This is a genomic window from Pseudarthrobacter sp. PvP004 (genome assembly GCF_017876035.1).
Taxonomy (GTDB): Bacteria; Actinomycetota; Actinomycetes; order Actinomycetales; family Micrococcaceae; genus Arthrobacter; species Arthrobacter aurescens_A.
In genome coordinates this window covers 4,119,479-4,176,352 of sequence record NZ_JAGINL010000001.1, presented here as the reverse complement: position 1 = coordinate 4,176,352, position 56,874 = coordinate 4,119,479, and the positions used below count along the sequence as shown (strand labels likewise).

Below are 56,874 nucleotides of genomic sequence, written 5' to 3'. Positions count from 1 at the left end.
CATCTGCTGCTGTTGCTCCGGCGTGGGGTCACCTTCGGCGAAGCCCATCACCATGGCGCGGACGGTTCCTTGGGGAACGAGGTAGGCGGCGTTGGTGGCGATTCGGCCTCCTTCTTCCAGCGTGTCCAGTCGGTCGAGGTACTCGCCAACTGTCCGCCAGTTCCAGTCGAACTCGGCAGGATTGTCGTTCCAGCCGGCGATTTTCTCGCGGACACCCGCCAGCGTGGCATCATCAACCGGCGCATAGGACAGTCCGTCCTGACCCAACAATTCCGTGGTGACGCCTTGGCTGAGCTTGGCGTAGTGATCCCTGTTGACCAGCAGTTGCAGGTCCGAGTGCGCGTGCATGTCGATGAACCCGGGGCTCAGGACCAGACCGGTGGCATCGATGACGCGCTCCGCGCCGGTTTCCGCTGCGGTGAGGGACCCGGCGTCGAGGGTTCCGGCGTCGACGACGGCGGCAATCACCGCGCCGTCCAGCAGGACGTCCGCGCGGCGGCGGGCCGCTCCCGTTCCGTCCACCAGGGTGGCATTGTTGATGAGGGTCTTCATGGCATGGGTCCTAGAAGAAGGTATGGATGAGGTCGACGACGGTTTGGTCGCCGGCACTTTCGGCGGACGCGCTGTCCGCGAGCACCGGGATGACGGTCCACTTGTCGAACGCTGTGCACGGATGGGACAGGCCCAGCCGGACGACGTCGCCGGGGTTTACCGTGGTGGTGTTGGCGTCGTAGCTCATGAAGCTGTGTTGGTCGTTGACCGAGGTGATCTGGGCACCAAGCAGCGGTTGCATAGCTTCACCAAGGACCGGGCCGATGAACTGCGGCTCGGGCAGGCCTTCGTCGAACGGGAGGTCGCGCTTGCCGGCGTCGAGGATGGCCAGGCCCGGTTCAGTCTGCGAAACAACGCGTGCCCAGCCGTGCATCCCTGCTGTGAACGGTCGGTTGCCTTCACGGGAAAACGGCGAGATTCCGCGGTAGAAGCCGTCGTCGTGGATGATGTAGGCGCCGCTGCGGATCATGAGGTCCACATTGGGACCGTCCTCCGGGTCTGCCCTGATGTACGGCGACAGAACCGTCACAACGTCGTCAAAGTAGGCGCTTCCCCCGGCTGTGAGGAACACGGAATCCGTGCCATACAGGCCTTCGGCGAGAAGCTGCTCGTGGAGCAGTCCTATCCGGGCGAGGTAGCCGCGAACGGCGGCCAAGCCGGCGTCGTCCGCTGTGTGCGCGAGCGAGCCTTCGTAACCGCTGACGCCCACCAGGCGAAGGTTCGGTGAGGCGGAGATTGCCCGGGCTATCTCCACGGCAGCCTCCACGGATCGGGCACCGGTCCGGCCGCCGTGGGCGCCGAGCTCCACCAGGACGTCCAGCACGGCATCGCTGCCGGCAAGCGTCCGGTTGATGACGTCCACGGTTCCAAGCGAGTCGATCCACGACAGGATGGTGGTGTCCGCGGGCTGACTTGCGACCCACTGGATCGCGTGCGGATCCGTGAGGCTGTTGGCGAGCTGCAGGTTCCGCACGCCGAATTCGCGGGCTACGCGGAGCTGGGCGAAGTTGGCCAGGGTGATGCCCCAAGCGCCCCGGTTGAGCTGCTCGGTCCACAGCTGGGGCGACATGGTGGTCTTGCCGTGCGGGGCGAGCAGCACACCGTGTTCGGCGCACCAATGGGCCAGGCGGTCGGCGTTGGCCCGCAGTGCGCCGGCGTCGAGCGTGAGCAGCGGCGTTTGAAGGTCGGCCAGCGTGTGCTTGGCGGCGAGGAAGTCCGCATGGGTGGTTCCGTTCGCGGATGCGGGCACTGCTTTGTGGCGCCAGTCCAGACGGCGTTCAGCCAGGCCTGACACGGCGGATGCCGAGATGGCTTCGGAAGTGTTCACGCGTTTGGTTCCCTTCGCGGTGCTGCGTTCTTGAAGCTGCGTTGTGGGGTTGTTGGGTGAGTTCTGCTTGCGTTGCGTATTTTGCAACACTGGTTGCAAACCTGCTGGTGATATGTCTAACATGGTGGCGGATCGAGAGTCAAGGCCGCTGCGAAGCGCACGAACTAGTGGGAGAACGATGCTTTCAGCCGTATGCGTGGGCGAAACCATGGCCATGCTTACCCCTGTCCACGCCGTCCCCCTGCACCTGGCAACCGAACTTCACTTCGGGGTCGGCGGCGCGGAATCCAACGTCGCCATGGGCTTGGCGGCCATGGGCCTGGACACGCACTGGGTCAGCCGGGTGGGCCACGACGGCTTCGGCACCCGCATCCTCCACGAGCTTCAGGACCACGGCGTGGGCGTCTCCGGCGTGGAAGTGGACCAGTCCCTCCCCACCGGCCTGTACGTCAAAGTCCCCGCCCAGGAGTCAGACCCCGACGGCGGCAGTTCGGTTCTGTACTACCGGCAAGGATCTGCGGCCTCGGCCATGGGACGGGACACACTGTCCAATCCAGCCGTTTCGTCGTTGCTTGAGAACGCTGCGCTGATCCATCTGAGTGGGATCACCGCTGCTCTCTCCCCCGAGTGTCTTTCGCTGTTGGAAGCAATCCTCACCTCTCCCCGCAACGGGCGGACCATCAGCTTCGACGTCAACTGGCGCGAAGCCCTCTGGGCAGGCCAGGACCGTTCCGTCCTGCAGCGCCTGGCGAACCTGGCCGACGTCGTGCTTGTTGGAAAAGACGAAGCCGAGCACGCCTTCGGCACCACCGACGAAGCCGAACTCCGCCACATGATGCCCGACCCGAAGGTGCTGGTCATCAAGAACGAGGCCATCAGCGCCATCTCTTTGGACCGGAGCGGCACCCGGGAAGAGGTGCCCGCACTGTCCGTCGCCGTCGTCGAGCCTGTTGGTGCGGGTGACTCGTTCGCCGCCGGTTACCTCAGCGGCATGCTGTTCGGGCTCGGCCAAAAGGAACGCCTCCGCCGCGGCCACGTTGCTGCTGCATGCACCCTCACCGTCCACGGCGACCGCGGTCCGCTGCCCGACGCCACCGAACTCGCAGCCATCCTCGATTCTTCGGATGACGCGTGGGCTGCTATCCATGTTGAAGACGGACAATTCAACACCAGAACCGGAGCGTGACACCGTGAGCCAAAGCCTCATGCGGGCCATCGACCTGCTCGGCGAACTCGCCGCCAAACCAGCAACCCTGGACGAGCTCGCGTCCAAGGCCGCCGTGCACAAGACCACGGTGATGCGGCTCCTGCACGCCATGGAAGAAAAACGGTTTGTGGTGAGGGACGAAGACCAGCGGTTCATGCTCGGTTCCAAGCTTTTTGAACTGTCCTCGCTGGCCTTGGAACAGCGGGACATCCGCAAAGTGGCACATCCGCACCTGGCCGAACTCAACGGCCGCACCGGGCACACCGTGCACCTCGCCGCCTTCGAAGGAAATGAAGTGGTGTACATCGACAAGTTCGAGTCGCACCACCCCGTGCGCATGTACTCGCGCATCGGCCTGACTGCATCACTGCACTCGGCCGCTGTGTCCAAAGTCCTCCTCTCCGACATGCCGCGCAGCCGGCAGGAAAAGATCGCCGCGGGGCTGGACTACGTAAAAGTTACCGAGAACACCCTGACCTCGCCGGAGGCCTTGCTGGCCGAACTCGAGCAGGTCAAGGAACAGGGCTGGGCCCACGACAACGCCGAGCACGAAGCGTTCGTGCACTGCATCGCGGCCCCCATCCGGGACGCCAGCGGCGCCGTTGTTGCCGCAGCCTCTTGTTCGGTACCGGTAGTGATGCTCAGCTATGAAGGCTTGCTTGAGCTGCTGCCCGACCTCAAAGCCAGCACCGAGGCCATCTCCAACGACCTCGGCTGGATCAGCCACGAAAGGAACTCAGCATGAGTGAAAAAACCGTAGTACTGACCGAAAACGCCCCCGCCCCGGCGCACGTATTCTCCCAGGGCATCAAAAAGGGCGGCATGTTCCAGGTCTCCGGCCAGGGACCCATGGATCCCGCCACCAACCAGTACATCGGCGAGGGCGACGTCAAAGTCCAGACCCGTCGCACGCTGGAGAACGTGAAGGCCATCCTCGAAGCCGGTGGATCCTCCGTTGAAGACGTCCTCATGTTCCGCGTCTACCTCACCACCCGCGACCACTTCGCTGCCATGAACGAGGTCTTCGGCGAGTTCATCCGCGAGAACGTGCCCAGTGGTTTGCTGCCGAGCCGCACCACCGTGTTCGTGGACCTGCCGCACGAGGTCATGCTGGTGGAGATCGACGCACTGGCCGTCACAGCGTAACCCTCTCTCACATCCCTAGGGCTTCCACCGGACGCTCTCTCACATCCCTAGGGCTTCCACCGGACGCTCTCTCACATCCCTAGGGCTTCCACCGGACGCTCTCTCACATTCGCTTAAGGCTCGACGGCGGCACTCATCTTGAGTGCCGCCGTCGAGCCTTAAACGGTGGCTGGGACGCGTTCGGTCACCACCCACATTGATTGTTTGGGCGGGCCAACACGCCGCGAAAGCCGGCGCGTCTCAGCTTCCTTGGGCTCAAAGTGGGTGGTGGCGGCACGCGCCTACTTTTGAAACCGGAGCTTCCACGGCGTGAGCGCGGACTCCAACTGTTCGCGGAGATTCATCTTTGAAGCGCCCTCGACGCGTTCTTCAAAGTGGATGGGTACTTCAGCGATCTTAAGGCCTTGCCGGGCCGCCCGGTAGTTCATCTCAACCTGGAATGAGTAGCCGTCACTGCGAACAGACCCGACATCAATCTGCGTCAGCGCCGAGGCCTTCCACGCCTTGAAACCCGCTGTTGCATCTTTAACCTTCAACCCCAGGATGGCGCCTACGTAAAAGTTGGCCCAAGCTGAGAGCGCCTTGCGATGCCACGGCCATTCCGCGGCCGTGGACCCACCGGCGACATAGCGCGAGCCGATCACCAGCGCAGCACCGGAATTACGAATCCGGTCAAGCATTGTAGGAATTGCCGACGTGGGGTGGGATAGATCTGCATCCATTTGGATGACAACGTCGGAGTCTTCCGTCAGAGCACGGGTCATTCCGGCCACATAGGCACGCCCCAGCCCATCCTTTTCTTTCCTATGCAGGACGGACACCGTTCCCGTGGATTCCGCTGCCAGTTGGTCAGCCACCGTTCCTGTGCCATCGGGGGAGTTGTCATCCACTACGAGGACATTTAGGTTCACGATCCCAAGTGCATCGAGCTGGGCAACGAGAACGGGCAAGTTTTCCCGCTCATTGTAAGTAGGCACAACAACGGTGATTTTCGGATATTCAGTAGTCAAAACGTAGGTCCCCAATTCGGTTTTCGGATCTGGTCCGACCATGGTGCCGAAGCGCGCACGACGGGCCAAGCCAGTCTATTGATTCAACTCCGACACCCTAAACGGCCACACGACCGCCTTAGCCGAACAACCAGGCCGCACCCAGCAGCAACGGAACAGCCAGGATGCTGGTGAACACAGCCGTTGACTGGGCGATGCCTTGGCCCACGCCGTAGCGGACTGAGTAGAGGACCACGTTCTGGCCGGTGGGGAGGATCGCGCAGGCAGTGACCACAAAGGTGCTGAAGGGGTCCAACTGGAAGACGAAAGCGGCCAAAACCCACGCGAGCACGGGCTGGATGGCCGACTTGAGGATGACGGCGATGGTGGTGGGGACGCGGTCGTCGATGCCGGGACGGACCGACAATCCATGCAGGGACATTCCGAAGATGATCAACATCAGCGGGACAGCCAGTTGGGCAACCAACGCTAACGGATCCAGGACAAGGCTGGGCAATTGAATTCCCAGGGCGCTGACCAGCACGCCCAGGATCGCCGCAACAGTGACAGGGTTGCGGAACGGGATGGAGAGCGTGCGCCACACTGACACTTTCTTCCCCGCAGGGTCGGTGAGGTCCAAGATCGTCAGCGCAACGGGCGTCACGATAGCCAGCTGGAACAGCATGATCGGCGTGACGTAGGTGGCACTTCCCAGGATATAGAGCGACAACGGAACACCCAGGTTGGTGGAGTTCACGATGCCCACGGACAGCGCACCAATAGTTGTGCGCCGGACACCCCACCGAGCAATCGTGCCAGCCACCGTGAACACGAGCATGACAGCCACAGCCGTCACCACGGAGATCAGGCCAGTGGCGCTCAGGACGTCGTTGATGTGCCTGGATGCGATAGCCGAGAACATCAAGCAAGGCAGACCCACCATGAAGGTCAGAGTGGAGAGGACTTTGCTTCCCTCAGGCCCCAACGCCTTGGTTTTGCCGAGGATGTAGCCGATGAGCAGCACAATACTGACCACGAAGAAACCCTTGAGGACACCGTCCAAACCGTCTTACTCAATCCACTCTTCGGGGGGCCCGCCGACAGCGCAGGCTCTGGAAACAGATTTCAGACTATCCGGCAGGCGCGCGTTACCCGTTCTGCGTTACGTAAGGGCTAATCCAAGCCCAAAGAGGGTCAGGAAGACACGCGCCGACTGACCACCGACGCCGGGACAGCTGGAACGCGCTGCCGCTTGGCGTACACCCGGGCCCTTTGGCTGGACAACGCCAGGAGCACCAGGATGTCAGTGGCCAGGCCGGAGAGGCCGGCTTCGAGGGTGATATTCGCGCTGCCCGTAGAGTAGTCGATTGCCTGGACCAGGATGGAGAGCGAACTCAGGCCCATCGCAATGACGCGGGCACCGTTGCTGCCAAGGAATATGCGCCAGGCCAGGAAAACTTCACCCAGCCCGAACACCAGGACGACTCCTGCTACCAAGGCGATTGCCGCCGTCGTGCTTTGCGGGTCTGATGAGTCGTCGTCGAAGGTGAGCCCGGATATTTCACCACCGGAGGTGAACAAGGTGATCGCCAAGGCCAGCGCCGCCACCGCCCTGGCCACCACCAGGGCGGCGCCCATCATGATGGGCGCCGGCCGTCTGTCCCTGCTATCGGTCCGGTTGGGTGGTTGATCCGAAGGAACGGGGACGCGGCGGGCGTCGACGATCGGCAAATCGCCGTCGGTGGAAATGGAGTCACCGCCGCCGTTGCGCGTGTGATAACCGGTGGAGAAGTCCTCGATGACCTGCACCATCACGGCTGGCTCAGCGGCCGAAACTGTAGAAACGATATGGTCTCGCTCCACATCGGTGTTCTGTTCAATCTTGTGCGTGATCTGGAGCGTAAACAGGGAGAAGCCGACGCTGCGATCGTACGTACCCGCGGCGAGCCAATCCACTTTGTGGCCTCCCGGCAGGAGCCAGCCTTCAGGGCAACGCCAGAAGCGGACGTGGTGGCGTTTGCCGGGGGTGTTGTTGACCTCTTGCTGGTAGGCGAAGTCCTGCTGCCGGTCGAAGAGATACAGGGGGCTGACGGGCGCCTCCGTGTAGCTCTGCCGGAAAATGGTGGAGCTGATGATGCGTCGGCTGCTGGCGAAGGTCACGTCGTCGGCCATGGTCCAGCCGGCGGCCCTCATGACCGCATGGATCTGAGGTTCCGCCCCTAGTAAGGCAACGTTGACGGGGTCACCGAGCAGGCCATCACTGGTCCGGGCGCGGCCAATGAAGTACCCAGGAACGTAAATGGTGGTCAGAATCCTGTGGAGTCGGGGCAACAGCAGGTATGCCAGGAATGCCCAGAACACCACCGAAAACCACAGCTGACCCCACCCCAGGTGGAAGCTCTCCCCCACCAGCAGAAAAGCCAGCCACACCGCAGCCGCGCCGCCAAGGATGAAAAATCCGTGGTCGAGCCGGCTGTCTGTAGCTTCTTTGTTCGGCACCTTGTACATATAGCTCCCCCCCTTGCGCTCCTTAAGCTTCGGGCCTTGGGTGGCAGTTGTACATGGGTCCACTTAAGCCAGCAGGCTTGGCACCGTGAGTTGTTTGTTGTCTATGAGCCATTGCACGGATTCGCGCACCGCCTGCTCGGGTTCATATCCAGGTGCGTACCCGATCAGGGATGCGGCCTTGTGGATGCTCATGCAGTGGTTGCGGGAGAGGTGGGCCCAGCTGGAATCGGCAAATTCCGGGGTGGTGGTCCGGCGGAACTCCTCCCAGCTCACGGTTTCCATGCGGGGCTCCTGCCCGAACCAGGACGACGCAATGCTCACGTAACCCCGAACCGTCAGGGCAGTGGGCGCAACAATGTTGAAATCCTCCCCGGCTGCAGCGTCCCGTTTCAGGATGGCTTTCTCGAAGGCCTGCGCAACGTCGTCGGCATGCACATGGTGCATCAGTTCAGTCCCGCTGCCGGGAACCTGAAGCGGCTGCCCGGAGGCAATCGTGTGCCACACGCCTGGATCCAAATTGCCCAGTGGCCCGATCGGCAACCACCCGGGCCCCACGATGTGTCCGGGGTGAATGGATGTTGTGGCCAGGCCTCCGGCAGCAGTCTCTTCCTTGAGCATGCCCGCGATGTCACGTTTCCGGATCCCGTACTGGTCCAATGGTTCAGCGGCGGACTCCGTTCCTTCGGCAATGGGCAACTTCAAGCTGACCCCGTGCCGCCATATGGAGCCGCAGTGCAGCAGATGCTCCGCCTGGTTCCGCAGACTTTCAACCAGCGCGGTGGCCGATTCGAGCGTGAAGCAAATGAGGTCAACCACGACGTCGGCACCCAGTGCCGCTACCCTGTCACCGAAGCTGCCCTCGCGTTCCTCGTGGTCGCGGTCCTCGGTGACCTGCCGAACCTGCTGCCATTCGGGGACGTCAGCGTACGGCGGGCTGCTTCCGCGGCTGACGTTGATGACCTCGTGCCCGGCGCGCACAAGCCGGGGAACGAGGAAGGACCCGATATGGCCACTGCCGCCGATGACAACTATCTTCATGAGTGCTCCGATCTTCACGAGTCACGGTACTGAATGTTCGGTACGTACCGGTAGGCCCCGGCGCCCAACGTCAACCCCGCACATAATAACGAGACTTACTTGTTCCCGGGTTAGACAAACGGCCTGCTCCCCCGACTAGCATGAATAGTCCGGGTAAGCCCGGGTACGTGACCTCTTGAACGACCCCCTCGGACGGTCGGCGTTGACGCGGCGACCACGTAAAGGAGAAAACTGTGCGGGAGCCTGCAGTCAACGAGAGCGTGTCAGAAATCAGCGAAACTCCAGAGGAAAATCCGGAGGAGACGCCACAGGAAACGCCCGATGAAACCGCAAGCGAACCGGCGGAAATCACGTTTGATGAACAGTTCTACCCGGCCCGGCCCAAGGCTTTGCGGCCGATCGCCCGGAGGCGGCAGTTCTTCGCAGCCCGGCCCTCACTGGAATTCGATGGCCTGAACTCCACCTATGTGGACTGGCTCAGGAACCAATCCATGCTGGGTGACGCCAACACCATGGCCCGGCAATTGTCCGGGCAGGCCAGCATGTGGCAGAACTCTTACGCCAGGCCCAACCCGCGCTCAGCTGTGGAGCGCGCACCCGTCTGGTTCACCGCCTACCCGCTGTCCTTCATCACCAAGGACGGCCAGTCATTCCTTTCAGCGTTGGGCGATCCTGCACTCTGGGATGCGTTCAGCCAGATTGGCATCCGCGGGCTCCACACCGGGCCGGTCAAGCTCGCCGGTGGCATCCGTGGCTGGTCGCAGACACCCAGTGTGGACGGCCACTTTGATCGAATCAGCATGGCGATCGACCCTGCCTTCGGCACCGAGGAAGAGTTCCGCCAGATGTGCGAGGTGGCCAACGAGCACGGCGGCACCGTCATTGACGACATCGTCCCGGGGCACACCGGCAAGGGAGCGGACTTCCGTCTTGCTGAAATGAACTTCCGGGACTACCCCGGCATTTATCACATGGTGGACATCCCCGAAGAGGACTGGCACCTGCTGCCTGATGTCCCGGAGGGCGAAGACTCGGTGAACATCAGCCCGGCGGCTGAAGAGGCCCTGCAAAAGGCCGGGTACATCATCGGACGCCTGCAACGGGTCATCTTCTACGAACCCGGCGTCAAGGAAACCAACTGGAGCGCCACCAAGCCCATCATTGACACCACGGGCAAAACCCGGCGTTGGGTCTATCTGCACTACTTCAAGGCCGGCCAGCCTTCCATCAACTGGCTGGACCCAACTTTCGCCGGCATGCGCCTGGTGGTGGGCGACGCCCTGCACTCATTGCTGGACCTCGGGACCGGAGCGCTCCGGTTGGATGCCAATGGCTTCCTGGGTGTTGAGAAGAGTGCTGAGGAAGAACCCGGCTGGTCCGAGGGCCACCCGTTGTCCGAGGCCGCCAACCAGCTGATTGGTTCCATGATCCGCAAGGTGGGCGGGTTCTCCTTCCAGGAGCTCAACCTCACCATCGATGACATCAAGACGCAGTCCGAGTCCGGCCCGGACCTCTCCTACGACTTCATCACCAGGCCCGCGTATCACTACGCCCTGGTTATAGGAGACACAGAGTTCCTGCGCCTTACCTTGCGGCTTTCCATGGAGATCGGCGTGGACCAGGCGTCGTTGGTGCATGCCCTCCAGAATCACGATGAACTGACCTATGAGCTGCTCCACTTCGCTGCGGGCCACAGGGACGATGTCTTCGAACTTGCCGGCGAGGAACTCACCGGCGCAGAGGTGGCCGAGAAGGTCCAGAACACCATGCGGGAACGGCTCACAGGTGAGAACGGGCCCTATAACGCGGTCTTCACCACCAACGGCATTGCCTGCACCACGGTCAGTTTCATCATGGCGGCCCTTGGCATCAACGATCAGGATGCCATCACCGAGGAGCAGGAAGCCCAGGTGCTTGACGCCCACGTGCTGTTGTCCATGTACAACGCATTGCAGCCCGGCGTCTTCGCGCTTTCCGGTTGGGACCTCACGGGCATCACAGCACTGGATCGGGAGACGGTCCGGGAGCTCACGTCGCAGGGTGACACCCGTTGGATCAACCGTGGCGCACACGATCTCATGGGGACCAGCCCGGACGCGAAGTTCTCTTTGGCGGGAATGCCCCGTGCCCGGAGCCTCTACGGTCCGCTGCCCGATCAGCTGAAGGACCCAAACTCCTATGCCCGGCGCCTCCAGCAGATCCTCACGGTACGGGAAGAGTCGGGGATCGCCACCAGCACGCTTCTGGATGTGCCCGACGTTTCCCACCGCGGGCTGTTGGTGCTGGTGAACCAACTCGCCGACGGAGCACTGCAGGTCACTGTCCTGAACTTCTCGGATCAGGACATTGCCGGCAGCATCCAGTCCTCACACCTTGTCCCGGGCGCCACCGTCCATGATCTATTCTCCGGCGAGGACGTCAGCCAAGTGGATGACCTCCACAGTTTCTTCCTCGAGTTGCCCGCTTTCCAAGGCACGGCGCTTCTCTTGAAGGACCCGGTAGTGGAGGACGAGGTCACCGAATAGAAAGCACGACGTCGGCACTCACGGTGAGTGCCGACGTCGGGCTAATTCGCGGCTCGCAGGCGCAATGGCCAGACTGCAGACCTACGCGACGCGCACGAAGGACGCACCTGGAAGCCAGCTGAGGGAGTGGACTGCGGTGGTGTAACCATTCACACCGCCACTTACTACCTGGCCGTTGCCAGCGTAGATGCCTACGTGTCCGGCTGTGATGACCAGGTCACCGGGTGCTGGTGTGCTCACGACCGTTCCGTACTGGAAGAACTGCGCCGGGGCGAGGTCACCAACTCTCTTACCAGCCGAGCGCAGTGCTTTCTCCACCATCGCGGTGCAGTCCTGCTGCAGGCCCAGCTGAGAGTTGGCCGAGGCCAGCAGATGCGTGCCGACGGAACCGGCAGTCATGGGGGCGGAGTCCGAGGTCAGAGAGATTTCCTGGCTCGGAGCGGCTGCAGAGGTGGCTGATGTGGTGGCTGACTCTGCTGCAGCCGCGTATCCCGCTGCGGGGATCCGTAGCTGGTCACCGGGAAAGATGATCGACGAAACGGATAACCCGTTTGTAGAGAGGACATCGTTCAAGCTCACGCCGTACGCTGCAGCAATCATCCCGAGCGTGTCACCGGAAGCCACGGTGTGGATATTCTCGGCGGGCAGCGCCGCTGCCGCGCCGGTGAACGCCTGCCCTGTGATGGTTGTCTCCTGATTATCAGCACCATAAACACCTGCCTGGGCCGGTGCCCCGACCCCAGTGACAAGGCCCGAAACAGCGACCGCTACGAGTGCCGGACGTCCCAGCACCCGTGCTTGGGATATCGCCGTGACGGCCAATCCCTCCAGCACAATTGAGCGTCCAGGGGTAGCCCGATGGCGGGCACTAACCGAATTCTTCGACATGTCTCTAGCCTCTCCAGTGCCTGCGGGGGTGAGCGTGATACCAACTACCAAGGCCGTCAAAGAGGGCCGTGGGAATGTGGTTCCCCCGTCCCTGCCAGCTGAAAAGCGATTGGATTCCGGTCAGCGGCAGGGCTCGGCAATCTGACCAGAGCGCCCCGGTTGAAACCAAGGCACTCTTAGTAAGAGGACGATCGCGGCCTTTTATGACGCGGCTCCCGGTAACTCACACGATTAGGTGGGGAATGAGAGAAGCGCGGAGCCCGGCTTTGGCCCACAGGCGCTCCTGACCGCTGAGGTTCGTGTCTTTCGTGACAAATGTCACTCCGAAAGTCCGGCATATTTTGGGCTTGCACGGCACTTAATCCGTGCCTTCCATGCCGTCAGCCGTGCTCGACAGGAACGGCGAAATGTCCGTCCCTTGCCAGAAAGTCATAAATGCAGTCGCCGAACAACAACCCAATTCCCGATCACAACGGAGAACTGGGCAGCACCGAGGTCTTGACCGAGCTTGGGCTGCCCGCAAGGCCCATGACCAGCCTTCGTCGGCGCGGTATCTCAACCATTGAAGAGTTGATTACTTGGTCCGCCGAAGACCTTCGGTTTGAGGTGCAAGGACTCGGAAGGGGTGGGCTCAAGGAGATAGAGGCCGCACTGGCTCGCCTGGGTCTACAGCTGTCAGCAACGACACGGCGGTCAGAAGTGGCTGCGGCAGCGACCACTGGCAAGCTGGCGACCGCAAACGCGGCCAGGGCGGAAGGCCGAACAGCCATGGAAGCGGCCCGTCTAGTGGGGTGGAGTCGCGCCACTTTGTACAGGCACCACCAGGCCGCCTCACGTCGTAGCGTGGATATTTAGTAAGCGCCCGGCATAGCCAGTTAATGTCCGGCTGGCCAACGAATGTAACAAGGTTTCGAAGAAACGCGGAAAGCACGACGTCGGCACTTTAGGTGAGTGCCGACGTCGAGCTTTGGTGTTAGTCGCCTACGGCGTCGCGGCCGCGGCGGAGGATGAGCGGATCGGCGTCGTAGACAACCGAGGTGTCCTTGTCCTCATAGTCGAACTGGTTGAGGAAGTAGCGCATGGCATTGATGCGCGCGCGCTTCTTGTCGTTGGACTTGATGGTGATCCACGGCGCGTGGTCGGAGTCCGTGTGCAGGAACGTCCGTTCCTTGGCGTCCGTGTACTCGTCCCAGCGATCCAGCGACGCCAGGTCCATGGGCGAGAGCTTCCAGCGGCGGACGGGGTCGATCTGGCGGATGGCGAAGCGTGTGCGCTGCTCCTGCCGTGTCACGGAGAACCAGAACTTGGTGACGTGGATGCCGGCGTCCACCAGCATCTTTTCGAAGACCGGGGCCTGACCCATGAAGGTGTCATATTCGTCGTCAGTGCAGAACCCCATGACGCGTTCCACGTTGGCGCGGTTGTACCAGGAGCGGTCGAACATGACGATCTCACCTGCGGTGGGAAGGTGCTGGATGTAGCGCTGGAAGTACCACTGGCCTTGCTCGCGGTCAGAAGGCTTGGCGAGCGCAACGGTCCGGGCGGAGCGTGGATCCAGATGCTCAGTGAAACGCTTGATGGTGCCGCCTTTGCCGGCGGCGTCACGTCCCTCGAAAACGATGACGTGCTTGAGCCCAAGGTCCTGGCCCCAGTACTGGAACTTCAACAGTTCGATCTGCAGGCGGTACTTCTCGATCTCGTACTCATCGCGGGTCATCCGCTGCTGGTAGGGATAGTCCTCGTTCCACGTCTCCACCGCTGATCCACCGGGGTCGATGAGGTCCGGGTCTTCGCCCTGGCCGCCGCTGATGGTGTAACCCAATTCAACAAGGTGGTCGATGGTTTCCCGCAGGTTGTCCCTGACCCACCAATCGTCCAGTGATGTGCCTGTTGGGCTCGATGGACTTGCCTCCGTCATGCGGTCCTCCTGGTCTGTGAGCCTGCCCGGTCTGCGGGTAGTGCGCGGCAGCCTAACAAGGCTTGGTGACGGGAACGTGAACGGGCCTAGGCGGGCGCTCCCAGGTCAATCCAATAGCGTCGAAAAAGCTGCCCATCCTCGTCCGTCCGCACATCCTCGAGCACCCCTCCACACCGCTCGATGGTCCTTGCGGACGCTGCGTTGCTGTCATCGCACGTCAGCAGAACGCGATCCGGCAGAATGCCATCCGGCTGTGCCCGGGCGGACAAGCGGGCACAGAGTTCCCGGAGAGCCCAAGTAGCCGCTCCCCTTCCACGGTCGGACGGTCGTACCCCGTAGCCGATATGGCCACCCGAGTTAAGGAGGGCCGGGGTCAGGTGGTGACGAAATGCGATGGAGCCTACATAGCGCGAGTGCTCAGTGATCCAGCGAAAAGTACACGGAACCATGCCGTCCTTCTCCGGGGTGTTTTCAGCGTCCAGCAGCCTGGCAACCCATTCCTCAAACCCCTCCGGGGTGGTGACGTCGTCAGCCATGAAGACGGCGGCACCGTCCTGATGGGCGCCTGCCCACTCTTGGTGGGACTCGAGGAACGAGTGGTAAAAGGACTTATCAGGGGCAACAAGCGTGAACATGGACCGACCCTATCCCGGACGCGCTTTCCCGGGTTGTCATACCGGGCTGCTAGGCCTACGGGTTTGCTCGCGGCAGCTTCCTGCCCCGCACAGCTGCGTGCGTCTTCTGGAGTGCAGCAATTGATGAGTCGTAGGAATGCTGGGCGACTCCCACAAAGAGGCAGTCAACGATCATCATCTGCGCTATCCGGCTACCCATTGCCCCCGGCCGGAAAGGAGTCTCGCGGGCGGCCGTACTCAACACAATGTCGGCCCCCCTGCCCAATGGCGAGTCAGCATGGTTGGTGATGGCGATGGTGACGGCTCCGGCCGCTTTGCCCGCCTTCAGGAAATCGATGGTGTCCAGGGTGGCTCCCGAGTGAGAGATGGCGATAGCAACGCCGTCGGCATCGAGGAGGGCCGCGGAAGCCAGGGCGGCATGCGGGTCCCCCCAACTGAACGAGGTTAGGCCTATCCGGTGCAATTTCTGCTGCATGTCCTGGCCCACCAACCCGCCCGCTCCCACGCCGAAGATGTCGGTCTTCCGGGAACTGGACACCGCGCTTACCGCCCGGGCCAGCTGTTCCACGTCCAGCACTTGGGCGGTATCGGCGATGGACATGGTTTCGTTGAAGGCAATTTTGGAGACGATGTCCTGCAGCGAGTCTGCAGTGTTGATGTCTTCATAGACCGCGGCAGGCACGCCATGGGCCACACTCTCCCGCGCAGTTTCGCGGGCTAGGTCCAGGCGCAGAGCGGAGTAGCCGCCGTAGCCCACCTTCTTGTAGAACCGGACCACAGAAGTAGTGGATGTTCCACACTCCTCAGCCAGGTCACCGATGGACATGGCTGCTGCCCTGGACGGGTCAGCCAGGACCAGCTCAGCCACGGCCCGTTCCGAGGGGCGCAGTGCCGGCAGGACAGAGCGAATCCGCACCAGAACTGTGCGGGACAAGTGTGCACTGTCCGGCGCTTCCACCATGGTTTCCTTTCGATGGGTCGAACCCGGGCCGGGGCACTGCCCCCGACCCAAGTCACCGCCCGAGTCTTGTCATTAAGTTACACAAGCGGCGCTGAGAAGGTAAGTCATTGACGCAATGCAGGCAAGCGAATACGGTCGATGTAAGGAAAATCACAAATTTTGTCATGTCACTCGCTCCCCTCGAAAGGCTTCTTCATGGCACTGGACCGTAGAAAACTGCTCCATGCATCCGGGCTGGCGGCAGCTGCCGCCGTCGTCGCGCCTTTTGCTCCCGGCGCAGCTGCCAGCACCAACCCCAGCGCGCAGAATCGGCCGGGGAAACCGGGCGCTCCAGTCAGTGGCGCCGACGTTGCCGCCGCGACAAACTGGAGCATTTTCGCGGGACGCAAGGTGGGAGTCATCACCAACCCCACCGGCGTGTTGGCGAACTTCCGCTCGATCGTGGATGACATGGCGGACAAAGGCGTGGACGTCGGAGCAGTCTTCGGTCCCGAGCACGGTTTCCGAGGGACCGCGCAGGACGGCGCCAGCGAAGGAACCTCCGTGGACCCGCGGACCGGCATCACGGTTTACGACTCCTACGGCGCCAACGTTGCCGATTATGTGGGCTTCTTCGAAGCGTCGGGGGTGGACACCATCTGCTTCGACATCCAGGACGTCGGGGCACGCTTCTACACCTACATCTGGACCATGTGGGGTGCCATGCAGGCGGCGTCGAAGACAGGAGCCACGTTTGTTGTCCTCGACCGTCCGAACCCCATCGGCGGCCAAGCCCGCGGACCGGTCCTGCAAAAGGGGTTCGAATCCGGCGTTGGCCAGTTGGGCATTGCGCTCCAGCATGGGATGACGGTGGGCGAGCTCGCCAAATACTTCAATGCGGTTCATCTTCCGGCCGCCGGACTCACACCCATCGAGGACCTTCAGGTGGTGGAGGTCCAGGGATGGCGCCGCGACATGACCGGACCGGACAACCGGGCGGCCTGGATCCTGCCGAGCCCCAACATGCCAACACCGGAAACGGCCACCCTGTACCCCGGCACGGCCCTGTTCGAGGCCACCAACATGTCGGAAGGGCGCGGCACAACCCGGCCCTTCGAACTCATCGGCGCGCCCTACGTGGACTACCGCTGGGCCGAGGCACTGAACAGCAAGGGCTTGGCAGGCGTCACGTTCCGGGAGGCATACTTCCAGCCGACTCTTTCCAAGAACCAGGGCCTCATCTGTGGTGGCGTGCAGGTTCACATCACCGATCCCACCCGCGTCGAAGCCCTGGAAGTGGGCACCCACATGTTGGTCGAAGCCAAGCGCCTATACCCCGGCTTCGGTTGGCGCGGCGACGGCGGCCGCTGGATGGGCCTGCTAAGCGGCTCGGCCAGGTTTGCTGAACAGCTCGACGCCGGTGCTGACGCCAAGACCATCATGGACAGCTGGCGCGCCGAACTGGACCAGTTCGTGCGCGAGACCCGCGCGTATCTCCTCTACAACGGCAAGCGCTAGTCGCGCAGACCAACGCAAACCTCAACCACAACAAGGACGATGGGATTGGGATTCACATGCAAAGACAACGAACATCACTCATGACGGCGGCCGCCACGGCGCTGCTCATGACGGGCGCGGGGGTCATCACCGCGGCGGGCACGGCAGTCGCAGCCCCACCCACCACCGCGGGAACTACGACGACGGTCTCCGCCTCGCCTGACATCGAGGCGATGATTGCCGGCATGACGCTGGACGAAAAGATCGGCCAGATGACGTGGACTCACGTTTACGGTTCATCGGCGGACGACGCCTCCATGGCAGCAAAGAATCAAGAGCGGTACGGCGTCAATACACCCGCCGAGGTGGTGGAAAAGTACAACCTTGGCGGCGTTCTCTACTTTGCATGGTCCGGCAACACCAACAACCCGCAGCAGGTTGCGGGCCTTTCCAACGGCTTGCAGCAAACGGCCTTGCGAGAGGACGGGAACGGCATTCCACTGGCAGTCACCATCGACCAGGAAGGCGGTTTGGTTGCCCGCATTGGGCCGCCCGCCACAGTCCTCCCGGGCAACATGGCCCTCGGCGCCACCGCGGATGCGAATCTTGCCAAAGCACAAGGTGAAATCCTTGGCTCCGAAATGCGCGCCATGGGTATCAACGTTGATTTCGCGCCGGTCCTTGACCTGAACTCCAACCCTGACAACCCGGTCATCGGAATCCGATCCATGGGCGAGGACCCGGCCCTGGTCAGTGCCCTCGGTGTTGCCCAGATCGAAGGCATTCAAGCGCACAACGTAGGCGCGGCCGCCAAGCACTTCCCCGGCCACGGCGACACCTCAGTGGATTCCCACTACGGACTGCCCACCGTCACCTACGATCGCGCAACACTCAATGAGCACCTGAAACCCTTCAAAGCTGCCATTGACGGCGGAGTGGACATGGTCATGACGGCCCACATCATTGTTGAGGCCATCGACGCGGAAATGCCCGGCACCCTGTCCCACAAGGTACTCACCGGTTTGCTTCGCGATGAGATGGGCTTCAAGGGGTTGGTGACAACTGATGCCTTGGATATGGCCGCAATGGCCGCCGAGTGGCCCCAGGAAGAAATCGCCGTCAAGGCGATCCAGGCCGGATCTGACATCCTCCTCAACTCCCCGGACGTGGACGCGTCGTTCGCCGGGGTTCGCGCCGCCGTCGAATCCGGCGAGATCACCGAGACCCGCCTGGATGAGTCCGTCCGACGGATCCTTGAATGGAAGGTCAAGCGTGGGGTCTTCGAGCAGCCTATGGCAGACCCCGCCGCGGTGGACACCCTGGTGGGAAGCGCAGAGAACCTGGCCACGGCAAAGCTGATCTCCGACCGCGCCGTCACCTTGGTACGCAATGAGAACGGGGTCTTGCCGCTCGCTTCGGGCAGCTCGGTGCTCATGGTGGGTGCCGGTTCAGCGTGGCCCGAGCTCGCGGGACCAATGCTCAAGGATCAGGGATTCACGGTCACCGAAGACTACGAGGATGGGGCCTCACCCTCCGCGGCCTACCGCGCACGTGCGGTGGCTGCCGCCGGCAACGTCGATGCCGTGGTCTTCGCTTCCTACAACGCGACCAGCAATGCTGCGCAGCAACAGATGGTCGCGGAACTCGCCGCCACCGGCACACCGGTGATCGTTGTGGCAACCCGCAATCCCTACGACGTCAACGTCTTCCCCGGCGCCGACGCCGTACTTAACAGTTATGGAGTCAAAGAGGTCAATTTCCACGGTGCTGTCCGTGCCATCTCAGGTGCGGTCAACCCCAGCGGCAAGCTGCCGGTCAACGTGCCGAAGGCCGACGCCAGCGGTGTCCTCCTGCCGTTGGGCTTCGGGCTGAGCTACGAAATTACGACGCCGGCCCCCGTTACCTTCACGGACCGCCCGGGTCATGGGCAGGACGGTTACACCATCCCCTCCGTCCCGGGTGTTGCGTACCTGATTGACGGCAAGGAAGTCGCCGCCGGAAGCTACAGGAAGCCTTCAGGCACTGTGACCGTCACAGCGGAACGGCTGCCCGGGTATGTCTTCACCGACGGTTCCGTCACCGAGTGGACGCACACCTTCACCACAGGGCTCCCCAAGTCCTAGGAGAAGCTAAACCACCGTTGAGTTCATCAGTGCGACCGTGATGAGCAGGGCAATCCCGAACATCGGCAGGCAAAGAATGATGTTGGTCAGGCGGTTGTCCCTCATCACGGCCACGAACTCCCGGAGGAAGGCGCTGGGCACAAAGTATCTGGCCGTGGGAGCACCCACAACCTCGGCGTTGATCTTCTGGCGCCGAGATAGGAGCGCGGCGCGGAGCACGTGGTAATTGTTGGTGCACACAAGCAGCGGACCCTGAATGCCTTTGTCTGCCAGCAGGGCAACGGAATACGCGAGGTTCTCTCGGGTGGTGGTGGCCTGGTTCTCTTCCAAAACATCCTTGGCCGCCGCCCCCTTTGCCACCAGGTAGTCCTTCATCGCGGTGGACTCCGGCCGGGGTTCGTCCGGGCCTTGGCCCCCGGAAGGCACCAAGACGGGCTTGGCCGGGGTGCCGCCGTCGTAAATTTCCAAAGCCTTGTTCAAGCGGGCGGCGAGCAACGGCGGGACCTTGCCATCAATCAGCCCGGAACCGAGGACGATGACGGCCGCCGGGTTAGGGCTGAAACGCATCTTGGAATACACCACTGCGTAGCCCAAAAAAACCACGAATGCGCAGCCGAGGTAGGAACAGAGGAAGAAAGCGAGAGCGGCTATGCCCGCCAGCACCGGCTGCCCGCTCAGCACGAAAAGGAACGCGATGACGGGGGCCAGGAACACCGCGAGTCCCACCGCAAACGGCAAGAAACTGGTGATCCCAGGCCCTTCCCTGCGGACCATCGTGACACCGTTGGCGATCAGGAAGCCCGCAAACACAAAGATGCTCACCACCGGTACCACCAAGACCACCAGGTTCAACCATTCGAACCACGGGTTCAGGTCGATGAGCAAGTCCAGCACGGCCTGCAGAAGGAACCACGCAGCCACAAGCAGGAGCACCCCGTTGCGGAGCCGGCGCCGGTCCGACTGGAACGAGGCAAGGAAGAGCCCCGCAAAGAGAAGTCCGAGGACCAGATTCAGCATGATCCAAGCCTATGCGCTGGGGTTACTGCCCTTGCCCGGGCGTCTCGTACGACTCCGGGGTTAGACGGCCATCTGCGGCAACATTGGTCTGCTTCCCGGGGACGATGTCCGTGTTCTGGGCGCTGACCGCGAGCCATCGGCCGTCACTTTGACGCACGGCCGTGAAGCTGATGACTCCCCGTCTGGGCCCTGATCTCTCGCCGGTGGGCGTGATCTGGCCGGTCATGGACCACCTCGCGTGGACAACGGCCACCTCGGTGCCGAGCTCCCGGACTTTGACCTTTTCCAACACCATCTCCGTGTCCGGAAACATGTGCCGGAAACCATAGTCGTGGTTGAACCGGATCTGCCTGCGGTTGTTCCACCACATGCCCACGACGTTCACAAAGTCGGCGTCCTCCACGAACAGCTCCGCCAGCGCCGCGGGATCAGCCACGTTCCACGCTCTGGCGAAACCGTCGGCTACGTCGCGGGGGCTCGGTTTCATCACGCCGATTCGCGGATGACCAGTTCGGTGGGGATGGTGACGGCGGCGGGGCGTTTGCCGCTGATGACGTCCAAGAGCAGCCGCACCATTTCCTCGCTGATGCGGTCGAACGGCTGCCGGACGGTAGTGAGCGGGGGCGCCGCCTCTTGCGAGGTACTGATGTCATCAAAGCCGACGACGGCGACATCACCCGGGATTGTCAGACCGGCTTCGCGCAATACATCCATTGCGCCGAGCGCCATGAGGTCGTTCGCAGCGAAAACGGCATCGATGTTCTTGGTGCGACCGAGAAGTTCACGCATCGCTTTGGCCCCGCTGTCGCGGCTGTAGTCACCCTGGGCAATGAGCTCTTCATCGATATCCGCACCTTGATCGTCCCGGTACGCTTCGAGTCGCCGCGTACCGCCGGAGGTGTCCGCAGGGCCGGCGATGGTGGCAATCCGCTGCCGGCCGCCGTCGCGAAGGTACCGCAAAACGTCGCGCGCGCCCTCGTAATCGTCGGCAGCGACGTAACCCATTTTCTTCTCGAAGCCCAAGGGGGCGCCACAAGCGATCGCCGGGACACCCGCGGCAATGATGTCCGCGATGATGCCCTTCCTGCTGCCATGGGAGGAGATGAGGAGGACACCATCAACGTGGCCTGCTGTGAGGAAGTCGGTGGCTCGCCGTTGTTCATCATCGGTGCCGGCCATGATCAGGACCAGCGGGATGTCATGCACAGCCAGAGCGTCCGCTGCGCCGCGCATGAGGACAGCGAAGTTGGGGTCCTCGAAGAGACGTTCTTGGGTCTCAGTGAGCAGGAAAGCCACGGAATTGGCGCGGTTGGTGGCGAGATTCCTTGCGTGCGGGTTGACTCGGTAGCCCGTCTTCTTGATCGCGGCGTTGACAGCGGCCAGAGCCGACGGGCTGACCCAGTGGCCACCGTTGAGAACCCGGGAAACCGTACCTCGCGATACGCCGGCTTCTGCGGCCACATCGTCGATTTTGGGCCGTGGCCTGGGGGCGGATTGCGTCATGACCCAAAGCCTACCTACCGCTAGGCCTTCACGGCGCCAGCGGCAAGATCCACCTTCCAATAGCGCTGCAGGAGAAGGAACATGATCACCAACGGCACGATTGACAGCAGCGCGCCGGCGAGCACCAGCGTGTACAGGGCGGGTGCTGAAGCGCCTTGGTTCAACAGACCGTTAAGTCCCACAGTGACCGGGAACAATTGGTCGTCGCCGAGCATGATGTACGGCAGCATGAAGTTGTTCCAAATGGCCACGAACTGGAACAGGAAAATGGTCACCAGGCCAGGCAACATCATGGGTGCAGCAATGCGGTTGAAGATATACATTTCCCTGGCCCCCTCGGTTCGGGCGGCCTCAATGACATCGCCGGGAACGGAGGCCGCGGCGTAGATCCGCGCCAAGTAAATGCCGTACGGGCTGATGATCTGCGGCAAGAGCACCGACCAGTAGGTGTTGGTGAGGCCGGCTTGGGCCAGCATCAGGTATTGCGGGATGGCGAGGATGACGCCGGGAACCAGCACCCCCATGAGCAGGACCTTGAAGACACCGGACTTGCCCGGGAAATCAAACTTCGCCAAGACGTAGCCGGAAAGCGCAGAGACCCACGTGGACACGACGGCTCCGACGCCCGCGTACAGGGCCGTGTTGAGCATCCAGCGCCAGAACAGGCCATCGCGATATTCGGTGAGCTCCACGATGTTGTCCCAGAGGTGAGTGCTGGGAGCCAAGGTAAACGTGGAAAACAGCTCAGTGCCGTCCTTGCTCGCGGCAGCCACTACCCAGATCACGGGGAACAGGCAGTACAGCGCACCAAGGATCAGGATTCCGGTGGAAAGGTAACTCGGCTTTTCCTTGACGTACTCCGCCTTGGTTGCCTTGGGATTGGTTCTGTTGGATTTTCGGGAAGTGGCGAGGGCAGTCACGGTCAGTTCTCCTGTCCGAAGGCCCGCTTCTGCACGATGCGCAGGAACAGGAACGAAATGATGAAGGTTGCCAGGGCAATCACGATGCTGGTGGCAGCCGCGGAAAAGACATCGTTGCGCGTGAAGGCATCGCGATACACCAGCATCAGCGGGGACCAGCTCGTGGAAAGGCTGTTGGCAAGAGGGCGCAGCGTGGTGGGTTCAGCGAAGACCTGCAGCGTGGCGATCATCGAAAACAGTGCGGTCATCACCAGCGATGGCGCGATGATGGGGATCTTGATGCGCAGAGCCGTCTGGATTTCAGAGCAGCCGTCCAGCTTGGCGGCCTCGTAGATTTCGCTGGGAACGGCCTTCAGCGAGGTGTACATAACGATCATGTTGAAGCCGACGCCACCCCAGAGGGCGATATTGCAGATGGCGAACGTCACCAGGTTGGGATCCAGCAGCGAAGGCAGTTCCATTCCGAACTGCCTGGCCAGGAAGTGGAACGGGCTGACGCCGGGGAGGTAAAGGAAGCCCCACAAGAGCGAGCTGATCACAGCCGGTACTGCATACGGCAGGAAGATGGCCGTGCGGGAGAAACTACCGGCACGTGTGCGCCGGGAGTCCAGCAGGAGTGCAAACAGCAGGGCAAAGCCGAGCATCAGGGGGATGAGGATGAGCCCGTAAGTGAGGACCCGCAGGACGCTGCCAAGGAATTCCGGGTCCGTCAGGGCGCTGACGTAGTTGTCCAAACCGGCGAAGGCCGTGCTCTGTGAGCCTTTGCCGAGGCCCAGTCCGCTGACCTTCTTCTTCTGGAAGCTGAGCACCAAGGTGTAGATGATGGGCGCTGCCATGAAGACGAGGAAAAGGATGATGCCCGGCGCGAGCATTGCGTAGGGGATGAGCACCCGGGATTTGAAGTTCTTCGACTTCCTCGGGGTTCCGGCTGCAGTATCGGCCGCCGGACCGGGCCTGGTTACGGTCATTGCCACGGGTGCACTTCCTTGTGGTGGATCGACGTGTGGTGATTCTGGTTCGAACTGTGGTGATTCGATGTGGGATCAGCGTGCGCGGGAGGGTGCCGGGCGTCTCGCCGGCGGACACCCTCCCACGCTGAATCGGCTACTCTGAACCGCTGCTTGGAACTGCTGCTTGGCGCGGTTACTTGACCGTGAAGCCGGTCTTCTTCAGGTCATCTACGGTGACCTGCTGCATGTTGCTGACTGCATCCAGGAAGGCACTCTTCTGCTTGGACTGTGCAGCCTTGGCGAACTGATCGTTGTAGGCGTTGTAGGCCACGTTGACGTTAGGACCGTAGGTGAAGGAGCCCACGTTCTGCGCCGCCTCACCAACAACATCGTAGAAATCGGGCTGGTTGGAGAAGAATGCGGGAGCCTTGGTCAGGGCAGACTTCGCGCCTTCGTTGTCTGCCGGGTAGATGCCGGCCACCTCAACCAGGGCCTTTACGGCTTCGGGATCGGTGTTCAGCCACGTGGCGAATTTGGCCGCGGCGTCGAGGTTCTTGGACTGCGAGGTCACAGCAGTGGAAGATCCACCCCAGTTGCCGGTGGATGGCTTGGATGCGTCCCACTGCGGCATGGGCGCCACTTTCCACGTGCCGGCTGTGGATCCGGCGTTGCCCTCCAGAACGCCCGGGCCCCAGGCCGCGCTGAGCCAGCCAACCTGCTTGCCGGTGTTGAGTGCCGTGTTCCACTCCGGGGTGTACATGGGCTTGTTGTCGATGACACCCTCTTCCACGAGGCCGCCCCAGTATTCAGCCACCTTTTCTGTGGGCTCTTCGGCGATCTTCACGTTCCAGGCGTCGCCATCAACACCCCACCAGGAGGCTCCGGCCTGCTGGGCCATGCCGGTAAACCATCCGGCGTCGTTGGAAGAGAACGTTCCCAGGTAGGCCTCGGGGTCAGCTGCATGAACGGTCTTTGCTGCCGCCGCGTACTCGTCCCAGGTTTTAGGAACAGCAATGCCCAGCTTCTCGAAGATGTCCGCGCGGTAGTAGAACACCATGGGGCCGGTATCCTGCGGCACGGAGTACAGTGCATCGCCGCCCAGCGTCACATCGTTCCAGACGCCATCGGGGAAGTGGCTCTTGGTGTCGTTTGCCACGGTGCCGGAAAGATCGGCGAGCGCATCGGCTGCTACCAGGGTGGGGATCTTCTGGTATTCGGCCTGGATCAGGTCCGGGGCGCCGCTGCCGGCCTTGACTGCGGTGAGCAGCTTGGTGACGGCCGGGTCTCCGCCGTCCTGCTTGTTCACGGTGACGTGGATGTTGGGGTTTTTCTCATTCCAGAGTTCCACCACCTTGTCCAGGTTGGGGGCCCAAGCCCAGTAGGTCAGTTCCACTTTCTGGTTGGGATCGCTGGTGGCCGCGCTTTGGCTGCCTGCCGTGGAACTTCCTGAACAACCTGCGGCGAGCATTGTGGCCGCTGCGAGCATGGCTACGGCGCCTGCACGAAATGACTTGCGCATTTCGTCCTCCTTGTCGAAAAGCTGAATTGTGCTGTCTGGGATTCACCGCTCATCCGAACTGGGGTCGCATGACTGTGAGCGGTTCCAGTTAGACACAGCCGTATGATCCATGTCAACACTAAATAACATCTAGTCAGGGCAACGAGGGCTGTGATAATACTGGGAGCGCACACAGTTCTAAGGAGATCATTCGATGACAGACGTCCTGCAGGCCCCCGCCACCCAAGGCGCACCCGCGCCTTGGGTACAGCGACCGGCCGGCCTTTGCTACGGCGGGGATTACAACCCCGAGCAATGGCCCCGCGAGGTCTGGGTGGAAGACATCGCGCTGATGAAAGACGCCGGGATCAACCTGGTCAGTATCGGCATCTTCTCCTGGGTGTTGCTCGAACCACGCGAAGGTGAATACCACTTCGAATGGCTTGATGACTTGATGGACCTGCTGGCCGATGCCGGCATCAGCGTGGACCTCGGAACACCTACGGCGGCACCGCCCGCATGGTTCTGGAAGAAGTACCCCCAGTCGCGTCCCGTGACCCGCGAGGGCGTCACCTTGGGCAACGGATCGCGTGGCATGGCCAGCCCCAGCTCGCCGGAATACCGCCGGGCGGCCACCAACATCACCGAACAGCTCGCACGCCGCTACGCTTCCCACCCCGCGCTGGTTCTTTGGCACGTCCACAATGAATTCGGCGCACCGGTCAGTGAGTCCTACGACGCGCAGTCCGTGCTGGCGTTCCGCGATTGGCTCCGCCACCGTTATGGCACCTTGGACGCCCTGAACCAGGCCTGGGGCACCCTTTTCTGGGGGCAGAAGTACGGCGAATGGGATGAGATCGACGCACCCAGGCTTTCAGCCAGCGTCAGCAACCAGGCACAGCGGCTCGACTTCCGCCGGTTCACCTCGGACGCCATGCTGCAGTGCTTCATTGCCGAGCGCGATGTCATCAAAAAGTACACGCCCCACCTTCCGGTGACCACCAACTTCATGGCCACCAACTGCCTTTCAGCTGACTACTGGGCCTGGGCCAAGGAAGTGGACATCGTTGCGAACGACCACTACCTGGTTGCGCAGCGCACGGACAACCACGTTCTTCTCTCCATGGATGCCGACCTCACGCGATCCCTGGCGGGCAACCGGCCCTGGATGCTGATGGAACACTCCACCGGGGCCGTGAACTGGCAGGGACGGAACATCGCCAAACGGCCGGGCGAATTAGCCCGCAACAGCCTGTCCCACCTGGCCCGCGGGGCGGACGCCATCATGTTCTTCCAGTTCCGCGCATCCCGCTATGGCGCGGAAAAGTTTCACTCCGCCATGCTCCCGCACGCCGGCACCGGTACCCGGATCTGGCGGGAGGTCATGGACTTGGGCGAAGACCTCGGGAAACTCTCCCCTGTGAAGGGCTCCGTCGTGAAGTCTCGCGTGGCCATCCTCTGGGACGTGGAATCATTCTGGGCGCAAGATCTTGAATGGCGGCCCAGCAGCGATCTTGACCACCGCGAACGGATCGAATCCTTCTACTCCGTCCTGTGGAACCGCGGGATCAGTGTGGACTTCGCCCACCCCGAAGCCGACCTCTCCGGTTACGACCTGGTCCTCGCCCCGGCCCTCTACCTGGTGGGTGACAAGGCAGCCGCAAACATCAGCCGCTACGTCCACGACGGCGGACATCTGATGGTGTCCTATTTCTCCGGCATCGTCGATGCCAACGACACCGTCCCAGCAGGCGCCTCCCCCGGTGGCCTCCGCGACGTCCTCGGTTTGGAGATCCACGAATTCCTGCCCTTGCGTGAGAACGAAACCGTCACCATGGGCAACGGCGCCACCGGAACCGTTTGGTCGGAGGAAATTCACCCCGACACCGCCAACGTGCTGAGCCGCTATGTTGACGGCCCTGCGGCCGCCGGCCCGGCCATTACGCGGAACGAATTCGGCGACGGCACCGCTTGGTACATTTCCACAAAGCTCGACGGCGGCCACCTCGCCGACGTCGTACTGGACGCCGTGAGGGCGGCAGGAATTGAGCCTGGCGTCCAACCACCGGCGGGGCTGGAGGTTGCTTCACGCGATTCAGAGGATGGCACTTTCACCTTCCTGATCAACCACACGGATGCCGACGCTGAATACCCGGCGAGTGGACGCAACCTGATCTCCGGCGAGGACGTCAGCGGAACAGCACACATTCCCGCCGGCACCATCTGCGTGGTCCACACCCCAGCGGAACAGCGCTGACCCTGCTGGAACCAGACGGCCGGCCCGGACCGATTACGGTTCGGGCCGGCATTCCACCCCCGCGGTTTGCCACCCGCCGTCGAGCTGCCACCCGCCGTCGTGCTGGTCCTCCCTCTGAGGGGCCCGTGGTAGATTCGATAGGCGCAAAAACGCAAACAAGGGGTTGATCATGAGCGATGCACGGACATCCCGGCCGCGGCATTTCCAAGCTGTCGCTGCGTCGCTGCTGCTGGTCACCGTAGCTGGCGGCCTATCAGCGTGCCGCGAGGAAAAGCGACCCGCGCCCCCTTACCCGGCGGTTGAATGGCAAGGAACTCCGCCCAGTGCGCCCATAGAAGCCGACCCCTGGGTCATTGCAGCCCGCAAATCCCTCGAGGCCCAGGCTGTGGCACAAAACATTACGGACTTCACCTTGCCCGAACTGGTGGAGACCACTGCCCTGGACCTCCGCGTTCGCCTTTCCAGGCATCCCGTGAATGACGTCACACAGAAACGACGCCCGGACATCCGCCCGGGACCCGATCCTTTCCTCCCTATGGAGGTCAAGCCAGGTCCGGCTGCAGGCACTGCCGAGGTTCGCGGTTGCGTGGTGCGTTGGGCGTCCGAAACAGGCGACGTGCCGGATGAGATGAGTGCCTCCGGCGTGATGTTCCGGATGGAACACCTCGAGGCAGGGCAACTGCGGATCAGCAGCGTGGTTACTCTTCCCGATCTGGACTGCAGTACCGCTACACCACCCATTGCATTGTTCGTGCCTGCTCCCGAGCCGTCCGATGTCACTGACGTCCAGGATGTTGTACGGGCAAAGCCAGCCGAAATCGACCCTGAGTACGTCGACCCTGAGTAAATAGGCCCTGAGTACTGCCTTAATGAGGACTTGGTGAGGTCCACCAGCCGGTCAGGTCAGGGTCAAGCCATTCCGCGAAGCGGTCTTTCGGAATGATGACCGGCGACCGGTTGTGGACGCGGCCTAACGCGTCCTGGGCGGTTGTGGTCAGGACCGTGCAGGTCCGCAGCCACCGTTCGGGGCCGTACTCGGGCAGCGCGGGGGCGGGCCAGAAATCGTGCAGGCCGGCGAAGCCCAGCAGCGGTACTTTCTCTGAGAACAGATAGTTCGGGATCCTTTTGCCGTCTTTGCTGAATTCGGGATCATTCATTGAAAGCCCTGGACCGGGCCTCTCCCATGGATATGCCGTAGTGCTTCTTGAACGCGATTGATGCGGAATTGTAGGTGGAGAATCCTGTTTGCAGGGCGGCGTCTGCAAGGGAGATTGATCTGCTCCGGCGTATGAGCCTGGAGAGCTCATTCAGACGCCTCAAACGGAGGGCCCGACCAGGGGGCAGCCCATTGGCCGCGAAGACCCGATGAAGGGTTCTTTCACTCACGCCGAGCTCCTTAGCCAACGTCTCTGTTGTGAAGGCCGGATCCCGGTAACGTCGCGCTATAAGTTCAAGTGCGTGCGTGAAGAGTTCGGAGACCTCGGAGCTGGCCTGCATGCGCCTAAGAAGCAATCCGGCGGTATGCCGAGCCACCTCGAGCCCATCTGTGAGATCGCGCGTTGAAGACGATCGGGCCAGCGAAATCAAAACATTCACTACTGCGACGAGCATCTTCACAGGAGCATTAAGTGGGAGAACCTGCGATCGGGATGCCTGACCGTGAGCGCGGCTTCCCGTCAACGAAACGCGCACCACTCGTGACATCGCAAGCGTCGAGTACGAGAACCTGCCGCTGTGAATCAAAACGACGTCACCATCCGTAACGGTGATCACACGCCCCTGCAGCGCCAGCTTGATGCTGCCTGTCACAATCACAAGGAGCACAGGACCGTTCGGCGCATTCCCGGCAAGAGTATATGAGGTTCCCCTAATCTCATCGATCAAGATCCCAGCAGCAGTCAGATGGAATGTCCTAAATTCGGGAGCAGGCTCGCGAAAACTAACATTGCCACCCAGACGGCGTGAAAGCTCGCCTACTGACATCGTCCCCGTGCTGCCTAGCCCTAGCCGGACGGCGGCCTCCGCGCCCGCTTCTTCGACCATCGACCGCCCCCCGTGGCGGTGAGGTTCGAGTCGTTCATTTTCGGCGGCCCACCCCTCCACGAGAGCGAGCATGATGAGGTAATCAGGGACCATTTTGGCGGCATTACAGAAGGCTCTGAGGTCGAGCATCGTTTCTCGGATTCCCACCCCGTGGTAAGCACGGGATCCTCCGAGTCGTGAAACGGCGGCGTGCAGATCGCCGCCCCTGATCTTTATATTGGTGAGCGCCTGGACTTCCGGAACGAGCCAATCAGAGGCGCGCATCCATCCGGTTCGCAGACTCACATGATTCCAGTACTTTTGGAGCTCCAGGGATCTTCCTTCGAGCCCTTTCGGGGAAATTTGGGGGACGTCTTCCATGAAAACGTAGTACAAACGGATTGGTATTCGTGTCGCAATCTTGGGCAGCTTTTGCGAAACTTTGCTCATTCGGGATAATAGGTCGCCTGCGACCGGGCCACAGGGAACCCTCCGCAAACGTGCATGGATTCCTGCAGGGTGCACACTTTGCTGCCGTCGAGTAGTATCAGGCTGCCTCAAGGCCATCTAGCCGCAGTGGAACCGTCGAGTAGTTCTCATGCACGGATAAACCGCAATCCGGCCCGCTCCAGCGCTGCGAGGTTCCCTTCGCGGTTCCCGCCCCTGCGGAAAAATGGGGACCACAACACGTCGGAAGCAGGCCGGACAATCACTGAACATCACGGGTAGTAAATGACAAACTGGTTATTCTTCCAATTCACATCCTGGATATCCTCATTGTTGGAAAGATCGGTTTCTGCGTAGAACCCCGCGTTGGCACCCAGATCAATTCGGGACCGGAATGAGGTGTAGTACCAGTATTTACCGTTCGGGTTCACCACAGAGTCTGAGACCGGTTGAGTGTAGACCCTGAACGTCACGGTAAATGACTCGCTCGGAAGGAAGGGCCGGAGAAGGGTGTAGTTTTCAACGATTCTGATGACATCTGACCCTCCTGTCGATGAAACGACTTCGGCCGTGCTTCCTGTATAGGTGTACTCGCTGGCGAGAAGCGAAGAAGCGACAACCTCGTATCCGGCCAGCGGCGTGTACTCTCTATTCGTTCTCGTTGAAACATTCTGGCCAATGTAAGTCACCGCAAAATGGGTACCGGCGGGCAATATCACCGCTGAGCTGTTGGTAAATGTTGCAGTAGCTGTGAGTGGTTGGGTGAACTCCGAGAAGGCCCGCACCTCCTCATTTGACTCTGTATCGAAAGTTGTGATTGGCGGAACCTCTTGGATATCCCCAATCGTTGTCGCGAGATCAATCTCAGGAAGCTGAGAAGCGCTTGCCGCTGGTGCGGCCACGGCTGCGACGACGACCGGAACACTCCAGGCGGACATTTTCGTGATAGTTCTGCGAGATACGCCAGAATTCATGTGGTCATTAATAGTCATTTTCTCTTTCATCACTTCTCAGGACAAACTCTCAGCTACCGCGTTCAACAATGGCTCATCGATCGGCGCAATCATCCTCAGATGGCGCTTTTTTAACTACGAAGTGTGAATCTGGCCCGCAGAGGTCCTAGAACTACCCAGACTTTGCCGTTCACCTAGGTAACATGTGAGTGATTTTTCGGACTTTGGATGCGAAAGAGCTTTTACGGCAGGGCAGCGACCTGTGTGCCGACCCCTGCAAGGGCTAGCGCTGGCCGCCAGGGGATAACCCACTCCTCTGGATTCCCGGCATCTTCCTGGGCGCCACCAACGCGAAGCGCATGCGATGAGGCCGCGAGGATCCGCGAGAGTGTGGCGGTTGGCTTTGACGTCCCGCGTCGAGCTGGCTGCGTTGGAGACGGTCGGGTAGGGGCCGTTGGGGATTTCGCCAACGAACTCTGGGTGCGTCGGCATCGATCCATACGTTGGCAGGTTCGCTAGGACCGCTCCCGCGCCGTCCGCTGGGCAAAATCGTTGAGGGCCGCCGCAACAGCGTCCGGGTGGCTCAGAGTGGCGTAGTGTCCCCCGGGGATTTCCACGGGCTCGATCCCAAGCCGCTGTTGTACCTGCCGCCTCATGAACGGCGCTGGAAAAAACTGGTCGTCACGGCACAGGATGGCCAGGGTGGGCACGTCCGGATGACAGCCAGGCCAGGGTCCTGACATCCAGGCGCCTTGCTGGTCCCGCTCCCGGTCAGTGGCCTGCTGTGCCAAAACTTCAGGGACCAGGTTGAAGTACGCCTCTTCGGGGATGGCCTCTCGATCATGCCCCGTGTTGGTCCACCAGTCGCCGAAGGTCTCGCCCGGCATCGGAATCATGGCCGAGAGGTACACCAGGCCGTCGGAGTGGAGTTCGTCGCAGACCAACGGCGCCGTGAAGCCACCCAGCGAATGCCCCACCACGATGGTGTGCTCGGCATCGCCAACTGCGTCCGTCACGGCGCGGGTATAGTCCTCAAGCCCGGCGTTCTTGTCTTCGATGGGCAGGTCGACGGCAACCACGCCATGCCCGGACGCTTCGAGCAGCGGGCTCACCAGATGCCAGTCCCATGCCGTGGAACCACCACCGTGAATCAGTACGAAAACAGCCATCATTCCCCCGTTTCAGCTCAGGCCGTGTGTGCTGTCACCAGCGCATCCGGTGCACCTTGTACGGGCCCCGCGGCTGTCTCAACGGGGAGCCCGTTTCGGATCCAATACTCGATTCCGCCGATCATTTCCTTCACCGAATACCCCAGTTCCGCGAAGGCCAGCGCAGCGAACGTGCTGCCGTTGCACCCTGGGCCCCAGGAATAGACCACTACTCGGGAGCCGGCTGGGACAAGTTGCTCCGCGAGGGCCGGTATCTGTGCGGTCGGAATATGTACGGCGCCTGGAATATGTCCGTGGTCCCATGAGGATTGGCGGCGGGTATCCACCACAATCCAGGTGCCGGGCGCTGACTCTGCCACTTCCATGACGTCGATCTCGCACTCCAGCTTCGCGCGAAAGTATTCAGATGCAGTAATACTCATGCGAGTTTCGCCAACTTCGCAGACGCCCGGCGGGAGCCCAGCTTGGCGGAAATCCGGAGGCTTGTCTCTGCGGCCATCGGCCCGACTTCACGGACACGCTTGGCGGTCATCCGGGAGGACAAGGAAGAGACAGACAGCGCTGCCACCACGTGATCGTCATGCCCGAAGATCGGGGCGGCAACGCAGCGAACCTCCGGTTCATTCTCCCGGTCATCAATGGAATACCCGCGCCGCCGGATGGCTTCAAAATCAGCTCGGAGCAGTGTCGGGTCCGTGATGGTTTTGTCCGTGAGGGGTTCCAAGTTTCCTGCCAGGATCGGTCCCACCACTTCCTCCGGACTGAACGCGAGCATGGCCTTCCCAACTGCAGTGCAATAGGCCGGCATGGTGGCGCCCACCCGCGACGCCATGCGCACCGTGGCTTCGTCCTCCACTTTGTCCAGGTAGACAACGTCGTGCCCGGAAAGAACCACCAAATGGCAAGTGCTTTCCGTGGCACGCATGAGAGTCCGGAGTTCGCCGTTGGCCACGCTGCGTAGATCCACGCGATCCAGGTAGGACTGTCCCAGCCGCAAACAGCCATGGCCCAGGCGGAACTTGCCTGTCTCGTGGTCACGCTCCAGCAGGTTTTCTTCAAGCAGAGGCGCAGCCAAACGCAACAACGTGCTCTTGTTGAGACCGGAGAGGCGGGTGAGCTCCACGAGTGCAAGCCCATCACCATTGCCTGGTTCCTCGGCCACCACAGTCAGCAAAGCCAGTGCCTTGCGCAGCGATGCCGAGGAATTGCGGGCATCCTTGCCTTCAGTAGTCACTCAGTTCCTCACGAGCTGCTCGGCGTCGTAATCGCGTTTCCAACCCTCCACACCCGGCCGCTGCTGCCATGGCGCGGGACCGGACAAAGGCCGATACTCCACGCCCATGGCCTCGAGCCGCGCCAAGTGTGCACCTGTGAGTCGGGTCAGGAACTCATCGTAGTCCCGGCCCGCGGGGTTGGACCAGAACACTTCGGAGATGGCGCTGAGGCGCGGGAACGCTGCGAACTGCACGCGGCGCGGTGAATCCAAGTGCTCGCTCCAGATGTTGGCTTGGGCTCCTAGGAGCCTGCCCGGGAAGTCCGTGCCTTCAACTCCTGGCAACGGCTCAAACTCGTAGACAGCCTGCAAGGTGGTCACGAAACCAACGGGGACGGGTTCGTCGTCACCGTCGGCCTGGCGGTGGTCCAGGTAGAGCTTGTGCTCAGGGCACATCACAACGTCGTAGCCCTTGCGCAGGGCGTCAATCCCGCCTTCGTACCCGCGCCAGGACGCCACAAGCGCACCGTCCGGAAGGCCGCCGTCGCCGATCTCGTCCCACACGGACGTGGCGCGGCCGTGGTGCTTCAGATGCAACGCCAGCTGCCCGACGAACCAACTGTGCAAGCCGGAAACGTCGTCCAAGCCCAACTCTGCAGCCTTTGCCTGTGCTTGGGCACTCGCCTGCCATTGCGTGAGTGGCACTTCGTCGCCGCCCAGGCTTATCCACGGGGAGGGGAAGATCTCCACCACCTCGTCCAGGACATTCCGGTAGAACTCCAGCGAGGTTTCGGAGACTTCCAAGACGGTCTCATTGATGCCCCACCGCGTCCATACCTCCACAGGAGATGAACCATCAGCCGGGCCCGCACCGAGCTCCGGATACGCCGCGATGGCAGCTTGGCTGTGGCCCGGAACATCGATCTCCGGGATGACAGTGATATGCCGGTCCGCGGCGAACGCCACGATCTCCCGGAGATCGTCCTGCGTATAGAAACCACCGTGTGGGCGGCCGTCGAATACTCCTGCGCGCCAGGAACCAAGCGACGACTCCCGGCGCCACGCACCAGTTTCGGTCAGCTTGGGGTAGCGGTTAATTTGCATCCGCCAGCCCTGATCGTCCGTGAGGTGCAGGTGAAGAACGTTGAGTTTGTGCATGGCCATCACCTCGATGAACCGGAGCACGTTGTCCTTGGGCATGAAGTGCCGCGCGACATCCAGCATGGTCCCGCGGTAGCCGAATCGCGGCTTGTCCTCCACAGACACACGGGGAACCGACCATCCCTCAACAGCAACAACAGGAGCCTGCCTCAACGCCGCTGGTCCCAACAACTGCACTAGCGTCTGCGCGCCGTAGAAAGCGCCAGCGGCGCCACCCGCAGAAATCACGACGGCGTCACTCACCTCCAAGCGGTAGGCCTCGGCGTCCAGCGAAGGGTCCAGCAGGAGGCGGATGCCCGCCTCACGAGCAGGCGCGGGAGCCAGGTCCCAACCCGTAGCTCCGCCCAAAGCATGGTTGAGCCAGCGGCGAGGACCGCGCAGTTCAGGGTCGGCACCCACGGAAGTGCCGGCGTCGAGCTCCAACTCGCCCGTGCCTGCGGAGAAGGACCACGGGGCTGGGATCAATTGGTGAAACGCGCTCATCCCTTCACCGCCCCGGCCAGTCCGGACACGAGCTTGCGCTGGACTGATACGAAGAAGATCAGCACTGGAATGGTCATGATGACCGAGCCGGCCATGATGGCTCCCCAATCGTTTTGGTCGGGCTTGAAGAACGTCAGCAAAGCCATGGGCAGCGTCTGATTCTCCTGGGCGGAAATGATGAAGGTCTTGGCGAACAGGAAGTCGTTCCACGTGGAAATGAACGAGAAAACTGAACATGCCACCACACCCGGCGCCACCAAAGGGAACAGGATGGAGCGGACAAAGCGGAAGCTGCTGGCGCCGTCCAAACGGGCAGCCTCCTCGACTTCCAGCGGAACAGCGGCCACGAAACCACGCAGCATCCAGATGGCGAACGGAATACTGAAGCCGACATGGACCAACACCAGCGAGCCCAGTTGGTTCAGGCCCACCAACGGGATGGCCTCACCGGCATTGCGCAGCAGGAAAAAGAGCGGAATGGTCAGGGCTTCCACAGGCACCATCTGCGAAACCAGGATGATGATCAGCAGCTTGGTGCGCATCTTGAAGTTGTAGCGGGTCAATGCCACCGCCGCGAGGAACGCCAGGATGGTGGAAAGCACCACAACCACCAGCGCCACGATCACGCTGTTCAGGAAATACTGGCCAAAATTGTTCACACCCAGGACGCGCCCGAACGAGTCCAGCGACGGTTCCAGTGTGTACGGCGCCGCATCACCGGCGTCGAGCGCTGTTTTGGGCTTCAGCGCGGACAGCACCATCCAGAACAGCGGAAAGGCAACGATCAGCGCGATGACAATCGCGGCGGCATCCGCCCCGAAGCGACGCTTGCCCTGCTTGCGCAGCTTCTGCGGAGCCTCGGCTTTAGTGGTTCGGCGCGGGACTGATGAAACGTCGACGGCGGTCATAGGGCTTCGCCTGTTCTCTTGAGGATCCGGAGGTACACCAGCGTGATGACCATGAGCAGCGCGGTCATGATCACACCGAGCGCGGAACCGAGGCCATAGAGGCTCGCGGCGAACGCCTGCTGGTAGCCGTAGACGTTGAGCACCAGGTTCTGGCCGGCGATCCCGCCACCGTTGGTCATGATGTAGATCTGCGAGAAGATCTTGAAGTTCCAAATAATGGATTGGATGGTCACCACGATCACGATAGGCCTGAGCATCGGGAGCATGATGCTGCGGGCAATGCGGGGCATGGAAGCGCCATCAATTCTGGCGGCTTCAATGACCTCCGTGGGGATGGCCTGGATGCCTGCGTAGACCGTGACCAGCACGAACGGGAACGAGCACCACACCACTTCGCTGGCTACAAGTCCGAAAGCCGACCATTTGTCGTAGGTCCATGAGTAGCCCTCGAACTGCGTCAGCCCGATGGCCACCAGAGTCTTGTTGACAAGGCCCAAGGTGGGCTCGAACAGGAACAACCACACCGCGCTGCCCGTGACGGCCGGGGTAGCCCATGCACCGAGCGACACCACGAACAGCATCGAACGGACCCACGGGCGCAGCCTGGTGGCCAGCACCGCCAGCGAACTGCCCACCAGCAAGGTGAAGACCACGCAGGCAGTGGCGAAGACCACCGTGTTGCCTAGAACAGTCCAGAACTGCGGATCAGCGAAGAGCTTCTGGTAGTTCTCCAGACCCACAAAATTCAGGGGTGCCTTGCCGCTGACTTGCGCCTGGCGGTAGTCGTACAGGGAGACGTTGATCAGCTGGAAGATCGGGTAGCCGAGCAGTGCGATCAGGACGATGAAGGCAGGGGCAAGATAGAGCCAGGGCTCCAGACCGCGTTTTCCGTTGGCAAAACGCCGGGACTTGCGGGTCGCCGTCGTCGGGCCTTTGCCTGGCGTACCGCCCTGCGGTGTCTCAGGCAGAACCGGGGTGAGCGCTGTCATGATGCGCCTTTGGTTGTTGGACTTTGTGATGGGCCGCAGCGCATTACTTGGACCCGAATGCCGTGTTCATTGCCGTTGCGGCCTCAGTGGTTGCGGCGTTGACGTCAGCCTTGCCCGTGACCACCTTCTGGTACATGCCGGTGAAGACACCCTGGGCATCGATGGTGGACCAGCTCTCAGTTACCGGGACAAACTTGGTTCCGGCGGCCAGGGTGTTGATGAACGGTTCAACCTGCTTGTTGTTCTCCGCAACGGACTTCTGGACATCGCTGAACGTGGGGAGGTTGCCCATGGAATCGAACATCTTCTGCTGATACTTCTTGCTGGCCAGGAGCTTCACGAAGTCAGCTGCCAAGGTGCGGCGTTCGCTGCTGTTGAAGACACCCAGATTGTTGCCGCCGGCGAAGGCCGGCGCGATGGAGCCTGCAGTCTTCCCTGGAACCGGAACCACTGCGAACTTGTCCTTAATGGCGCTGGCCGCAACTGCCTTGTAGTTGAAGTCGCCGCCAATGGTCATGGCCGACTTGCCTGCAATGAACTGCTGGACGCTGGCGTTGCCGCCGAACTCCGCGCAGGTCTGGGCCGGGCAGATGTCGTCCTTGAGGAGGCGAGAGTAGGCTGCGACGCCTTCGCGGGACTCAGCGGAGTCCAGGCCGGCAACGAACGTATCGCCTTCCTTCGTAGCGATCTCGCCGCCGTTGGCCCACAGATACGGCATGGCAGAGAACTGCGCCGCGCCGCCGACGGAGATGCCTAGCAGCTCCGGGTTTGCTGCGCGAACGGCGCGGGCAACGGTTTCTATCTCATCCAAGGTCTTGGGTACCTCAAGACCGAGCTGCTGCAGGAGATCAGTGCGGTAGTAGAGGGCACGAACGCCGACGAACCATGGCACACCGTAGTTCTTGCCATCGATCTCGGTGGTGTCCAGGATCTTCTGGTCCAGGTCCTTCGCCTCATCCCAGGACGTGATGTCCTCGGTGACGTCGGCCAAGCCGCCGGACGCAACGTAGCTGGCGAGGTCGGTGTTGCCGAACTCGGCCACGTCCGGGGCGCTGGAAGGATCGTTGAACGCGGCCTTGAAGCGTTCGGCGCGGCTGTCTACTGGAATGTACTGGACGTCGATCTTGGCACCACTGTGTGCCGCTTCGAATTCAGTAACGGCTTCCTTGACCACTGCGGACTTGGGATCCTGGTTGACCTCGGAGAAGAGCCAAACGCGGACAGTGCCCGTCTGCTCGTCCGAGCTGGAGGCTGCATTGTTTGACGTGGGCGGAGCGCAAGCGGTCAATGCGAGCGCTGCGATGGCTATTGCCGCGGCGGAGCGTGCGAGTTTCAAGTGTCCTCCATGGAGAAATGTTGGGTTCCGCGGGATTTCCCCCTCCGCGGCTATGAGACCAAACACTATGAACGCGCAGGTGTGGGCGGAAGCACATTTACCAAAAGGTTTGCATTGCAAAACAAGAATCCACTTTTAAGGTGTTTTGGTCTATACCTAGGTCGCGTTTTGGTCTAGTCCTTTGGCTTCCTGCGACTCGACGGGTGCGCAGCTGAGCTTCGGGCGATATACCCCCAGGGGGTACTTGACGTGATACCCCCTATGGGTATAGCTTCGAGTTATGAGCACGCCAGACCTGAGCATGAGCCATCCGGATGCACCCATCATCGAGGTGGATCTGGAGCACGCCGCACCCCACGGGTACACCAGCAACAAGGACGCGTACCTCAAACGCTTGAAGCGGATTGAGGGGCAGGTCCGAGGTATTGCGCGCATGGTGGAGGACGACAAATACTGCATCGACATCCTCACCCAAGTAGCAGCCGCAACCAAGGCACTCCATGCGGTCAGCCTGGGGCTCGTTGAAGAGCACATCGGCCACTGTGTGGTGGGTGCAGCCTCCGAGCCCAATCCCGAAGCCCGCGCCGAACAGATCGACGCCAAAGTGAAGGAGGCCACCGATGCCATCGGGCGCCTGCTGCGGTAACTCCGCCACCAACCACCACACCATTCAACTCATCACCAAGGAGCACGCCATGAGCCAGACCATCCAGACCAACGTCAACGTTTCGGGTATGACCTGCGGCCACTGTGTCTCCAGCGTCAGCGAAGAAATCGAATCGCTCAGCGGCGTCGAAAACGTGGCAGTGGATCTCAACCCCGGTGGCCTGTCCACTGTGACCATCACCTCAACCAAGGAGCTCTCGCCGTCTGAAATTGGCGAGGCCGTGGCAGAAGCCGGCTACCTGATGGTAGCCAACGAAGCTTAGGAGTCCTCTTGAGTAGCCAGGAGACTTTCAACCAACCCGCACACAGGGTCATCGAGCTGGACATCGAGGGCATGACCTGCGCCTCGTGTGTCAATCGAGTGGAACGAAAACTGGGAAAACTCGAGGGTGTAGAGGCCAGCGTCAACCTGCCCCTCGAATCAGCCCACGTCACAGTCCCAGCATCAGTGACGGATCAGCAGATCGTGGACACCGTCAATGCCACCGGCTACAAAGCCACCGTCCGCCAAGCCCCGGCGGCCCACGGACACACCTCCACCAAACAAACCCACGAACGTGGCGCCGCTGTAACGATGCCACGCGGCGAAGCCGGCGGCGTGCGGCAGCATGCGTCTAAGGGAGGCACCACCGAGCATGCAGAGCACGGCGCCGACTTCGCCGCCCAAGCCAACCACGGCGAGCACGGCGAGCACGGCGAGCACGCTACACACGAAGACCACATGGCTCACGGCCCAGCAGCCTCTACACTGCGCCCCCGCCTGATCGTCGCGGCCCTCCTGACCATCCCCGTGTTCGCAATCTCCATGATCCCCGCGTTGCAGTTCGCCAACTGGGGATGGGTTGTAGGTGCGCTTGCCCTACCAGTGGTGAGCTGGGCGGCCTGGCCCTTCCACCGGGCAGCGGCCATCAACGCACGGCACTTCGCTTCCACCATGGACACGCTCGTTTCCATTGGCGTCATCGCCGCCTACCTCTATTCGGCGTGGCAACTCTTTGTGGATCCCCGGATGACCGAACACCCCGGCATGGAAAACATGTCCGGTGGTGGCCTCTACTTTGAGGTCGCTGCGGTGGTCACAACGTTCCTGCTTCTGGGTCGCTACCTTGAAGCCAACGCCAAGGCCAAAGCGGGCAATGCCCTCAAGGCACTGCTGAATCTGGGCGCCAAGGATGCAACCATCCTGGTGGATGGCGTCGAGCAGAAGATTCCCGCGGATCAGCTCCTCGTGGACGACGTCATCGTTGTCCGCCCGGGCGAAAAGATCGCTACCGACGGCGTGGTCACGGACGGTGCATCCGCCGTCGACGCCTCACTTGTCACGGGCGAATCGGTGCCGGTGGAGGTTGGACCGGGCAGCTTGGTGACGGGCGCTACCATCAACACTTCCGGCCGGCTGCTGGTCCGGGCCACCCGCGTGGGCTCCGACACTACGCTCGCCCAGATGGGGCGTCTGGTCAGTCAGGCGCAGACGGGCAAGGCGCCCATTGCGCGGCTCGCTGACAGGATCAGCTCTGTCTTCGTCCCGATTGTCCTGGTTATCGCCTTGGCCACGTTCCTTCTGTGGCTGTTCTTCTCGGGCGACCTCAACGCAGCCTTCACCGCCGCCGTCGCCGTCCTGGTCATCGCTTGCCCCTGCGCCCTGGGCCTGGCAACTCCCGTCGGGCTACTGACGGGGACGGGCCGCGGAGCTCAGCTGGGCATCCTCATCAAGGGCCCTCAGGTTCTTGAGGACACTCGCCACGTGGACACCATCCTGCTGGACAAGACAGGCACCGTGACCAGTGGCAAGCTCGCTGTGGACCACACAACGGGCCTCAACGGCTACTCGCCGGCCACCGTCTTGACGTTGGCCGGAGCGGTTGAGTCGGCATCAGAGCATCCGATCGCGCACGCAATTGCGGCCGCGGCGAAGAACGCCATGCGCGACGCCGGCACTCTCCCTGGTGTTGACGGCTTCAGTTCCGCTCCCGGCGGCGGCGTCAGGGGGTCCGTTGCAGTTGACGGGGCCTCCAAGATGGTGGTCGTCGGACGCTCGGGCTGGCTGGAGGAGAACGGCATCCCGCTCGATTCAAGCCAACGGGAAGCCCTCACGGCCGAAGAAAACGGGGGCGCCACTGCTATCTGGGTTGCGGTGGACGGCAAGGCCGCCGGAATCGTGAGCCTGAGCGACACCATCAAACCTGGCTCGGCAGCTGCGATACAGAAGCTCAAGGGAATGGGAATTCGGCCCATCCTGCTGACCGGCGACAATGCTGCAGTTGCCGCCCAGGTGGCTGCCGCCGTCGGGATCTCACCGGACGACGTGTTCGCCGGCGTACTGCCGGAGGGGAAAGTTGAGGCGGTCAGGAAGCTGCAGGCATCCGGTGCGACGGTTGCCATGGCCGGCGACGGCGTGAACGACGCCGCGGCCTTGGCACAGTCTGACCTTGGAATCGCGATGGGATCCGGCACGGATGTGGCGATAGAAGCCTCGGATTTGACGGTGATGGGCAGTGACCTGGGTCAGCTGGTGCAGGCGATTGAGCTGTCCCGCAAGACCCTGTCCACCATCAAGACCAACCTGTTCTGGGCGTTCTTCTACAACGCAATCGGCATCCCGGTGGCAGCACTCGGGTTCCTGAACCCGATGATCGCCGGCGCAGCAATGGCAGCCAGCTCGGTGCTGGTAGTAGCGAACTCGCTGAGGCTGCGCTCGTTCGGTAAGTAAGCCCAACTGACCGGCAGTAGTGGTTGTTCTGACCCTTTAGAACAACCACTACTGCCAGCTACATTTGCGGCCGGGGCTCAAGCAGTCCCGAACCGAACCGCAGCCCGGGCCTTGGCTTTGGCGGCTTCCTCGTCACGATTCTTAGCCGGGCCGTGGCTCACCAAGGAGTCCAGGAGATGCTGCGTAATATGGGCGATCTCGTGGACAGCCTCCGCGAAAGCTTCCTCATTGGCTTTGGAGGGCTTGGTGGATCCGCTGATTTTGCGCACGTATTGCAGGGCAGCGGCCTCCACTTCGGCGCTCGTAGCGTGCGGTTCGAAGTTATGCAGGGTCCTGATATTGCGGCACATAACCCCATGCTAACTATGGGCAGTGCTCCATGGGGAGGGGTGCCCATCGACGGTTTTTGGATTCCCGGGATAGGTTTTAGCTATTGGATCTTCCGGATGAGCCGGAGGCCGCTGGGGATGCCGAAGAGCTCGGGTCCGAAAAAATGAAGGAGAATCTCATGGCTATTTGGGGTGCAGATGTTGATCAGCTTCGTCAGCTCGGTAACAAGCTGAAGGCCGGTGCTGAGAACATCGAGCAGCAGCGTTCACAGCTCAAGGGCGCACTTGACGGCACCGACTGGAAGGGCCCGGACGCTGACAAGTTCCGCGGCGAGTGGGACAGCCAGCACGCTTCCAACCTGAAGAAGGTTGCCGACGCACTTCGCGAAGCCGGCGATCGCGCTCAGAAGAACGCTGAGCAGCAGCAGCAGGCCTCCAACTAAGACAGTTGGAAGAACCCCGGACGCAGCAGCGTCCGGGGTTCTCGCTGTTAAGGGCGCCGAAACCCGGCCTTGTTCGTCCATGTTGCCGTTGTACGGCGAGGAGCTCGAACAACTCCGGGTATCCCGCGGCCCGGTTGCCCGGAAGCCTTGTTTGTGGTGCTTAGTTGTGGGGCGCCTTCGCGGCCCGCCCGGTGGGGACGGGCTCGACGTCGTTCGGGTGATCCAGAACCCGGGTAACTTCCTGAGATGCCCGGTCTGCCTTTCGATCTCCGCGCAGCTCATCGACGCGTACCAGGACCACGCCGCCCACAATGAGCAGGCCGCCCAGCAGCTGAATTGGCCCGGGGAGTTCACCCAAAAGCAGCCAGGCCCAGATCACGGCGAAGAGCACTTCGGTCAGGGATACGAACGACGCCACCTTCGAACCCAGGCTGCGGGCAGCCATGATTCCGGAAACGTACGCCAGCACTGTGGCCAGGATGATAAGCCCGACGGCGGAGACCCACCAGGGAGTGGTCCACGGCCCAAGCGTTGTGTCGGCGGTGCTGAAACTCATGGGAAGCAGTCCCAACAGGCCCACGAGCCATATGACCAGCGCTCCCACAAACAGACCCCCGGAGGCGAGCACCAGTGGAGGCAGAGAGTCGTTCTCCTTCGCGGTAATGAAGAAGTAGATCACCAGGCAGACGGCGGCGGCCATACCCCAAAGAACTCCGATGAAGTCGACCTTCACGGCGCCGGTCAGGTCAAGCACCAGAACCAGGCCGCCCAAGGACAAGAGGGCACCGGCAGCGGTGAGTGCGCGGGGTCGCCGTCGGCTGGCAATCCAGAGCCACAGCACAATCATCACGGGAGCCAGGTACTCCAGCAATAGTGCTACGCCCACGGACAAGCGGGCCACAGCATTAAAGTAGAAAAGCTGGCAGCCGGCCACTCCGATGAGCCCGAACAGCAGGATGGTGAGCCAGTTGTCCTTGAGTTGGTGCCAGCGGCCGCGAAGAACCACGACGGCGGGAATCGCCAGGATCAGTGCGGCACCAGTGAGGCGCACGGCAACCGCGGCGCCGGGTGACCAACCGGTCTCCAGCATCGACTTGGCAAACGAGCCGGACGTGCCGAAAACGGCCGAAGAAAAGAGTGCGATGCCGAGTCCCGATGCCAGGAAACTCTTTGCATCAGCCTTCGTCGTTGGAGCTGACACAGCAGCCTCCTGTCAGGAGTAAAGTGGGCTTATGGTCATGACAGTACTCCCGAAACATGTAAGGAGTCAAAGTGCTTTTTGCGCCTGACACCGAGGTTGCCCTTCGTAGCGTCGTCAATCTCATCAACACTGCCGCCAACGGTGAGGAATCCCTGGCCACGGTGGAGGACCTCGACTCATTCCTGGACGCCGAAGAGTTCACTGGCTCACGGGTAAATACTCCTGCGGAACTGAACAGCATTAAGCGTCTGCGCAGCGAACTGGCTGCACTTTGGAGCGCCGACGAAGACACTGCGGCCAAGTCCGTCAACAAGCTGCTCACCGACGCCAAGGCGCTCCCCCAGCTCGTGAAGCATGATCACTGGGATTGGCATCTCCACGCCACCACGCCGGAAGCGCCCCTGGCAGACCGGATGGGCACTGAAGCTGCCATGGCCATCATCGACGTCATCCGCAGCAAAGAGATGGAGCGCATGCGCGTATGCGCCGCGGACGACTGTGACGCCGTGGTTCTGGACCTCAGCCGCAACCGCTCAAAGCTCTACTGCGACACCGGCAACTGCGCCAACCGCGCCCACGTCGCGGCATATCGGGCAAGAAAGGCCGCCGAGGGCGAGTAATACCGGAGGGCTGCACCAAGCTCAGCACGTCACGCAGAAAATCCGACACCCCACAAAAAAGGCGCTCCCCCACTAAGGTGAGGAAGCGCCGGAAAGTCAGCGGCCGTCGTCGGGCGTTTCAGTCCCGTCATCCGGACCACCAGGACCGCCGTGGCCGGGACGCTTGGAGCTGAGGTTGACGCCGGAACCCTTGCCGAGGTGGTCGGCGTTCTCCTTATGGCTCATGGACAGCATGGCGGCCACAACGAGGCTCACGATGAACGCGATGCCGGCGCCAGTGAAGGCGAGGTCGAAGCGCGGGGCACGTGCGCTTCCGCCGGACGCGAAAATGAGCACGGCAACAAAGGCCAGTACTGCAAAGAACGCGGAGAACATGAGGGGTCCCTTGACCGAGGTCCGCATCTTGCGCGGTTCTCCTGGTGTCTGGTCTGCCACGGTCATTCCTCCAATGATGGCGGTTCGTGTCCGCCGGTCAGTAAAAGTTCTACAACGAGTAGAACGTCCAACTCCTAGTTTACGGCCTCAGGCGAAGCGCCGGGCGCAGCAGCTTGGGCCGGGCCTCCGGCAGCGGTCCGTGCGTCGTGCCGCAGCGTCAGGCCGGACAGGATCCACAGCACACCGGAAATGATGGCCCCGCCACCGGCAACGCCCAAGAGTGCATGCGCGCCCAGCGACGTGAAGAACGGCAGCATCACCGCAGTGCCCACAGCAATAACGCCCGAGATGAGCCAGTCACGCGCCAACGAGTCCCGCTTCCGGAGGCCATGGACGAACTCAAGGAGGCCCAGCACCAGCAATGCAAACATGGCCGAAAGGGCAACCCCGTCGTCAGACTGTGTGATCAACGCGCCGATGCCTCCGAGCGCAACAACCACCGGCACGGCAACGGGCAATGCGCGGGACATCCACACAGCCGCTGCAGTCGCCAGCAGGTACAGCCCCACAGCCCACGCCATGACGTGAACAGATGGCGAAGCCCAAAAGATGGTGACCGCACCGAACAACAGTGCAACCGTCGCGCGGATCAGCACGGGTTTCCAGAGTTCAGCCGCGGAGGCAGAAGGAGACTGGGCAGGAGTCGCTGGGAGAGTCACCCGTCCAGTTTAGTGCGAACCGAGCACCATCCACCGATCGGTCCTCGCGCGCAGCCCCAAAGTCACGCCGCGGGCCAGCATGTAGCCCAGCGCAAACGCCGCCCACAACCAAAGGAGCCCCGCCTCGCCGTCGGGCTTTGTTTGGTGGATGACCACCAGCAACGGCAAGTAGACCACCAAATTTACGACGCCGGCAATCGCCAGGTAGCGTGCGTCGCCGGCGCCTATGAGAACTCCGTCCAGGACGAACACGTAGCCAGCCAGGGGCTGCCCCACGGCGAGGACCCAGAGGGCGACGGTGAGGGCTGACCGGACACCGGCGTCGGAGGTGAAGAGGTATCCGGCCCAGGGTGCCGCAATGGCCAGAAGCACGCCGGTGATCACACCGAACCCTAGTCCCCAGCGGATCATGGTGCGGGTCAGTTCACGCACGCGTTCTGCGTTCCTGGCGCCGAGTTCCTTGCCGATCAGGGCCTGCGCCGCAATGGCCAGCGCATCCAAGGCAAAGGCGAGGAAGGAGAAAATCGTCATGGCCAGCTGGTGTGCCGCAAGGTTCACGGCGCCTTGGGCGGTCACCACGAGGACAGTTGCGAGGATTGCCAGGCGAAGGCTCAGCGTGCGGAGCATGAGCCACGAACCCACCTTGGTCATGGCCCGGACGCCGTGCCAGTCGGGCTTGAGGGACACTCCGTGGTGCCGCGCATTCCGGCCGACCATCACCAAGTAGACGGCGGCCATGGCCCATTGTGCAATGCTCGTGCCAATCGCGGAGCCAGCCACGGACATATTCAACCCATACACGAAGAACACGTTGAGGGCGATGTTGACGGCGAAGCCCGCAGTTGCCACCACCAGCGGCGTCCGGGTGTCCTGCAACCCCCTCAGGACGCCCGTGCCGGCAAAGATAAGGAGCATCGCGGCCAAGCCAGGCATGGACCAGCGAAGGTAATCGACGGCGAATTGCTGCACGTCGCCAGTAGCTCCCATGAACCCAACCAACGGCTCGGCCGCAACGAAACCGGCCACGGCGAGCGCCAGCCCGAGCAGCAGTGCCAGCCAGACGCCGTCGCGCCCTGCTGCCAAAGCCTTCCCCAGCTTGCCGTCGCCGATCGCCCGGGCGACTGCCGGCGTCGTCGAGTATGCCAGGAAGACCATGAGCCCCACGGCGGTGTGCAGGATGGTGGATGCAAGGCCAACACCTGCCAGTTGGTCGACGCCCAGGTGCCCCACGATTGCGGAGTCAGCCAGCAAGAACAGCGGCTCGGCAATGAGCGCGCCGAAGGCAGGGACGGCCAGGCGCAGGATCTCGCGGGCGTTGGAGCGGGGTGTGGTGGTTGTGGTTTGAGGCACTAAACAAGCCTAGTCGGCCGCGGGCCGGGTACATTTGGGCGGTGTCTCACGAGCAACCCGTCACCGTTTCCGTAGCCCGCACCATTCTTCCCGGCTATACCCGGCAGGCCAATGCTTGGGCCCATGCAGGCCAGGAGCTCGCCCGCGAATGGCCTGGATATCTGGGATCCGGCTGGGTGCGCAATGGGGTGGACTCCGCTGAATGGCACATGCTTTACCGCTTCGCGGACGCCGATTCACTGCAGGAGTGGGAGGACTCCGAGGAGCGTCGCTGGTGGATCGATAGCGCCAGGGACATGATGGAGACCACGCGGGTGGAGCGGCACACGGGCATCGAAGGATGGTTTTCGCGGCCCGGGGACGTCTCGGTGGTTGTGCCCGAAACAGTGGTGCCGCCGCGCTGGAAGCAGGCCATCAGCATCTTCCTGCCCTTCTTCCCGCTCAGTCTGCTGGCAAATTTCCTACTGCACCCCCTGACCCAGGACTGGCCACTGGTGTTGTCGGTGCTGCTCAACATCGTCATCCTGACGCCTTTGATGACGTATATCTTCCTGCCGATCACCACCAGGCTCCTCCAGCCGTGGCTCCAAGCAAAGCCGCGCAAGCGGCCTCGGTAGCTGAGGCTTTGGTCATAAAAAGCCATGATTAGTTGACACTTCAACTTAATTTCGGAAGGGTTGAAGACATGAACAAGTCCAGCTTGACCACCACAGCCCTGACCATCCTGCGTGTTATCGCAGGATTTCTCTTCGCCGCGCACGGTTGGCAGAAGTTCAACGAATTCACCATCGCCGGCACGCAAGCCTCTTTCACGCAGATGGGAGTGCCCGGCGCTTCCGCTGTGGCCCCGATCGTCGCCACGCTCGAGCTTGTGGGTGGCATCGCCCTGATCATCGGCCTTCTGACCCGCGTCTTTGCTGCCCTTTTGGCCGTCAACATGCTCGGCGCGCTCTTCCTGGTGCACGCCCCAGCCGGCGTATTCGTCGGTAATGGCGGGTACGAGCTTGTGCTGCTGTTTGCAGGCGCCGCATTGGCTCTCGCACTGGCCGGCGCGGGCAGGATCTCCGCCGACGCCGCACTGTTCGGCCGTCAAAGCTCCAAGCTGCGCGTCCTCGCGTAACCCCCACCCCCGGACGCTCTCTCAGATAACACGCCCTTCAGCCCGAATCTCTCTCACTCTCTTCAGGAAAGTGAGAGAGCATCCGGCTTTAAGGGCCAGGATGTGAGAGAGCGATCCAGGTCATGGCGCCGTTCCAGCGGGCGCTGTCAGGCAGATGTTGGTGCCGGGGCCGTGCTTCTGCAGCTTTCGGTGGTACAAATAGCCTGATGATGACCCTCCTCACCGGCGTCGGCGCCAGCACTGGTACAGCCCGAGGCACTGCCCGGCTCATCCACGGCCCCGACGAATTCACGCGCTTCCAGTCCGGCGACGTACTGGTTTGCCGCACTACCGACCCCGCGTGGACGCCCCTCTTCGGCATGGCATCAGCGGTGGTCACGGAGACCGGAGGAATGTTGTCGCACGCTGCGATCGTCGCACGCGAGTTCGGGATCCCGGCCGTGCTGGGTATTCGTGATGCGCTGAACCTGCTCGCTGACGGGGAAACGTTGGCCGTTGATGGATCACTGGGAACCGTCACCCTGATGGATACCAAATGACGCTCCTCACTTTGCATGCCGTCCGCCTGCTTGGTTTCGCAGATACCCCAACGGTTGCGGCCCGCTTCTCGCAAGACCCCGGTTTGGTGGAGTCCCAACTCATCGACGCCGGTGTGAACGGCTTGGTTTCGCACAGCACCTTCGCGGGGACCAGCGGTTGGTCCCTGTCGAGCCTCGGGAGGGCTGAGAACCAGAGATTACTGGCCGAAGAACTGGACCGCACCGGTGCGCGCATCGCAGTCTTGGCCGTTCATGAGGACTTCGCGGACATCAACACCGGAGTTGTGGCTGCCTGCAGCGCCATCCAGCTGCAGACATCGCCCAGTGAAGACGCCATGGATGTCCTGATAGGCGCCTTGGCGTCGTGGCGTCCACTCGAAGCGCAGCTGACCGGTTTGCTGCCTCGCTTCGGCGGCTACTCCGAGCGCCTGCTGCTCGCGCTGAAGCACGCGGTCCAGGACACGGCATGGCTCACCGCCACCGATCGCGATTCCTTCCATCGGGCATGGTTCGAACTTCATGAGGACCTCATTGCGACCCTCGGCATCCAGCGCCAGTAGCCAGTCTTAGTCACGTAACAGAAACCTGCCGCCAGTAAACTGCCACCATGAGCGATGATGCCGCCAACTCAGTGACCCTCCGCTTCCTGGCGGCTCCCATGGACATCGGACACAGCGGGTCCGTCGACGCCGGGACAGTCCTTGAGTGGGTGGACAAAGCAGCGTATGCCGCGGCGGTTGGTTGGGCCAAGGCGTATTGCGTCACGGCGTACGTGGGAAACATCCACTTCACAGACCCCGTGAACAGCGGCGACATGGTGGAAGTGACCTCCACCATCGTCTACACCGGCCGGTCCTCCATGCACATCCACACAGTGGTCAGTTCCCGCGATCCCAAAGGCGGGCCGGAAACAATGCACAGCCAGTGCATGGTGATCTTCGTGGCCGTCGGACCCGACGGGAAGCCGATTCCTGTCCCCCAGTTTGAGCCGTCCACACCCGAGGAAATAGAGCAGCGCGACCATGCGCTGGCTCGCATCGAGGTCCGCGAGCAGATCGTCAACGCGATGAACGCCCAGGAATATACCGACGCCGGAACAGCCGAGCGCGTCGTCCTGCGGTTTATGGCGTCCCCCACTGATGTGAACTGGGGCGGCAAGGTCCACGGCGGCATCGTGATGAAGTGGATCGACGAAGCCGCATACGTATGCGCCTCCCGATACTGCGGCAAAGACACTGTGGCCGTGTTCTCCGGGGGTGTCCGCTTCTACCGGCCCCTGCTGATAGGCCACGTCGTGGAGGTAGAAGCGCGGCTCGTGTACACCGGTGCCAAGGGCATGCATATCGCGGTCCACGTGCGCTCCGGTGATCCTAAAACCCGCGAAATGAACCTGACCACGTATTGCCTCACGGTGATGGTGGCGCGCGACGAAACAGGGACGGCAGTCCCCATCCCGCCCTGGGTACCCGTGTCTGACGAGGACAGGAAGTTGCATGCCCATGCCCGCGAACTCCTGGAAATCCGCGGCCGGGCACCAGGAAACCGGCTGCCGGATCATCTGAAGAAGCTCGCCGAGAGTTAGTGCGGGCTCCTACGTCTACTTAAGTGCCTCAGCAGCTTCAACAAGCTGCTGAGGCATCGTCATTTTCCGCGCCGTCTTCCCGGCGTTCGCCGTGTCGTTCCGGCGTTGGTCGTGCTCCAAACGCGTGCCGGCTTCCACGGCAGGCCTTCCCGGGCTTCCCCGCGCCTCCCGTGACCGACAACGGCGACTCCAGCGACCCCACATTCGTTATCAGTCCGGATGTGCTGGCCCCTCACAGAAGGAATCTCGGCGATTCCACGACACGAATCCAGCCATCGCGACACTTGAGGGTTGAGTGATTACGGCAAAAGAGGCGGAGGTGTTTCGGGGCTCGGACGAACCAGGCAGATCGAACAGCACAAAGGCTTTTTGGCACCGCCAAGTGGTCGAACAGCCTTTTCCATAAGGGGTCAGCAGTTTGCATAAGCAGAAGATAAATATCGTCCTGGACTACGTCTCCAAGGGTCTGGGCGTGAGAATCGTCGGCGCACCCGGTAGCGGCCGAACCAGTCTCCTCAAGAGCGTCGTTGCGAAACTGGAAGAAGACGGGGCCACGGTCTACACCATGTTCGCTGCACCAGCTCTTGCGGCAGTGCCTTTTGCAGGCGTTCTCTCTCTGGGCTTGGATCTTCGTTCCAGGACAATCGGAATCCTCGGCATCGTGGACCTCCTTTCGGTCCAGATGGCCAGGTCCGGGGTGCATCTGATTGCCATCGACGATCTGGAGAACCTGGATCGGGAGTCATTGGCAGTGGTTGATGTCCTGCGGAGAAGGAACAATGTTCCGCTGATCACCACCATGAACGATCGGCCGTTCCAGTCCAGAACTTCCGGCTACTTGGGGAGCATTCCCGAAGCAACTGTCTCCCTGCCGCCACTCGAATACGAACAAACCAGCAAACTCATTTTGAACACCCTTGGTCACCCCGCCGAAGTGGACGTGGTAGCGCGTGTTCTGAGTAAGTCCGGCGGCAATCTACGGTTGGCAGTCCGGATCATCCAAACATCGGTCCTCAGTGAACGCTTGATTCTCAAGAACGGCCGATGGTGTCTGAACGGCACAAAGTTGATGAACGAACACCTTCACGGCACAGTGGAAGCCCTGCTTCAGGGGTTGCGGCCGGAAGAAGTCCGGGCACTCAACAAGATGTCACTTCTTGGACCCAGCCCGGTTGACCGCTTGGTGGCAGAAGTAGGCGAGGACGTCCTCGATAACCTTGAATACAACGGTTTGCTTTCGGTAATAGAAGGCCCGGACGAGACCCTCCTTGCGGCTGTCTTTCCACCAATAGTGGACGACTACCTTCGCGCCCACACGCTCAGCTCCAGGAGAATACTCCAGAGCGCAGTATCAGATCATGTCGCTGCAGAAGCGGGCGATCATCCTGCGCCAGCGCCCACAGATGACATGTTGTCTGCCTCGGTATCCGTGCTTCGCACGGAAATGGGCAGCAACCACGCGGCTGCCACCCGGTACTTCCAGCAGCGGCGCGACTCCTTTGAAGAAAACCGCTACCAAATATGGGTACGCGATCGCAGCCTGTCCAGTGCTGTCGCGGTACTTAGTGTCTATTGGGGGGCGCCCGCCAACCCTCACCGAATCCAAGAGGTTCTCCGGCGAACTGACACTGAAAGTGGTGAATCAGAAGACCTCTTCTTCTTCACCATGTCCCTGGCTTGGTGGCAGTTCTCACACGAAAAAGACTTGGCCGGCGCAATTGCAACAATGCAGGCTCTATCCTCCAAAGAACCACGCCTACTGCACGAAGCCAAAGCGTTCGCAGCATTCCTGACCGCAAACCATAGCGGCATGCCCAGCGACCATCATGTTTTCGCCGATGCCACGGGCCTTGGGCTGCAGGGCGGCATCATCCCCACCATGATGGGGATGCTGGAGCTATACCGGCTCAACCCCCAAGGAGCATTAAGCGCACTTGACTCAGCAAACGAGGCCTGCAGTTTTCCTAACTTCGAGTCTTTCATTCGCGGAATGGCAATGCTCTCGAGTGGCCGTGAAGAGGAGGCGCTGGTCATGGCACTCGACTGCCGGGAAAAGGCCTTACAGGACTTCGATCAGTTTGCTTTCGTAAGTCAGAGTTACATAGCAGCCCTCGCCCTCCTTCACCATGGTTTGTTCGATGAAGCCGAATATCTCATGGGTCGCGCCTTTTCATTGGGTAAACCGGGATTTCTTGTGGATTCGTTGCACGTGGCCATGCTGCGTCTTTCATCCCTGCGAAACGCTGTTCCGGCAACCTCCCATGGAGTGGCAGCGGGGTCTCAGGGCCGCGACATTGGACCGTTCCCTGGTTTAGGAACCGGGTTGCACGACCTCGCTGCCAGCCGTCCCGCCAGCGCCAAAGCCTTTGACGAAAGAGCCAGCCGAATCATCGAGAAGTCGCTGGCGCGCGGTTTTACTTTCGAAGCGATGCATACGGGGCTTTTCGCTCTGGGGCTCCTCCCGGGCCCCCGTGTCCGGAGGCTTCTCCAGAAGATCCTGGAGGACCGCGGGATCACGGTCCACGATCAGCTCCTCACCATTGCCGGCGCAGCCATAGAGATGGACCTTCCCCGCCTACGGCATTTGCTTGACACCTATGTGCTGGATGGAGACACGTTCCAAGTCGCGATGGTTCTTCGCGGAGCGGAGCAGCGGTGCCAGCTCAGCGGCGAGCCTGCTGCTGCGAGCGAGATGAGAAGGGCAGCCAAGGAGTTCACCGCCCGCTTCCGCATGGTGGGGACATTGTTCAATTTCAGATCAGAGCCTCCCGGCTCTTCCTTGACCATGAGGGAGATAGAGGTTGCCCTCGTCGCCGGGCAGCAAAGCAACCATGACATCGCCGAGCACTTCGGCATCAGCATCCGGACTGTGGAGAGCCACATATCCAACGCACTGCGGAAAACCGATACAACCACTCGAAAACAACTTGCTGATCTCATTCGAGCTGCGCCGAAGCCCCTAACGTCAGGCGCCACGGAGCAAGCCACTTCGTAGGGCCGCTTACACCAGATACCGGAGTGCCGGGCCGATGTTTGCACACCGCCAGTCCTGAACAGTTGCTCCCCAAGACAGAAAGTCACAGAGTTGCCCCAAATACTAGTCCTCAGCCGGCATCGGCAATTCACTGCGCTTATCCAATGGGCTACAAAGTCGCTGCCCACCGTGACCCCAGGTCAGGTGGCCGTGGTGGACGGGACGTTGCCAGAGCTTGAAGAGAACGTAGTTGACCTGGTCCGTGATAGCTATAAAGTGCTTGTCTACGGCGGGGTTCTCCACAGCTCCCGCGTCCTGCGCCTGATGGATCTCGGCGTGCGAGGCTATGTACCTGAAACAGCCACCCTTCCCGTTCTGCTATCCGCGATCAGGAACATTGCCGCGGACAGAACACACTTGCCGTTCGATCCTGCTTCCGGTCGAGATTACGTCCCCCTCACCACTGCTGAGGAAGTAGCGGCCAATGCCTATTTCCTGGATGACGAGGAACTGCCTCGGATTGAAGTGGCGAGCCGCCTGGGCATTGCTGACTCGACTCTACGGAACCAGCTGGCGTCGGTCCGCCGCAAGCTCGGAATTCCCCCACAGGCCAGTCGTACAGCGGTGAGCCGACGGTACCGCGCTACCGTGAGGCACGCGGCACCGTCGAGGCAATCGGTGTAGCCGCCCTAAGCGGAAGGGCCGGAACTCAACTGAAGTTGCTCCCTGTGCGGCCCCTCGGTCACCTGAGTTGCAGAGTAGCGCCGGCCGATCGAGCCAAGGGACCATCCTGAGTCTTCCCACACGCGGGCCTCCAGTATGTTCCGCCCATCGATGATCTTCCGTGTTCCCGTTTGCGCTGCAAGACCTTCCGGCGTCAGGGTTTTGAACTCATCCCACTCGGTGAGAAGAAGAATAAGGTCTGCATTCTTTACGGCATCCCCCATGGATGTCACGTAGTGATGTTGTGGCGATCGTCTGGAGGCGTTAACGTTGCCAGCCGGGTCGTAGACCGTTACCTCGGCCCCTTCGTCAAACAGCTTGTTGGCGATGTCGAGCGCCGGTGAGTCACGGACGTCGTCACTGTTGGGCTTGAACGTAACACCAAGAATGGCGATCCTGCTTTGCGAAAGTGAACCAAGCATCACGCGGGCCAAGTCGACGGCGCGCTCTCGACGCCTCAGATTGATCTGGTCCATCTCGTCGAGGAATCGCATGCTGCGATCCAAGCCAAGCTCAGCCGCGCGTGCCTGGAGGGCCCGGATGTCCTTGGGCAGACACCCACCACCGAACCCGATGCCCGCATTCAGGAAGCGGCGTCCAATTCGCACATCGAGGCCGATGGCATCCGCCAGCGTGCGGATGTCTCCCCCAACGGCCTCCGTTACCTCTGAGAAGGCGTTGATGAACGAGATTTTTGTGGCAAGGAAGGCATTTGCGGCGACCTTGACCAGTTCCGCGGTCTCGAAGTCCGTAGTAATCAGGGGCACGCCATCTGCGAGTGCCGTCGCATAGACCTTTCGCAGGATTGCCTCGTCCTCAGGCGACTCCACACCAACAACCAGACGGTCGGGAGTCAAGGTGTCCACTACGGCGAACCCTTCCCTAAGGAACTCAGGGTTCCAAGCAAGGTTCACTGAGACGCCGGGCCGTTTGTTGTCACGAACAAGGGTTTTCAGACGCCTGGTGGTTCCCACCGGAACCGTCGACTTCCCGACAATGAGGGAATCCTTGGTGATGTTGCGGGCCAAAGAAATGGTGGCTGCATCTACAAACGACATATCGGCAGCACCTTCTCCGGCCCGCTGGGGAGTTCCCACGCCGATGAAGTGCACATCCCCCCAAGCTCCAACTTCTTGGTAAGAGGTGGTGAAGCGAAGGCGACCGCTCTTCACATGCTTTCGAAGGAGTTCGGGCAGGCCGGGCTCGTGGAACGGCAGCAGTCCTTCTGAGAGCGATGCAACCCTCACAGGGTCTATATCTAGTCCCAGCACCTCAAAGCCGAGTTCGGCCATGCAGGCGGCGTGGGTGGCACCTAAATAACCGGTGCCGATGACTGTAATACGCATGAGTCCTCGCTTTTCGGAGTGACAACGATGATCAGAACTGTGAAGGCCGCTAAGGACCGGACGTGTCCGTCTATTTGTGGATGCGGGCACGGATTTCTCGTACTTCCTTCAGGGTTTGGACGCTTTCGGTCAAACTCCGCCATAGTCGACGGAACCTGAACGAGGTTTGCTGCCAGTGGTTCGTGTCGCGAAGTTCCAGGTCATGCCAACTGATCGACTCCCTCGAGGGAACCAAGGCTTGCCACAGCGCTGCCGGCTTCCTGGACCATGGGATCTCGATGAGATGGAAGAGGCGGAGCGTGGCGGACCTTTGCGCCGTCGTCCGCAGAACCCAATCAAGGGGCGGCTCACCGAGATCAAGTGACCGCGTCTCCGGCAACATCGCAAACACCGGCCCCAATGGGCCTAACGCCCCCAGCTCGAACGCCCTGTCATAGTGCTCCCGCGGGGATGCCGTTATCTCCCGAAGGCAGAATGAGACATCTTCATGGAGGACACCCTTGGCCGGACTTCGCAATGCATGCAAGAGCGTGACGAGAAGGCCGTCGTTGCGCGAAAGAGTCCATGCGGTGCGGCCGCCGAGCTCGATGCTTTGCCTGGCTGACCATAGGCGTTCGAAGACCTCGGACTCATCCTCGTAAAATCCCGGAAACCTCCAGTGAACGTCGATGTCGGAGGGCCACCCAGGGTTGATAAGAGTCGTCGAGTGATCCGGGAACGCTTCCGAGACTTCACGGATTCTCGCCTCCCACCCCCGTAGCTCAAGTGCATCCAGCAGAGTGTTCAAGTCCGAGCGCTGGAGGAGGACGTCAAGGTCGAGCGATGGTCGTTCGGGACGGGCACCGACGAGGGTCGCCGCTGGACCTTTGATGAGCAGGACCCGGATGTTGCACTCCGCCGCGACATGGGAGATCAGCGCAGCAGATAGTGGGATCGATTCGTTGATCCTGAAAACTTCACCCGCGGATGTTGCCTGAACCGGCGAGCTCATGGCCGCCAGGAGAAAGTGAAGCGGCGCCACACGCTAGTCCCTGACGCCGTTCCGGTTGTCCTCGAACCAGGCGTACGTGGACTCGATCCCTTCCTTCAAGGAAATGCGGGCGGTCCATCCGAGAGACTCAAGCTTTCGCACATCCATGAGCTTGCGGGGTGTACCATCAGGTTTTGTCGCGTCCCACTCGATTGCACCCTTATAGCCGACGGTGGCGGCAACCAGACCAGCGAGCTCTTTGATGGTCATGTCCTCACCCACGCCAACGTTCACGTGTTCCGGGCCATCGTAGTTTTCCAACAGATGCAGGCAAGCATCTGCCAAGTCGTCCACGTGAAGGAATTCGCGGCGGGGTGCACCCGTTCCCCAGTTGGTTACCGAGGCTTCCTCCCGAATCCGGGCTTCATCAAAGCGGCGGATGAGGGCCGGCAAAACATGGGAGCCTTGTGCCGAGAAGTTATCGCCGGGGCCATACAGGTTGGTCGGCATAGCTGAAATCCAAGGTAAGCCGTACTGCTGGCGGACGGCTTGCACCTGCATGATTCCCGAGATTTTGGCAATTGCGTAGGCCTCGTTAGTCTCCTCCAACGGCCCTGTTAGAAGGTACTCCTCCTTGAGGGGCTGGGGTGCCAGCTTGGGGTAGATGCAGGATGAGCCCAAGAACAGCAGCCGTTCCACGCCATATTTTTGGGCTGCATCCATGACATTGACTTGGATTTGAACATTGTCGCTAAGGAAATCCACCGGGTACGTCTTGTTCGCAAGGATGCCACCAACCTTGGCTGCAGCCAGCGCCACGTACCGAGGCCTCTCCCTTTCGAAGAAGGCGAACACAGCGGCGCGGTTCCTGAGATCCAGTTCCTTGGATGTTCGGCCCACCATCTTCGTAAAACCTTCCGCCGTGAGTTTCCGCCAAAGGGCGGAACCCACCAAACCGCCATGCCCTGCAACATAGAACGGGGAAGATCGATCAAGCCGTCCGGGGGTGAAGGCCGTCATCGAGCAAGAACCTTCCAAGTCTGCAGATCAACGGTGTCGATCCAAGGGTTCCCCCCATGCTGCAAGGC

At 61.6% G+C, this 56,874-nt stretch carries 55 protein-coding genes and 2 pseudogenes (2 of these 57 only partly in view); 22 read left to right on the top strand and 35 right to left on the bottom strand.

The window, feature by feature from the left end; all coding sequences use genetic code 11:
- Together J3A64_RS18990 and J3A64_RS18985 are read right to left on the bottom strand one after the other, a co-directional pair.
- On the bottom strand, positions 1-552 hold the 5' end (the start) of the coding sequence (locus J3A64_RS18990) for an amidohydrolase family protein (protein WP_210065381.1). 1,107 nt of this gene lie to the left of the window's left edge; only the first 552 of its 1,659 coding nucleotides appear in the window; it begins with the start codon at positions 550-552; its stop codon lies off the left edge, out of view.
- A 10-nt stretch (positions 553-562) separates the two neighbouring features.
- Positions 563-1,879 carry an alanine racemase gene (locus J3A64_RS18985; RefSeq protein WP_210065379.1) on the bottom strand — a complete coding sequence of 439 codons (1,317 nt, stop codon included), beginning with the start codon at positions 1,877-1,879 and terminating at the stop codon, positions 563-565.
- Between the two features lie 178 nt (positions 1,880-2,057).
- Here J3A64_RS18985 and J3A64_RS18980 point away from each other — a divergent pair, with 178 nt between their 5' ends.
- The 3 genes from J3A64_RS18980 to J3A64_RS18970 are packed head-to-tail and all read left to right on the top strand — an operon-like array spanning position 2,058 to position 4,232.
- Positions 2,058-3,065, top strand: coding sequence for a sugar kinase (locus J3A64_RS18980; protein WP_210065377.1), 1,008 nt, complete (start codon positions 2,058-2,060; stop codon positions 3,063-3,065).
- Positions 3,025-3,831: an IclR family transcriptional regulator gene (locus tag J3A64_RS18975; RefSeq protein WP_083773670.1), complete on the top strand. Its 807-nt coding sequence runs from the start codon at positions 3,025-3,027 to the stop codon at positions 3,829-3,831. The genes J3A64_RS18980 and J3A64_RS18975 overlap by 41 nt, the downstream gene beginning before the upstream one ends.
- Entirely contained in the window at positions 3,828-4,232 is a 405-nt protein-coding gene (locus J3A64_RS18970; RefSeq protein ID WP_210065375.1) for a RidA family protein, read from the top strand. The genes J3A64_RS18975 and J3A64_RS18970 overlap by 4 nt, the downstream gene beginning before the upstream one ends.
- Before the next feature lie 281 nt (positions 4,233-4,513).
- Here J3A64_RS18970 and J3A64_RS18965 read toward each other — a convergent pair whose 3' ends face one another.
- From J3A64_RS18965 to J3A64_RS18950, 4 genes are all read right to left on the bottom strand, one after another.
- A complete protein-coding gene (locus tag J3A64_RS18965; RefSeq protein WP_286176402.1) occupies positions 4,514-5,284 on the bottom strand; it encodes a polyprenol monophosphomannose synthase in 771 nt (256 codons plus the stop codon).
- Positions 5,285-5,360: 76 nt separating this feature from the next.
- Positions 5,361-6,257, bottom strand: coding sequence for an AEC family transporter (locus J3A64_RS18960; RefSeq protein ID WP_307807211.1), 897 nt, complete (start codon positions 6,255-6,257; stop codon positions 5,361-5,363).
- A 158-nt stretch (positions 6,258-6,415) separates the two neighbouring features.
- Entirely contained in the window at positions 6,416-7,729 is a 1,314-nt protein-coding gene (locus J3A64_RS18955; protein ID WP_011776659.1) for an LssY C-terminal domain-containing protein, read from the bottom strand.
- Between the two features lie 63 nt (positions 7,730-7,792).
- Complete coding sequence (locus tag J3A64_RS18950) at positions 7,793-8,767, bottom strand: NAD(P)-dependent oxidoreductase (protein WP_210065371.1); 975 nt, start codon at positions 8,765-8,767, stop codon at positions 7,793-7,795.
- Positions 8,768-9,000: 233 nt separating this feature from the next.
- Between J3A64_RS18950 and treS the strand changes: the two genes are divergently transcribed.
- Entirely contained in the window at positions 9,001-11,292 is a 2,292-nt protein-coding gene (gene treS / locus J3A64_RS18945; RefSeq protein ID WP_043806441.1) for a maltose alpha-D-glucosyltransferase, read from the top strand.
- Between the two features lie 81 nt (positions 11,293-11,373).
- Here the strand turns inward: treS and J3A64_RS18940 are convergent, their stop codons facing one another.
- Positions 11,374-12,180, bottom strand: coding sequence for a LysM peptidoglycan-binding domain-containing protein (locus J3A64_RS18940; protein WP_011776662.1), 807 nt, complete (start codon positions 12,178-12,180; stop codon positions 11,374-11,376).
- 435 nt (positions 12,181-12,615) lie between these two features.
- Here J3A64_RS18940 and J3A64_RS23790 point away from each other — a divergent pair.
- Both J3A64_RS23790 and J3A64_RS23785 read left to right on the top strand, forming a co-directional pair.
- Positions 12,616-12,825, top strand: a pseudogene (locus J3A64_RS23790) (DNA-directed RNA polymerase subunit alpha C-terminal domain-containing protein); the annotation flags it as partial.
- 75 nt (positions 12,826-12,900) lie between these two features.
- A pseudogene (locus J3A64_RS23785) lies at positions 12,901-13,035 on the top strand (recombinase family protein); the annotation flags it as partial.
- A gap of 118 nt (positions 13,036-13,153) precedes the next feature.
- On the opposite strand, the gene ppk2 reads toward J3A64_RS23785, so the two are convergent.
- The 3 genes from ppk2 to J3A64_RS18920 all read right to left on the bottom strand — a co-directional run bounded on the left by ppk2 (position 13,154) and on the right by J3A64_RS18920 (position 15,667).
- Entirely contained in the window at positions 13,154-14,098 is a 945-nt protein-coding gene (ppk2, locus tag J3A64_RS18930; protein WP_210065367.1) for a polyphosphate kinase 2, read from the bottom strand.
- An 86-nt stretch (positions 14,099-14,184) separates the two neighbouring features.
- Positions 14,185-14,733, bottom strand: a complete 549-nt coding sequence (locus J3A64_RS18925; protein WP_210065365.1) for a GNAT family N-acetyltransferase — start codon at positions 14,731-14,733, stop codon at positions 14,185-14,187.
- Positions 14,734-14,788: 55 nt separating this feature from the next.
- Positions 14,789-15,667, bottom strand: a complete 879-nt coding sequence (locus tag J3A64_RS18920; protein WP_286176400.1) for a MurR/RpiR family transcriptional regulator — start codon at positions 15,665-15,667, stop codon at positions 14,789-14,791.
- 222 nt (positions 15,668-15,889) lie between these two features.
- On the opposite strand from J3A64_RS18920, the gene J3A64_RS18915 reads away from it, so the two are divergent.
- Both J3A64_RS18915 and J3A64_RS18910 read left to right on the top strand, forming a co-directional pair.
- Positions 15,890-17,191: an exo-beta-N-acetylmuramidase NamZ domain-containing protein gene (locus tag J3A64_RS18915; protein ID WP_210065361.1), complete on the top strand. Its 1,302-nt coding sequence runs from the start codon at positions 15,890-15,892 to the stop codon at positions 17,189-17,191.
- Positions 17,192-17,247: 56 nt separating this feature from the next.
- Complete coding sequence (locus J3A64_RS18910; RefSeq protein WP_210065359.1) at positions 17,248-19,293, top strand: glycoside hydrolase family 3 protein; 2,046 nt, start codon at positions 17,248-17,250, stop codon at positions 19,291-19,293.
- 6 nt (positions 19,294-19,299) lie between these two features.
- Here J3A64_RS18910 and J3A64_RS18905 read toward each other — a convergent pair whose 3' ends face one another.
- The 6 genes from J3A64_RS18905 to J3A64_RS18880 all read right to left on the bottom strand — a co-directional run bounded on the left by J3A64_RS18905 (position 19,300) and on the right by J3A64_RS18880 (position 25,202).
- Entirely contained in the window at positions 19,300-20,310 is a 1,011-nt protein-coding gene (locus J3A64_RS18905) for a YdcF family protein (RefSeq protein WP_011776668.1), read from the bottom strand.
- Positions 20,311-20,332: 22 nt separating this feature from the next.
- The gene (locus J3A64_RS18900; protein ID WP_210065357.1) at positions 20,333-20,797 is read right to left on the bottom strand and encodes an SgcJ/EcaC family oxidoreductase; all 465 of its coding nucleotides are present in this window, start codon (positions 20,795-20,797) and stop codon (positions 20,333-20,335) included.
- Entirely contained in the window at positions 20,797-21,813 is a 1,017-nt protein-coding gene (locus J3A64_RS18895) for a LacI family DNA-binding transcriptional regulator (RefSeq protein WP_210065355.1), read from the bottom strand. The genes J3A64_RS18900 and J3A64_RS18895 overlap by 1 nt, the downstream gene beginning before the upstream one ends.
- A 20-nt stretch (positions 21,814-21,833) precedes the next feature.
- Positions 21,834-22,733, bottom strand: a complete 900-nt coding sequence (locus J3A64_RS18890) for a carbohydrate ABC transporter permease (protein WP_210065354.1) — start codon at positions 22,731-22,733, stop codon at positions 21,834-21,836.
- A 2-nt stretch (positions 22,734-22,735) separates the two neighbouring features.
- Positions 22,736-23,701, bottom strand: a complete 966-nt coding sequence (locus tag J3A64_RS18885; protein WP_011776672.1) for a carbohydrate ABC transporter permease — start codon at positions 23,699-23,701, stop codon at positions 22,736-22,738.
- 175 nt (positions 23,702-23,876) lie between these two features.
- Entirely contained in the window at positions 23,877-25,202 is a 1,326-nt protein-coding gene (locus J3A64_RS18880) for an ABC transporter substrate-binding protein (protein WP_210065352.1), read from the bottom strand.
- 193 nt (positions 25,203-25,395) lie between these two features.
- On the opposite strand from J3A64_RS18880, the gene J3A64_RS18875 reads away from it, so the two are divergent.
- Both J3A64_RS18875 and J3A64_RS18870 read left to right on the top strand, forming a co-directional pair.
- Entirely contained in the window at positions 25,396-27,438 is a 2,043-nt protein-coding gene (locus J3A64_RS18875; RefSeq protein ID WP_210065350.1) for a beta-galactosidase, read from the top strand.
- 169 nt (positions 27,439-27,607) lie between these two features.
- Entirely contained in the window at positions 27,608-28,285 is a 678-nt protein-coding gene (locus J3A64_RS18870) for a hypothetical protein (RefSeq protein ID WP_011776675.1), read from the top strand.
- Between the two features lie 19 nt (positions 28,286-28,304).
- Here the strand turns inward: J3A64_RS18870 and J3A64_RS18865 are convergent, their stop codons facing one another.
- From J3A64_RS18865 to J3A64_RS18820, 10 genes are all read right to left on the bottom strand, one after another.
- Positions 28,305-28,595, bottom strand: a complete 291-nt coding sequence (locus J3A64_RS18865) for an SOS response-associated peptidase family protein (protein WP_210065349.1) — start codon at positions 28,593-28,595, stop codon at positions 28,305-28,307.
- The gene (locus J3A64_RS18860) at positions 28,588-29,910 is read right to left on the bottom strand and encodes a helix-turn-helix domain-containing protein (protein ID WP_286176399.1); all 1,323 of its coding nucleotides are present in this window, start codon (positions 29,908-29,910) and stop codon (positions 28,588-28,590) included. Before J3A64_RS18860 ends, J3A64_RS18865 begins: the two co-directional genes overlap by 8 nt.
- Before the next feature lie 269 nt (positions 29,911-30,179).
- Positions 30,180-30,899, bottom strand: coding sequence for a hypothetical protein (locus J3A64_RS18855; protein ID WP_210065345.1), 720 nt, complete (start codon positions 30,897-30,899; stop codon positions 30,180-30,182).
- 476 nt (positions 30,900-31,375) lie between these two features.
- The gene (locus J3A64_RS18850; protein ID WP_210065343.1) at positions 31,376-32,029 is read right to left on the bottom strand and encodes an alpha/beta fold hydrolase; all 654 of its coding nucleotides are present in this window, start codon (positions 32,027-32,029) and stop codon (positions 31,376-31,378) included.
- A gap of 17 nt (positions 32,030-32,046) precedes the next feature.
- Entirely contained in the window at positions 32,047-32,451 is a 405-nt protein-coding gene (locus J3A64_RS18845) for a rhodanese-like domain-containing protein (RefSeq protein WP_210065341.1), read from the bottom strand.
- A complete protein-coding gene (locus tag J3A64_RS18840) occupies positions 32,448-33,263 on the bottom strand; it encodes an IclR family transcriptional regulator (protein ID WP_011776680.1) in 816 nt (271 codons plus the stop codon). Before J3A64_RS18840 ends, J3A64_RS18845 begins: the two co-directional genes overlap by 4 nt.
- A complete protein-coding gene (locus J3A64_RS18835) occupies positions 33,264-34,886 on the bottom strand; it encodes a beta-N-acetylhexosaminidase (RefSeq protein WP_210065339.1) in 1,623 nt (540 codons plus the stop codon). It lies immediately after the preceding gene.
- The gene (locus tag J3A64_RS18830) at positions 34,883-35,794 is read right to left on the bottom strand and encodes a carbohydrate ABC transporter permease (RefSeq protein WP_011776682.1); all 912 of its coding nucleotides are present in this window, start codon (positions 35,792-35,794) and stop codon (positions 34,883-34,885) included. Before J3A64_RS18830 ends, J3A64_RS18835 begins: the two co-directional genes overlap by 4 nt.
- Positions 35,791-36,783 (bottom strand): carbohydrate ABC transporter permease, encoded by a 993-nt coding sequence (locus J3A64_RS18825; protein WP_011776683.1) that lies wholly within the window; start codon positions 36,781-36,783, stop codon positions 35,791-35,793. Before J3A64_RS18825 ends, J3A64_RS18830 begins: the two co-directional genes overlap by 4 nt.
- A 43-nt stretch (positions 36,784-36,826) precedes the next feature.
- Positions 36,827-38,119, bottom strand: coding sequence for an extracellular solute-binding protein (locus J3A64_RS18820; RefSeq protein ID WP_011776684.1), 1,293 nt, complete (start codon positions 38,117-38,119; stop codon positions 36,827-36,829).
- Between the two features lie 280 nt (positions 38,120-38,399).
- On the opposite strand from J3A64_RS18820, the gene J3A64_RS18815 reads away from it, so the two are divergent.
- The 3 genes from J3A64_RS18815 to J3A64_RS18805 are packed head-to-tail and all read left to right on the top strand — an operon-like array spanning position 38,400 to position 41,495.
- Positions 38,400-38,765 (top strand): metal-sensitive transcriptional regulator, encoded by a 366-nt coding sequence (locus tag J3A64_RS18815; protein WP_014923270.1) that lies wholly within the window; start codon positions 38,400-38,402, stop codon positions 38,763-38,765.
- Positions 38,766-38,814: 49 nt separating this feature from the next.
- A complete protein-coding gene (locus J3A64_RS18810) occupies positions 38,815-39,048 on the top strand; it encodes a heavy-metal-associated domain-containing protein (protein ID WP_286176398.1) in 234 nt (77 codons plus the stop codon).
- Positions 39,049-39,056: 8 nt separating this feature from the next.
- Positions 39,057-41,495, top strand: a complete 2,439-nt coding sequence (locus J3A64_RS18805; RefSeq protein ID WP_210065335.1) for a cation-translocating P-type ATPase — start codon at positions 39,057-39,059, stop codon at positions 41,493-41,495.
- Positions 41,496-41,572: 77 nt separating this feature from the next.
- Here the strand turns inward: J3A64_RS18805 and J3A64_RS18800 are convergent, their stop codons facing one another.
- Complete coding sequence (locus J3A64_RS18800; protein ID WP_011776687.1) at positions 41,573-41,845, bottom strand: DUF2277 domain-containing protein; 273 nt, start codon at positions 41,843-41,845, stop codon at positions 41,573-41,575.
- Positions 41,846-42,003: 158 nt separating this feature from the next.
- Here J3A64_RS18800 and J3A64_RS18795 point away from each other — a divergent pair, with 158 nt between their 5' ends.
- The gene (locus tag J3A64_RS18795; RefSeq protein WP_011776688.1) at positions 42,004-42,267 is read left to right on the top strand and encodes a WXG100 family type VII secretion target; all 264 of its coding nucleotides are present in this window, start codon (positions 42,004-42,006) and stop codon (positions 42,265-42,267) included.
- A gap of 160 nt (positions 42,268-42,427) precedes the next feature.
- On the opposite strand, the gene J3A64_RS18790 is transcribed toward J3A64_RS18795, so the two are convergent.
- Positions 42,428-43,468, bottom strand: coding sequence for a DMT family transporter (locus J3A64_RS18790; RefSeq protein WP_014923274.1), 1,041 nt, complete (start codon positions 43,466-43,468; stop codon positions 42,428-42,430).
- 71 nt (positions 43,469-43,539) lie between these two features.
- On the opposite strand from J3A64_RS18790, the gene J3A64_RS18785 reads away from it, so the two are divergent.
- Positions 43,540-44,088, top strand: coding sequence for a CGNR zinc finger domain-containing protein (locus tag J3A64_RS18785; RefSeq protein WP_011776690.1), 549 nt, complete (start codon positions 43,540-43,542; stop codon positions 44,086-44,088).
- Between the two features lie 96 nt (positions 44,089-44,184).
- Here the strand turns inward: J3A64_RS18785 and J3A64_RS18780 are convergent, their stop codons facing one another.
- From J3A64_RS18780 to J3A64_RS18770, 3 genes are all read right to left on the bottom strand, one after another.
- The gene (locus tag J3A64_RS18780; RefSeq protein ID WP_014923275.1) at positions 44,185-44,529 is read right to left on the bottom strand and encodes a hypothetical protein; all 345 of its coding nucleotides are present in this window, start codon (positions 44,527-44,529) and stop codon (positions 44,185-44,187) included.
- 68 nt (positions 44,530-44,597) lie between these two features.
- Positions 44,598-45,182 carry a DUF308 domain-containing protein gene (locus J3A64_RS18775; RefSeq protein ID WP_210065333.1) on the bottom strand — a complete coding sequence of 195 codons (585 nt, stop codon included), beginning with the start codon at positions 45,180-45,182 and terminating at the stop codon, positions 44,598-44,600.
- 9 nt (positions 45,183-45,191) lie between these two features.
- Positions 45,192-46,532: an MATE family efflux transporter gene (locus J3A64_RS18770; protein ID WP_210065331.1), complete on the bottom strand. Its 1,341-nt coding sequence runs from the start codon at positions 46,530-46,532 to the stop codon at positions 45,192-45,194.
- A gap of 41 nt (positions 46,533-46,573) precedes the next feature.
- On the opposite strand from J3A64_RS18770, the gene J3A64_RS18765 reads away from it, so the two are divergent.
- The 7 genes from J3A64_RS18765 (at position 46,574) to J3A64_RS18735 (ending at position 53,431) form a co-directional block, all read left to right on the top strand.
- Positions 46,574-47,149, top strand: coding sequence for an antibiotic biosynthesis monooxygenase (locus J3A64_RS18765; RefSeq protein ID WP_014923278.1), 576 nt, complete (start codon positions 46,574-46,576; stop codon positions 47,147-47,149).
- Positions 47,150-47,217: 68 nt separating this feature from the next.
- Complete coding sequence (locus J3A64_RS18760; RefSeq protein WP_014923279.1) at positions 47,218-47,652, top strand: DoxX family protein; 435 nt, start codon at positions 47,218-47,220, stop codon at positions 47,650-47,652.
- Between the two features lie 206 nt (positions 47,653-47,858).
- Entirely contained in the window at positions 47,859-48,191 is a 333-nt protein-coding gene (locus tag J3A64_RS18755) for a PEP-utilizing enzyme (protein ID WP_051025041.1), read from the top strand.
- Complete coding sequence (locus tag J3A64_RS18750) at positions 48,188-48,751, top strand: hypothetical protein (protein WP_011776697.1); 564 nt, start codon at positions 48,188-48,190, stop codon at positions 48,749-48,751. Before J3A64_RS18755 ends, J3A64_RS18750 begins: the two co-directional genes overlap by 4 nt.
- Positions 48,752-48,798: 47 nt before the next feature.
- Positions 48,799-49,773, top strand: a complete 975-nt coding sequence (locus J3A64_RS18745; RefSeq protein WP_011776698.1) for an acyl-CoA thioesterase — start codon at positions 48,799-48,801, stop codon at positions 49,771-49,773.
- Positions 49,774-50,191: 418 nt separating this feature from the next.
- Entirely contained in the window at positions 50,192-52,768 is a 2,577-nt protein-coding gene (locus tag J3A64_RS18740) for a LuxR C-terminal-related transcriptional regulator (RefSeq protein ID WP_210065329.1), read from the top strand.
- A 168-nt stretch (positions 52,769-52,936) separates the two neighbouring features.
- Positions 52,937-53,431 (top strand): response regulator transcription factor, encoded by a 495-nt coding sequence (locus tag J3A64_RS18735; protein WP_210065327.1) that lies wholly within the window; start codon positions 52,937-52,939, stop codon positions 53,429-53,431.
- 5 nt (positions 53,432-53,436) lie between these two features.
- Here J3A64_RS18735 and J3A64_RS18730 read toward each other — a convergent pair whose 3' ends face one another.
- From J3A64_RS18730 to gmd, 4 genes are all read right to left on the bottom strand, one after another.
- A complete protein-coding gene (locus J3A64_RS18730) occupies positions 53,437-54,816 on the bottom strand; it encodes a UDP-glucose/GDP-mannose dehydrogenase family protein (RefSeq protein ID WP_210065326.1) in 1,380 nt (459 codons plus the stop codon).
- 70 nt (positions 54,817-54,886) lie between these two features.
- Positions 54,887-55,807, bottom strand: coding sequence for a nucleotidyltransferase family protein (locus J3A64_RS18725; RefSeq protein ID WP_210065324.1), 921 nt, complete (start codon positions 55,805-55,807; stop codon positions 54,887-54,889).
- Positions 55,808-55,840: 33 nt separating this feature from the next.
- Positions 55,841-56,806: a GDP-L-fucose synthase gene (locus J3A64_RS18720; RefSeq protein ID WP_210065323.1), complete on the bottom strand. Its 966-nt coding sequence runs from the start codon at positions 56,804-56,806 to the stop codon at positions 55,841-55,843.
- Positions 56,803-56,874: the end of a GDP-mannose 4,6-dehydratase gene (gmd, locus tag J3A64_RS18715; RefSeq protein WP_210065321.1), read on the bottom strand. The gene runs 966 nt beyond the window's last position; 72 of the gene's 1,038 nt are visible here — the last part of the coding sequence; the start codon falls outside the window, past its right edge; its stop codon occupies positions 56,803-56,805. The genes J3A64_RS18720 and gmd overlap by 4 nt, the downstream gene beginning before the upstream one ends.

Excerpts from the sequence above, each read along its gene's own strand:
- J3A64_RS18980 (WP_210065377.1), top strand. The coding sequence starts at position 2,058 with ATGCTTTCAGCCGTATGCGTGGGCGAAACCATGGCCATGCTTACCCCT.
- J3A64_RS18975 (WP_083773670.1), top strand. The coding sequence starts at position 3,025 with ATGTTGAAGACGGACAATTCAACACCAGAACCGGAGCGTGACACCGTG.
- J3A64_RS18970 (WP_210065375.1), top strand. The coding sequence starts at position 3,828 with ATGAGTGAAAAAACCGTAGTACTGACCGAAAACGCCCCCGCCCCGGCG.
- J3A64_RS18965 (WP_286176402.1), bottom strand. The coding sequence starts at position 5,284 with ATGGTCGGACCAGATCCGAAAACCGAATTGGGGACCTACGTTTTGACT.
- J3A64_RS18955 (WP_011776659.1), bottom strand. The coding sequence starts at position 7,729 with ATGTACAAGGTGCCGAACAAAGAAGCTACAGACAGCCGGCTCGACCAC.
- J3A64_RS18950 (WP_210065371.1), bottom strand. The coding sequence starts at position 8,767 with ATGAAGATAGTTGTCATCGGCGGCAGTGGCCATATCGGGTCCTTCCTC.
- J3A64_RS18940 (WP_011776662.1), bottom strand. The coding sequence starts at position 12,180 with ATGTCGAAGAATTCGGTTAGTGCCCGCCATCGGGCTACCCCTGGACGC.
- ppk2 (WP_210065367.1), bottom strand. The coding sequence starts at position 14,098 with ATGACGGAGGCAAGTCCATCGAGCCCAACAGGCACATCACTGGACGAT.
- J3A64_RS18925 (WP_210065365.1), bottom strand. The coding sequence starts at position 14,733 with ATGTTCACGCTTGTTGCCCCTGATAAGTCCTTTTACCACTCGTTCCTC.
- J3A64_RS18915 (WP_210065361.1), top strand. The coding sequence starts at position 15,890 with ATGGCACTGGACCGTAGAAAACTGCTCCATGCATCCGGGCTGGCGGCA.
- J3A64_RS18910 (WP_210065359.1), top strand. The coding sequence starts at position 17,248 with ATGCAAAGACAACGAACATCACTCATGACGGCGGCCGCCACGGCGCTG.
- J3A64_RS18905 (WP_011776668.1), bottom strand. The coding sequence starts at position 20,310 with ATGCTGAATCTGGTCCTCGGACTTCTCTTTGCGGGGCTCTTCCTTGCC.
- J3A64_RS18900 (WP_210065357.1), bottom strand. The coding sequence starts at position 20,797 with ATGAAACCGAGCCCCCGCGACGTAGCCGACGGTTTCGCCAGAGCGTGG.
- J3A64_RS18895 (WP_210065355.1), bottom strand. The coding sequence starts at position 21,813 with ATGACGCAATCCGCCCCCAGGCCACGGCCCAAAATCGACGATGTGGCC.
- J3A64_RS18885 (WP_011776672.1), bottom strand. The coding sequence starts at position 23,701 with ATGACCGTAACCAGGCCCGGTCCGGCGGCCGATACTGCAGCCGGAACC.
- J3A64_RS18880 (WP_210065352.1), bottom strand. The coding sequence starts at position 25,202 with ATGCGCAAGTCATTTCGTGCAGGCGCCGTAGCCATGCTCGCAGCGGCC.
- J3A64_RS18875 (WP_210065350.1), top strand. The coding sequence starts at position 25,396 with ATGACAGACGTCCTGCAGGCCCCCGCCACCCAAGGCGCACCCGCGCCT.
- J3A64_RS18870 (WP_011776675.1), top strand. The coding sequence starts at position 27,608 with ATGAGCGATGCACGGACATCCCGGCCGCGGCATTTCCAAGCTGTCGCT.
- J3A64_RS18865 (WP_210065349.1), bottom strand. The coding sequence starts at position 28,595 with ATGAATGATCCCGAATTCAGCAAAGACGGCAAAAGGATCCCGAACTAT.
- J3A64_RS18860 (WP_286176399.1), bottom strand. The coding sequence starts at position 29,910 with ATGAGCAAAGTTTCGCAAAAGCTGCCCAAGATTGCGACACGAATACCA.
- J3A64_RS18855 (WP_210065345.1), bottom strand. The coding sequence starts at position 30,899 with ATGACTATTAATGACCACATGAATTCTGGCGTATCTCGCAGAACTATC.
- J3A64_RS18850 (WP_210065343.1), bottom strand. The coding sequence starts at position 32,029 with ATGGCTGTTTTCGTACTGATTCACGGTGGTGGTTCCACGGCATGGGAC.
- J3A64_RS18845 (WP_210065341.1), bottom strand. The coding sequence starts at position 32,451 with ATGAGTATTACTGCATCTGAATACTTTCGCGCGAAGCTGGAGTGCGAG.
- J3A64_RS18835 (WP_210065339.1), bottom strand. The coding sequence starts at position 34,886 with ATGAGCGCGTTTCACCAATTGATCCCAGCCCCGTGGTCCTTCTCCGCA.
- J3A64_RS18830 (WP_011776682.1), bottom strand. The coding sequence starts at position 35,794 with ATGACCGCCGTCGACGTTTCATCAGTCCCGCGCCGAACCACTAAAGCC.
- J3A64_RS18825 (WP_011776683.1), bottom strand. The coding sequence starts at position 36,783 with ATGACAGCGCTCACCCCGGTTCTGCCTGAGACACCGCAGGGCGGTACG.
- J3A64_RS18815 (WP_014923270.1), top strand. The coding sequence starts at position 38,400 with ATGAGCACGCCAGACCTGAGCATGAGCCATCCGGATGCACCCATCATC.
- J3A64_RS18810 (WP_286176398.1), top strand. The coding sequence starts at position 38,815 with ATGAGCCAGACCATCCAGACCAACGTCAACGTTTCGGGTATGACCTGC.
- J3A64_RS18800 (WP_011776687.1), bottom strand. The coding sequence starts at position 41,845 with ATGTGCCGCAATATCAGGACCCTGCATAACTTCGAACCGCACGCTACG.
- J3A64_RS18795 (WP_011776688.1), top strand. The coding sequence starts at position 42,004 with ATGGCTATTTGGGGTGCAGATGTTGATCAGCTTCGTCAGCTCGGTAAC.
- J3A64_RS18780 (WP_014923275.1), bottom strand. The coding sequence starts at position 44,529 with ATGACCGTGGCAGACCAGACACCAGGAGAACCGCGCAAGATGCGGACC.
- J3A64_RS18760 (WP_014923279.1), top strand. The coding sequence starts at position 47,218 with ATGAACAAGTCCAGCTTGACCACCACAGCCCTGACCATCCTGCGTGTT.
- J3A64_RS18755 (WP_051025041.1), top strand. The coding sequence starts at position 47,859 with ATGATGACCCTCCTCACCGGCGTCGGCGCCAGCACTGGTACAGCCCGA.
- J3A64_RS18750 (WP_011776697.1), top strand. The coding sequence starts at position 48,188 with ATGACGCTCCTCACTTTGCATGCCGTCCGCCTGCTTGGTTTCGCAGAT.
- J3A64_RS18745 (WP_011776698.1), top strand. The coding sequence starts at position 48,799 with ATGAGCGATGATGCCGCCAACTCAGTGACCCTCCGCTTCCTGGCGGCT.
- J3A64_RS18730 (WP_210065326.1), bottom strand. The coding sequence starts at position 54,816 with ATGCGTATTACAGTCATCGGCACCGGTTATTTAGGTGCCACCCACGCC.
- J3A64_RS18725 (WP_210065324.1), bottom strand. The coding sequence starts at position 55,807 with ATGAGCTCGCCGGTTCAGGCAACATCCGCGGGTGAAGTTTTCAGGATC.
- J3A64_RS18720 (WP_210065323.1), bottom strand. The coding sequence starts at position 56,806 with ATGACGGCCTTCACCCCCGGACGGCTTGATCGATCTTCCCCGTTCTAT.